The following is a 57,671-nucleotide window of genomic DNA, read 5'->3' as shown; positions in this document are numbered from 1 at the left end:
CCGATCCGCCAGAGGTGGAAAAAGCCTCCGGCAGCTCGGAAGTTATCATGTGGCTCAACCTCGAATCGGATCGGCTTAACTCCATCGAACTGACCGATTTTGCCCGTCGCTACCTGCAAGACCGATTCTCGGTACTCGATGGGGTTGCCAATGTTTATCTTGGTGGTGCCAAAGAGTACGCCATCCGCATCTGGGTTGACCGCCAAAAGCTGGCGGCCCGTGGCCTTACCGTTGATGAGATTGTCTCGGCGCTGCGAGCCGAAAACATCGAACTGCCGGGCGGCTACGTCGAATCCGAATCGCGGGTGTTCTCGGTACGGGTGAAGCGCAGCTACGTCGATCCGGAAGATTTTGCCAAGCTGGTGATCGGCAATGGCAGTGATGGCTACCGCATTCGTTTAGCGGATGTGGCTCGGGTGGAATTGGGCTCGCAGGAGGAGCGGATCACCTTCCGTGGCAACCAGCAGGATATGATCGGCATCGGCATTACCCGCCAATCCACCGCCAACACCTTAGCGGTCGCCCGCGCCGTGCATGAACTGGTGGAAGAGCTTAACGCCACCTTGCCGGAAGGGATGCACATCGCCCGCTCGTACGATTCCTCGGTGTTTATTCAGGCCTCGGTGGATGAGGTCTACAACACCCTGTTTATTGCGATGGGGCTGGTGGTGTTGGTGATCTTCCTGTTCCTTGGCAACGTTCGGGCGATGTTGATCCCGGCACTGACGGTGCCGGTATCGCTGATCGGCACCTTTATCGTCCTCTACGCCTTGGGTTACTCAATTAACCTGCTGACCTTGCTGGCGTTGATCCTCGCCATCGGCATGGTGGTGGATGACGCCATCGTGATGCTAGAGAACATTCACCGGCGCATCGAACTGGGCGAACCGCCACTGAAAGCCGCGTTCTTGGGCGCGCGCCAGGTTGGCTTTGCGATTGTGGCCACCACCGTGGTGCTGATCGCGGTGTTCCTGCCGATTGGCTTCCTTGAAGGGGATCTTGGCAAGCTGTTCCGAGAGTTCTCCATCGCCATGAGCGCGGCGGTATTGCTGTCGTCGCTGACTGCACTGACCCTCAGCCCCATGATGGGTGCTAACTTGCTAAAACCGGTTGAGAAAGAGCCGTGGCTTAGCCGCAAAATCGACGCGGGCTTAACGGTGGTGCGCGATCACTACGGTCAAGCGTTGCAGCAGTGGGTTAAGCGTCCGGCGCTGGTGATCGCAGTGATTGCCGCCGCCTTTGCTGGCTCGGCGTGGCTGGTGAATAAGTTGCCGACCGAATTCTCACCGCGCGAAGATCGCGGCTCGATGTTTGTGATGGTCAATGGCCCAGAAGGGGCGACCTTTAGCCAAATTTCCGAATACATGAATGAGGTCGAGCACCGGCTGATGCCATTGGTGGAATCCGGTGAAATTCAGCGCTTGCTGATCCGTGCGCCGCGCGGCTTTGGCAACACCGCCGATTTCTCTGGCGGAATGGCGATCATTAACCTCGCCGATTGGTCAGAACGGCGTCCAGCGGGGGCGATCATCGCCGATATTCGCGCTCGTTTAAGCGATTTGGCCGGGGTGCGCGCCTTCCCAATCATGCGTCAGGCCTTTGGCCGCGGTGTCGGTAAGCCGGTGCAGTTTGTCCTTGGTGGTGGCACCTATGAAGAACTGGCCGAGTGGCGCGATATCTTGCTGGCGGAAGCCCGCAACAATCCGGGGCTAAAAGGCTTAGATCACGACTACAAAGAGACCAAACCGCAGTTACGAGTCGAGATCGACCGTGAACGCGCCGCCGATCTGGGGGTATCCATTCGCACCATCGGCACCACCTTGGAAACCATGCTCGGCTCCCGTTACGTCACCACCTTTGTTGAGCGTGGCGAAGAGTACGACGTGATTGTGGAAGGCGAGCGTGACCGTCAAAACAACGCCAGCGATATGCAGGGGCTGTACGTGCGTTCCGAGCGCAGCGGCGAGCTGATCCCATTGGCCAATTTGGTGACGGTGGAAGAGTACGCCAGTGCGCCACGGTTAAACCGCTTTAACCGTTTGCGAGCGATCACCATTGAGGCCAGCCTTAACGACGGCTACACCTTGGGCGAAGCGCTTAGCTACCTAAATCAAGTGGTCGATGACAAGCTGCCGGAAGAGGTGGTGGTGTCCTATAAAGGCCCATCCCGCGATTTCCAAGAATCCGGCACTGGGGTGATGTTTGTGTTCGTGTTGGCGCTGGTGGTGGTGTTCTTGGTGCTGGCGGCGCAGTTTGAAAGCTACATTCACCCGCTGGTGATCATGTTAACGGTGCCGCTCGCCACGTTAGGGGCACTGCTTGGGCTGTACTTCACCGATCAAAGCCTCAACATCTATTCGCAAATCGGCATCATTATGCTGGTCGGCCTTGCCGCTAAAAACGGCATCTTGATTGTCGAATTTGCCAATCAGCTGCGCGACCAAGGCACTCGCTTTGAACAAGCGATTATTGATGCAGCTCAGTCACGGCTGCGGCCAATCCTGATGACCGGCATTACCACTGCCGCTGGGGCAATTCCGCTGGTACTGGCCAGCGGGGCAGGGGCGGAAACCCGCTTTGTGATTGGGGTGGTGGTGATGTCCGGCATTACCGTCGCCACCTTGTTTACCCTGTTCGTGATCCCAGTGGTCTATCACCTGCTGGCACGCCACACTACCAGCCCAGAATTCGTTGCTCGTAAGCTGGAACAGCAACTGCGTGAAGACAACACCGTGCTGATGAAGAAAGTCAGTTAAGCGGGGCGATGTGAAAAACAAAATCCCCAGCAAGGTTGCTTGCTGGGGATTTTTAACGCTTGGTTCAGGTACTCCGTAGGAGTCACCTAGAGCCACTTGTTATAAGCCGTTAAAGACTATCCTAGCCACTCAATCATGCTCCGAATTTCATCAGAATCAGAGCAGGCATTATCTACACCATTTTTATCTATGTTTTGCTTAAACATCGCCCACGAGTGTTCATTTTTCGCTGTAATACCAAGATGAGCTTCAATTGCACCTTTTTTCCATACCCAAATATTACTTTCTTTAAGTTTATTGTGAAGATTTTCAATAAATACTGTAGCATCATCTTTTTGAGCCAAAGGTGCACAATGTTTAGCTCCAGGAATATCACCCTTCATTACTATTTCATTTGTCTCGCACATACCAGCGAGTATTGACTTTAAGGCAATTATATTTTTATCATCTTCGGCAATTAGTTGGTTATGTATAGCCCCTTTGAAAACATAGTCCAAATCAACGATAGCTTTACACGGTAGATCCATCTTATTTAGAACTGCCATAGTCTTGCCAATATTATCAACTGATCCTGTTTCGATTAATCCCAACTGTTTTTGCCCTAATGTGGCATTATTTATTGCCTTATATATTAATGGCAATAATCTAAGTTCGGTTTTACCTTCCGTGAGAATTACACGATTTGAAAATAGAACATCTGTTGATTGACTTAGAGCAAATAGATGTTCTGATTGTGCTCTAGCATCAGGTATAACAACATTTAGCGCATCCTGAAGCCGCTGCCTGCTGTGCGTACCTTTTTCGGTAGATTTTCTTATGAGCAAGGTATGCTGTGCTTTATCTGAAGTGATCATTTGTGCGGAATGAGTTGAGAATATGACCTGATATCCATTTTTAGTTAGGCCAAAAAGAGCTTCTCGAACTTGTTCGATTGCAAATGGGTGTAAATATAGCTCTGGTTCATCGATTAGTAATAATGTTGTTGATTCACCTTGAGTATTTTTTTTGACCTCAGCAAGTTCTTGAATCAAAGCCATTTGGATTGATCGTTGAGCACCATGTCCGTACTCGCCAAACTCACGTCCAATGTGTTGATCTTCGTAGACTTTTACTGTTCCAGCTTTAAAAATGTCGTCAAAATCTGGAACATTAAAATGTAATTTAAGGCTTACTCCTGGGAAAAAGTTTTCAATTTTTTCATTAATTGACGAATCAATTTTATCAAGTGTGTCTACTCTTTTATTGCCATCAGCACCGATACGTCTAGATATCGCATTTAAATGACGATTAAATAGTTCTTCATGGTTAGATTTTATCGCATCACAAAGTTCTGATAGTAATTTGCCAATTGTTGTTGATGTTTTAGCTTTTGACGAATCTTCTGCTGCATTTTCCATAGCACCAATTTTTATTGGATCTGGGAAAAGAGCTTTGATTGCATTTGAAATCCCTCTTGGATTTGGTCTGAATCCATTTTCAGGGTGTTCAATGTAAAGCTTCATGTCAGCTTTTTTTGTGGCATTCGCAATTTGAACTCTTTTTATTTTGATCCTATTGTCAACAATATATGGACGAATTGGTTCTCTATGTTCTTCATCTAAGCGATCAATTACATCCTGTGTAACCCCTTCGATTAATCCCTCAACTTCAATACTTTGATCTTGATCGTTATAAAAATCACTTGAAAGCAGTTTGTCTTTAAAAATCCATTCGACAGCTTGGAGTATGTTAGATTTACCTGCGTTATTATACCCAACCATTGGTGTATATTCTGTTAGGTCAAATTCTGCATCTTTGCATGAACGAAAGTTTTTAATGGTTATATGAGAAAGAATATGTGACATAAGTTACTTAATATTGAAGTGGAAATCGATTTGGGCTTATAGTGGTGTTATTTAAATAAATAATTCTTGATTTAAAACAAGGAATTATTTCTCTATCAAACTCGATAGGTTTTAGTGCTTTACGAACAAACCTTAAAGTGGCTAACATGCCATTCAATGAGCCATAGGTAAACTCGATTTTGATAAAAGCGGGAACGATGCTGTCAAAAACAGCAATACGACTTAATTAGCGTATTCGATTGGTGATATTGCAGTAAATTACATCAACATTTGGTTGAATCGAATTTTATTCACGGTTGCTATTTGGTAAAAGCTCGATTGACCGAACCGATCTTAGTTGCAAATAACTCACTAGTGCTTATTAATGTGTGTAGACACCATCGCAGTATTTACTGCTGGTAACGCTATCATCAGGCTAGTTTGCTTTTTTTGACTTGATATATAGGGAAGTGCACTGGTGATTGCGGTGATTTTTGAGGTGCACGTGGCCGAGGGCAAGTTGGCGGAGTATGTCGATATTGCCAGCGGCATTCGGCCACTGCTGGAACAGATCGATGGTTTTATCTCGATTGAACGGTTTAGCAGTTTAACCACCGAAGGCAAGGTGTTGTCGCTGTCGTTCTGGCGCGATGAACAGGCAGTGCAACAGTGGCGTAACCTAGAGGCACATCGGATGGCGCAAGGGCAGGGACGTGCTGGAGTATTTTCCGATTACCGCTTGCGCGTGGCCGGAGTAATCCGTGATTACGGCATGGAAGACCGTCAGCAAACGCCAGCGGACAGCGTTGCCAGCCACGGTTAAGGCACAACCGTTAGATCGTGGGGATACCCAGTATCTCCCACGATCTAATGGCTTTCGTTAGCGGGGCAGATCTAGGCTGTAGCTTATTGTTGCGCCATCTTGCGGATTGCTTAAATCAATTAAATAGCCCGAGTAGTCCTCAAAGAATGTGCCGGTAATGATGGTCCAGCCAGACTCGGATTTTTCAATTTTGGTTTCAAACTGCTCTGCAAACGACGAACCGTTAGATTCATAGAGACTTTTCATTGCCTCGGCAAAGACCAATACATTCTCTTGCTCGGCCAGATTAAAGTCGGTTTTTAGGCAGCGGCTAATATCGGGCAACGCTTGGGTTGTAGAGGGTTGCTCCAGCATGTGGGCGCTATTATCTAATGAATAAAACAGATAGCCGCCAAAGTGCATTTCACCCTGTGGCTCTTTAATCATTGGCGTTGCCGCAAAGAATTGACATTGAAATGCGGTGCGAATGGCCAACGATGAAATGGGTTGCACATCGACACTCATCCATGATGTTACTTTTTCGGTAATTTGCTGCTGCGGTGAGGCGGTGGCAAAGGCGCTGACGGTTAACGTAACGGCGATGATGGTATGTTTCATAAGTATCCTTACTGCTGAATCACCGCCGATTGTACACATTCTCAACTTCTATTTGGTCAGGCATAGGTAAGACCACCAAGCTGATTTGGCCGGTTAACTTTCCAGCAGCCCCAGTAAAACCTCAGCCTCTTTCAGTAACTTTCAACAACCTCTAGCAAAAAACCTGCGAACAGTGTTGCTCGCCGCCACCAGCCGGAAACTGCGCGCGGCTGATCTACCCTTTGACGGAGAAATTCATCGTTATTGTGGGGCTTAAGTGGATTACCTAAACCAACTGATCAGCGTCTTTTTCGGCTTCTTTGCGATTATGAATCCAATCGCCAATACCGCGGTGTTTATCGGCCTAACCGCTGGGGTCGAACAAACCGCGAGGGTGGCGCTGGCACGCAAATCATTGCTGATCACTTTGGCGGTGGTGGTGGTGTTTGCGCTGCTGGGCAAAACCATCTTCCATTTCTTTGGCATCAGCTTGCCGGCGCTGCGGATCACCGGTGGGATTTTGGTGTTTATCATCGGTTACCAGATGCTGCATGGCGATAATTCGTCGATGCACAGCAGCGACAATCAACAAAATCTCGATGATTTGGCGGTATCGCCACTGGCGGTGCCGATCCTTGCTGGCCCCGGCACCATCGCCACCGCGATGTCATTCGCCGCCGGTGACGGCTATTTCCCAATTCTATCGACCATCATCACCTTTGCGCTGTTGTGCGTGATTACCTACGTCTGCTTTTGTGCAGGGGAGAAGATCATCAACAAACTGGGGGATAACTTAATTAAGGTGATTACCCGTTTGATGGGGCTGATTTTGGCGGTGATTGGTACCCAGATGTTTTTAGAAGGCGCCGAGCAAGCGATTGCCGCTTTTAAGCCTTAGCTATGGGTAGTTAGCAATTTGCAACTAACTGATAATTATTCGCAAAATTGATTTGTAAACAAAATGTTGAAACAATCGCAAGTCACTTAGAGGTTTTTGACAGAGGGACTTGCGATGCTGAAACGGACGGTATTCTTAGCCAGCTTAGTGGTAACCGGCTGCGGCGGGGGCAGTGATGAGACCGCCGCTGTCGATGTGCCCGATCCGGCGCCGGTGGTGGTTGATAGCGACAACGATGGCATTGAAGATGACGCCGATAATTGCGTTAACACCGCCAATCCGGATCAAGCCGACAGCGATATGGATGGCAAAGGCGATCTTTGTGAGCCGCCGGTGCCGAGCGTATCGCTGATCTTCCCAAGTGGCTACAGCGCCACCGAAGCAAGCCAAATTACTCTGCGCGGCCAAAGTGTGAATGGCGAGGAGATCGCCGACTTTAGCGTTAATGGCGAAGCGGTCAGCAGTAACGATCAGTTTGCCAATTGGCAGGTAACCGTGCCGTTAAGCGCCGGGCGTAATTCCCTCGATTTTGAACTGCGTACCGTCACCGACGCCGATGATCTTAGCGGCCGCTTGGCGCAGATCGAAAGCGCGCCGATCCTCACCAAACCACGACACCTGGCGTTTAATGACGACCAAAGCAAACTGTATCTGCTAGAGAACAGCCGTCGCCGGGTGTTGGAATACGACATGCAAACCGGTGCACGCCGAATTGTCACCGATAACGGCATGTTTGATGGCGTTAACCCCATTGGCAATAACCATCGGATCCTGTTCAATCCGCTGAATCAAACCGTGCTGGTGCATTCGCGCAATGGCAGCAGCTTGTCGGTTTACCAAGTCGATATCGCTAGCGGCGAGCGTGAAGTGATAGTGACCGGAAGCGCCAGCGAATTGCCGCGCTATCTTGCCGGTTGGGGCATCGATAGCGCTAATAAGGTGCTGTATCTGGTGAGCGATGAGGGCGGCAAAACCACCGTTTACTCGGTGGTAATCGACAGCAGCGCCGAGGATTACGGCGCGATTGCGGTGATCACCAACGATACCGTGCCAGTGCCAGATAAGTTAGAGCAAACTTTGGCGGCGGCCTATGCCGCCGACAGCCAGCAGATGTTCGTCTACAACGATGCCTACGAACTTGGCCGTATCGATCTGGATCCCTCCAGCTTGGATTTTGGTAAGCGCACTGTGTTGGATGAGCTGTCGTTCGATTACGGCTTAGAGGATATGGTGCTGCTGGACAGCGATACCTTGCTATTCCACGACACCACCGACGCCATTCAAGCGATCTACCGCTATCAAATTTCCACCAAGCAGTTGCAACCGTTGACGCTGGATGCTGACAGCGTTGCCGAGTATGGCGATTTCTTGGATGAAGAGACTTCGCTGCTGGTTGGTGCCAATCAACAACTGTTTATTACCCTGCGGGATCGCAAGACGGTATTGCAGCTTGATTTGGCCGACATGAGCTTTGCGCCGCTGATGACCAACCTTTATCCGGCGATCTACGGCAGCCATCAACCGCTGGAGATCAACGGCAACTTGGCTCGTGATCCTAACGGCAATCGCCTGTGGGTAATGGATAACAATGACATCGTTGAATTGGATCTCAGTGACAACAGCCGAGAGGTGATGGTTGAATTGGGCAGCCCAGTGAGCATCGACGATAAAAGCTTGGTGTTTGATCCCTACCTCAATGCGCTGGTGCTGTCGGGCTCGCATCAAACCGAAGAGCAGGCCACCATCTACCGCATTGATGTCGACAGCCGTGAGCTTGGCCGTATCATGGACATCAACGGCAATCTGACAGGTGACTTTGATACCAGCGCCGAACATTGGCTGCCGCTGTCAGCGACCGAGGGCTACTTCCTGTTGGATAACCGCCCAACCACCTTCCATCACTACAACCTTGCTACTCAGACCAATACCCCGATTGTGGTGGATCAAACGTTGGCACCAAACTTTGTTGAAGCGGAAGAGGCGGTGTTGTCGGCGGACAACCGCACCATCTATCTGACCGATGATGACAGTGCCGGTGAGGGGCTGTACGCCTTGGATATCGCCACCGGAGTGATGACCGTGGTCGCGGATAAGAGCACCCCGATTGAGCAGTTAGATACGCTGTTTATTGACGATCCAGAATCGATTGCGTTGGCCAGCGATGGCGAGCACGTTTATATCGGCGATAACAATGCCGACACTCTGTTTAAGGTCAATCTTGCCACTGGTATTCGCCAAGATCTGCTGCCCGATAGCATCGATAAAAGCAGCCAGCAGTGGGGTGAACGGCCGCAGGGGTTAGCGGTAGATAACGACAAGCAGCTGCTGTATATCGGCGATGAAAATACCGATCTTATCTACCTGCTGGATGAAGTAACCCAAGAGTGGGTGGTGCTGCATCAGTAAGCCGAATGCGACTACCGATGATCCAGGTAGATAAGCTAATAACAAATTGACCGCCAATCGGCGGTCAATTTATTAGGCGTGTCCTAGAACGTGTTACTGATTAAGGCAGCACCGCAGCCTCTGCTTTTGCAGTTAATGCCACGCTGGAGGAAACGGCAAAGGCGGCGAATTCATGTCCATAGTGGCGCTTTAGCAACCGGGTTTCGTGATGTCCCCGCCACATAAAAAAACCGCGTTAAACAACGCGGTTTTTGTTAGCTTTACAGTGGCACTTCGCTATGGGATCAATCTTCCCAAGTCGCCAACTCCTCAAGGGTCATGGTAAAGCCTGGAACGTTCTCAACTACGCCATTCCAACCTCGGCCCCAACACACCGGATCGGCTTCATGTAATGGGTGGCCATTCAATCCAGTCTCGAAATTGATGGTAAAGCCTTGCGCACCAAAAATTGGGAAGTACTTTTGCATCATCGATTGTGGATTTTCAAACTGGAACAACCGCACCGCGAACAATTCCTTCTTGGCGCCAAGCGAGTCGAACTTCTCTCTAAACCCATTACCCGCCAATGAAAAATCAACATTACCAGCGCCTTCACCTAGCAAACGTGCAGTCTTGAAGCGCAGGTCACTTTGCGACGTGAAGAAGGTACCGGTCTCAAAATGAAATCCATTGCTGTAAGAGTGATTTGGGTTGAGTTGACCCAATTCAGCATTCGAAATCGGTTCTTCGCCTAAGTAAGTGAACCGGCGTCCGGCGCACGTTTTTCGCTCTGTGCCGGAAACCACAATGCTCTTCGGATGCTCATAGAGCGAATAAGGGGACGTTTCCGACTCAGCGCCACCAGTAATGGTTGGCAACCAATTGAAGATTGGATCGATCTCATAGCCAAAGCTGGTTACGCCCGACAGATCAATCGCCGCATCAGTTACCGAGTACGGTGGCATGATGGCGTTGCCACGACCTTTGTCACCAGAGTTAATCAAACCGATGATGTTGTTTTTAACCGCTAACTTACCGGCCAGCTCCGCATCCAAGGTCACGCCAGCAATGGTAATCGCAGGGAAGGCGCCAATCTTAAACTCAATGCCCATCTCGGCTTTCATGCCCGGAGACAACGCTTGCAGTTCAATCCAATCGTCATTCTTTGGCGCAAACCATTTATTGTTTTTGGCCTGAGACACATCCATATCGACGTTGAAGTTAAAGTACTTGTCGATCGATTGTTCAATTGAACCAGAGACCGAAGCGTGCGACTTGATACCAGCAGTCACCTTCAACGGGAAGATGATCTCGGTCTTAGCGCCAACGTTCAAACCCACTTCAATTTTGAACTTATCTAGGTACTCACCGCCGGGAATATCAGCAGTACTGATTTTTGAGCCGGGCCAAATCGCTTCAAACGCCAGCTTTTTCTGCAAATCAGCACTGAGTTCAACGCTGTTGGTCAGACGACAAGAGGTCTCAACCCACAGCTTGGGCGACAGCGCATAATCAATGCCACAACTTAAACCACTGCTGGAGTTGCGGCAAAGGCTGCCCTCGGCTAGGCCGCTGGAGAATTTAGCGCACAACTTACCTTCTCGGGTTTTCGGATCCCAATGGGCCGGCTCAATATCGAAGCTAAACGGCATTGGCGTGCCACGTTCATCACGCTGACGTTTGGCGTATTGAATCGCCGCAACTTCTTTGTCGTTAAGTTCCTTAAGTTGCATCGTTAAGCGCAGTGGCGCATCAATCGAATAGACCTCGTAAGGCAGTGCTTTGCCCAAGTATTTAGCGCCTTCAGCGTCCAACCGCACAATATGAAGTTCGCCATTGATATCAATCAGATCAAACGCCTCAACCTGCGTCAAATCGACACTGGCACGGCTGCTGACTTTAGTTACTGGCGCAAACTGTGGTGCTTGCTCTGGTACGGTGTACTCCAAGTATTCGGAGACAGTTTGTCCCCAACCGGATTGAGCACTAATTGCCATTTTGTACCGCTGGCCCGCCTGCAATTGCAGCGAAATTTGCGTGTCAGTGGTGTCAAACTGTTGCACGTCATCGGTGTTATTGCCTTGGTCATCAAGGGCAATAACCTCCAACCGATATTCAGCATCCTCAGCGAATCGACCATCGGCAGTAACCGCCGGCAACCACGCCACTTCCACTAAACCTGCGGCATTCATTAGGACCGAGTTGATGCCGTTGATATGCAACTCAACCGCCGTTCCCTGAACCGCCACATGCGCAGACAGCGTTACGGTTTCCCCTTGGTGAGTCGCATCCACATTCAACACCATCACCTCACTGTGGGTGGTGGATGGAAATGCCGCATAGGCACTGCTGCCTTGGGACACCAATAACGGAGTCTCGGAATGCTGCGCCTCATCGAAGTACCAGGTAAATTCCGTGTCGCCAGCGTAGCTGCCGGTTACCGAAAAACTGGCTCGTTGCCCGGCATGCGCAGTCAAATCATCCGGTAAGCAAATCGTACCAGCCGATGACTGGGCACACAGTTGTTCTGGGGCGATGTCTGGCGGTGTTACCGGTGGCGGCACCACCGGCGGCGGATTTACCCCACCACCGCCTTGGTCTTCATCACTCTGTTCGTCGCCACCGCCGCAACCGGCCAGCAACGTGCCCATCAGCATTGCAATTAATAGCTTATTCATTTATTCAGATTCACCCATAAAATACTGATTTACATCATTAATATTTTATTTAGTCGGATTCGATTCGAACATTGTGGTTTGTCCAAAACACCACGTGGGTCGCACGATCAGGTTGAATCTAAGCAGGACCGCTGACAATTTAGGCAGCGGTTCAACTTGAACTAGAACCAAGCTGGGAGGAATCATTTGGAAATCAATGGAAAATGAGTGAATTCTGTTGTGCTTGGCAAGTTAATCGCAGTTAGCGAGCTGGCAGCTTATCGCAATAAGCTATTAACAAATTGACCGCCAATCGGCGGTCAATTTATTCGGGTGTGCCCTAGAAAATGTTACTGATTAAGGCTGCACCGCAGCCAGCATCATCGCTTTGATCCGGTCTTCACCGTGATTGCTGAATTCCGCATGGATCTGCATGGCACTGTACAGCGAGTAAATTCGGTTTCTTAAGGCGTTGAACGCGCTGTGGTCATCATCGGCAATGGCATACTGTTCATGGGCAATTTTTCTAAGCACTGGCAAGGTTTGTTGCACTGCTGGAACCGACAGAACGTAATCGTGATCGCCAATATGGCAGATAAAACCCTCTTGCTGAGCGATCTCATTTAATCGCAGTTGCCCCTGCTGCTTGGTCAGCAAACCGTAACGGACTGGATCGATGCCATTGATGATGGCGGCGGCATCCAACCATTTTGCGATCTGTTGTTGATGCGCCAAGGTCATCGGTGCTTGGTGGGCACAGGCGGTGGCAACAACCAATTCGGCAGGCATATTGCGTGCAATAAGTTCAGCAATTGACAGCACATGGTGTTCACCGGTATCCGCAAGGGTATTTTCTTTGCGGCAGGAGTGATCCTTAAGCCAAGGAAACACCAACGGTTTGTGCAGATCGTGCAGCAATTGCGCCGCGACGGCGATGTCGCGGTCAACCTTGTAGTTGTAAGTTTCTTGATAGGTGTTAACGATGCCGTTGGTGATATGGACGTTCGCCGCTAGGTGGGTCGCAAGGCCGCCTGGGTAGGAGTGATGGCTGCCATAGCCACTGCCCGGTGCCGAATAAAAGGCATGGTAATCCGCCTGCTTAACCGGCTGGTTTGGCAAAAAGTGGTCTAAGTCGCTGTTGCTGTAATTTTTCGCCAGCAACTCTTTCCAGACGGCAGTGCGATTGTCGTTATCTAGCTGTTCTAACACCATTGGTGTCGGTTGCCGATAAATATCAGTCACTAAATTACGGATTGACCAATCGTTAATTGAATTAATTTGGTCGGTTAGATATTGCTTAGAGGCGAGCACCATCTGCGATTCAAATGCCATATCAACCGCCGACATCTTTTTACAGGTGTCGAGGGAAATTGCTGTTACCTTTTGGGAAAATCCGCTAGCAAAAGCGGGCATTTGAGTCAGTGCTAATGATGCGGTCGCCAGCGCGGAACCTTTTAAAAAGCTTCTGCGATTATTATTGATGGTTTGCACAATTAGAATCTCTAAATAATTATAACAGGGTTGTTGGTTTAGTGGTTTAGTCGTTTAGTGAAATAGGGGTAATGAGATAACATTTGAACTATCTTAAATTGCTGCGGTTATTGGGCGATTAAACCGCCGCTCGCGTGATTTTGCTGAGTTACTCGATGTTTAATCAGCATGCGGCTGGCGATCCACGCGGTCACCGGTGCAACAATAACCAGAGACAAACTGCCAATAACGGTACGGGCGATCTCACTGGCAACCAATTTCATATTCACAATCTGAATTAAGCTGACATCACGGCTGGCAAACAGCATTAGCAAGGTTAAAAAGCCACCGGAATAGGCCAGCAATAGGGTGGTGGTCATGGTGCCGATAACCGCATTGCCAACCCGAAAACCGGACTGCAGTAGCGCTTTGCGGGTTAAGTTGGGATTGGCCAGTTGCAGCTCTTCCATGGTTGCCGCCATCTCCATTGCCACGTCCATCGCTGCACCACTGGCGCCAATCAATACCGCCGCATAAAGCACATCGAGCATGCTTAAATGCATTCCGGTTTCAAACAGCAGTGATTGTGCCATCGGCTGCGACATGCCATCGATCTTTAGCAATTCACCGGACAATACGCACAGCAGCGACGTGACCATCAGGCCGACCAGGGTACCCGCTAAAGCGGCTTTGCCTTTGTATGTCCAACCGGCGACCGAGATAATAATCAGGGCGCTGAGCGCCGCTAGGGTAATACTGGTAATGAGTAGCGGTGGGTAGCCCGCCAAAAGGCCAGGGATCAACAACTGCCAAATAATAACGACGGCTCCGGTGAATGACAGCAGCGCTCGCAGTCCTACTTTTTTTGCATAGACGATAAGCGCCACTGCAAATAAGCCGAAAAGCGCCAGCAAAAACGGCATGCGATAATGCGACAGCGCTTTAACTTGGGTTATTTGTTGCAATTGGTTGAACTGCACCGCCACCAGAATTCGATCGCCAGGCTGGTAAAACTCATCATATTCAATGGTGCCACTTAACAGATTATGGGCGACCGCTTGAGTTTGCCCGTACTGCGGCTGATCAAACTGCACTGTGAGTCGTTGTTCACCAATTCGATTGCTGCCAATTACGGTTAATTGGCTGTTATCAACCTTAATTACCTCGGCGACCACTTCGGCTTGGTTGGTTGCCAGTGTTTGCTCGCTGAAGGCGTAATAACCAAAGCAGCAGATCACGATTATCGTCAGATAGATACCGCGCATCGATAGTTCCCTAATAAGCGGCGAAAGCCGGCAGACTTTCGCCTTTATTTTATGGCGTTAGCCCTGCTTACCGATTTTGACATTCATGATGTCGGCTAAGGTTAGTGCGACCTCGGTATTGTCTTTGAAACCACCCAATTTGTCGGCTTGAACGCCGATCGCTGACAGCGGCAGCTGGGTGGCGGTATGGGCGTATGAGGTCCAGTAGACCCCAGCGCGTTTAGAGGTGACGTGGGCAACCGCGATGGCCACCGGATCATAGCCGCCATAGTCAGTTCCTACTTGCTTATCTTGGTTATCAACGGCGTCCATTGCCCGTTCAATTAGCAATTTTTCATCGCTGGCTAAATTACCCAAATTAAACTGGCCAGCGATGTGTTGATAGAAGGCGCCACGATTGCCGGAATACACCCCTTGCAGCTTGTCTTCGATCGATTCTTGGCTGGTTTGGATCTGTTCAAGCGACATGAAATAGTGCTTACCAAAGCCCATGCCCATGCCACCGGTTTCATGATCGCCAGTCACTACTATCAAGGTGTCGTTCGGATTTTTATGATAGAAGTCGAGCGCCTTTTGTACCGCGGCATCAAAGGCTAAGGTGTCATATACGGTGCTGGCAATGTCATTGGCGTGGGCGGCGTGGTCAATCCGGCCACCTTCAATCATCAAGAAGAAGCCATCTTGATCTTTAGCCAACAGTTCAATGCCTTTTTCGGTCAGTTCAGCCAGCGACGGCAGCGTGTTACTTTGCTGACGATCTAATTCATACGGCAGGTGAGACGGGGTAAAGGCAGCAAACACTTTATCGCCTGCTTGCGGTTGGTAGCTACGGAAGTTATTGACGGAATCACCACCAATAAAGGTGTGGTAGTCGGCCGCTTGCATATCGGTCACCAAGTTACGTCCATCTTGACGCTTGGATTGATCGCCGCTGATAAAGTGGCGATAGCCGCCGCCGGCCACGTAAGTGACGTTGGCACGGGCGTACGCATCGGCGATCGCATTTTCGTTGCCTCGGCCGATGTTTTTCGCCACAAATGCTGCTGGGGTTGCGTGGGTTAGGCGGGTAGAAGTTACCAAGCCGGTGGCTTTGCCTTGGGCCTTTGCGCCTTCCAGCAGGGTGGTGACTTTGCTGCCATCTGGGAGCATGCCTACCATACCGTTATTGGTTTTAACGCCAGCGGCTAATGCGGTAGCAGACGCGGCCGAATCGGTAATCAGTGAATCGGCAGAATGGGTGGTGTTGATGCCAGCAACTGGCAGCGAGTTCATTGCCAAACGCTGGGTTTGATCGCCGGTTTTTTGCTGCAAGTAGTATTCCGCCACCTGCCGATGAGAGGTCGCCATACCGTCGCCAATCAAATAGATGATGTGCTTTGGCGGCTGCGCTGCGGCGGCAGACAAACTGGCTAAGGTTAGCGAGGCGGCAATAACCGAACGATTAAAACTAAACATGATGGAGGTTCCGTAGGTTTACGTATTTTTCGGCAGGAAAAGTAATCAGCCTCCATGAACAAAAACTTGCAGAGATATGTCACTTTTAATTTTGAACGGTCAATTAGAGGTTGCTCACACAATTAACCAATAGCGCTAGTAAGTTCTTTGGGTTTATTTTATGGAAAGTGCTTTAGAAATTCCAAAAGAATCACTAAAGTTTCCTTTTCTCTTGCATTAAGCTAATGAATGACAACCAAAATAAACGCCCAGTGAGTATTGTTATGGATGCGAGTTAGCTGTTGCTTATTAACTACTTAAGCAATCCTGAACTGATTGCTAGATAGCCGCTGAATGACTTGTTGAAAGCCGTACGTGGATAGCTAAATTAATTTAATGCTGATATGTTTAAACTAATGCCATTTAAACGGAAGTAAATTGCATTGGCTCATTTTATTCGGGTTTCAATATTTGCAATAGCCACATTTGCAACGGTGGTGCTGGCCCATGCGCAGCCAATTAAGTTGCAAAGCTATCCTACCGACTCCACCTTACCAAATAAGCTGTTGATCGAAGCGCTCAACCGGGCTGAATTGGATTACGTTTATCCGCATCAAGCGCAGCCGGAACTGGCCAATACACGGATCATGAATGACGTAAAAAATGGCGGTCTGGATGTAATGTGGAGCATGACTTCAGCCGAGCTAGAGCGAGATTATCAGGCGCTTTATTACCCGCTCTATCGTGGTTTGATGGCGATGCGTGTGGCCATTGTACGGCGCGATCGTGCCGATCTGTTTGCCGATGTTACGAGCAAAGCGCAACTGCAACACTTTCGGGCGGGGCAGGGCCGAACCTGGGCAGATACCGAAATTTTGCGTCATAACGGCATCGAAGTTGCGACCGCCGTTAAATTTTTTAACCTGTTTTATATGTTGGAAGGCGGCCGCTTTGATTTCTTTCCTCGCGGTGTTCATGAACCATGGAATGAAATTGAAGACTTCGCTGATTATCAATTAACGGTCGAGCCAGATCTATTGTTGCGCTATACGGCACCGTTGTATTTCTTTGTAAATAAAAACAATCAGCAACTTGCCAGCCAATTAAATTCGGCGCTGGAATCAATGGTGCAGGATGGCACCTTTGAACGAATGTTCTTTGCCGATCAAGAGGTGCAGCGAGCACTGGCTCGCGGCAACCTGCAAAACCGCCGAGTGATTGATCTTGAAAACCCCTATTTAACTGAGAAAACCCCGTTACAACGCGCGGAATTGTGGTTCGAACCATTGACCTATCAAGGACCAGATGATGTTGAAAACCTTAACCAGTAAAACGTTGGTGGTGCTGGCTGGCAGTTTACTGGCGGCCTGTTTGGTGGTGTTACTGATAGGCAATCAGCAACTGCGTGACAATGAGCAACAGTATTGGCAAAGCAAGCAGCAGATCGTCGCCGACGAATTAAGAGTGATCTTACGTGAGCCGGTGTATTCCTACGATAAAGAGCTAATCGCGGGGATCATCAACGCTTACATCGCTGATGACGATATCAGTCAGATAGTGGTGTTCGATCACCGCCAACAACAGTTAGGTAGCGGCGGCCAACCGCGAGGCAACGATCTGGCGCCGGTGACCATTGCCCTTGAGTGGAACGCTGATGAGTTGGTTGGCTCGGTGGTATTGACGATGTCGCCGCAACGACTCACTAATCGCATCGAGGCGGCCACCAACAACATCATGTTATCGCTGCTGTTGTTTATGGTGATCACCCTATTGTTATCGGCGCTGACGATCAAACTGGTGGTGGTGCGGCCACTGCACAGCGTCAATCGCTTGTTGCAACAGATCGCCGATGGTAATGGCGATTTAACTGCCCGAATAAACTATCAATCCAGCGATGAAATTGGCCAGTTGGTAGCCGGTTTTAACCGTTTTATTGGCGAAGTGCAGGGGATCATCGTTGACGTTACGCAAACCTCTGGCAGCTTGGATGTCATTGCCGAACGGGTAAAGCAGGCAAGCGTTAACTCTCGCCAGCAGGCGCAAAGCGAGTCGGAGCGAACCAGCGCGATTTTGCAGCACTTGCAAGAACTGAACTGCGCCACCAGCAATATCGCTAAAAATGCTCAAGATGCGGCTAAAAATACCAGTGAAGCCAGTGATAACGCCCTTGCAAGCCAGCAACAGATGATGGCCAATCTGGCCCAGGTCAGTGGCTTGGTGGATGAGCTGTCGCATACCGCTGAGGTGGCGGCCAAGCTGCATGTAAGCACCGATAACATCACCACGGTACTGGATGTCATTAAAGCCATTGCCGATCAAACAAATTTGCTGGCGCTGAATGCGGCGATTGAGGCGGCCAGGGCGGGCGAACACGGCCGAGGTTTCGCGGTGGTTGCCGATGAAGTACGGACACTGGCGCAGCGTACCCAATCGTCCACCCAAGAGATTGAAGCGATCATTGCTCAGTTGCAGCAGCAATCGGCCGCGTCGGTGACCGCCGCCGATCGCAGTAAAGAGCAGGTGCAACTGGTGATCGATTCCACCCAAGCGGCGGCGGATTCGCTTAATGCCATTGCCGCCCAGATAAACTTGATAGCCGATATGAACAGCCTGATCGCCACGGCCTCGGAGGAGCAATCGCAGGTAACTCATGCGGCGCGCAATACCATGGAGGAGATCAATCAAGGGGCGCAGAACCTGGCATCGGAAGCGTCCACCTTGGATGACAGCATTGCTCAGTTATCAACTCTGCAGCAGGGGTTAACTGGTAAAATTCGCCAGTTCAAAGCGGGTTGATGGCGCACGGTAGGCGACTGCAGTCACTACCACGGAATTATCTCGCCACGATAATCCAGATAGGCGCCTGAATCGCTGGCACCGCGACTGGCGATAACGGCCAGTAACGCCTTGGCACATTGCTCGGGCGCTTGCAGTTGTGCCGCTGGCACCCGCGCCTGAAACGGTTGCGATAGTGGCGTTGCCACCGTACCCGGGTGCAGTGCAATCACACAGCAGTTGGGCAGGGTACGGCGCCATTCGATGGCGATGGTTTTTAGCGCCATATTCAGTGCCGCTTTGGCGCTGCGATAACTGAGCCAGCCGCCTTTGTGGTTATCGCTGATGCTGCCAATGCGTGCCGATAGGCAGACGAAGTGGCTTCGGCCAGAGCGCTTTAATGCGGCTTGGCAATGTTTGGCTAACAAAATGGCGATCAGGGTGTTGCTTTGCAGGTTGTTAAAGAAGAATGCTGGGGTGAACTCCGTCAATGCCTTTTCCGGTAACTTGTCGTTGCTGTGTAATACACCACAGGCGTTAATCACCAAATCCAAGTGGGTTATTGACTGGGTTAGCGCTTGTACCTGTGCTTCATCGGTCAGATCCGCCTGTTGCCACTGTAATCGCGGATGACTGAACGACGGCGGTTGGCGCCGGTAGCTGGCGGTGATATGGACGTCGGGTTGCTGTAGCAACTGGTCAATTAGGGCCAAGCCGATGCCGCCACTACCACCGGCGATAAGTACCTGCATCAATCGTCACTCCTTCACTGGATTAAAAGTGTTGTGTTGGCTACGTCTACCGCGACGAAATCGATCGCCGCTTAAGAATGCGTCTCGATTAACGAGAGCTTGATCGCGCTTTTCGCAATCTTTACGTTGGCTTACACACAAGCGTTATTTGCGCGAATAGAATGTCGCCATTGAAGTTAACCTTGTGCCAGAGATGAAAAAAATTACCCCCGTATTGGCGCTGACTCTGTTAGCGCTCAGTTGCAGTTCAGCCTTTGCTGCCAAGCCTGCAACTCCGGCCAAGGCCATTCCGGTTCGTAGTGAGTTGGTGAGTGAACAGCCGTTAACCCCGACGCTGGCGGTGGTTGGCTATCTGGCCGCAGAAAAAGCAATTATGGTCGCGCCGCAAGTGAGCGGCAAAATTGCCGAAATCATGGTGCAGGCCAATCAGCAGGTTAGCCAAGGGCAGCCACTGCTGCGCATCGAGGATGCCAGTGCCAGTGCTGACCTACTGGAAGCCAACGCCTATCTGGCCGACGAACAGCGCAAATTGGCCGAGCTAAAACGGTTGATCAGCAAAGGGGCAGTGACCCAATCGGAAATTGACGCTCAGCAAGCCAGTGTGGCGATGGCGCAGGCGCGGGTCGATCGTGCCCAAGCGCAACGCGACTACCACCATCTGAATGCGCCGTTTGCCGGTACTGTTGGTTTGATTGATCACAGCGTTGGCGCGCTGGTCAGCAGTGGCAGCGAACTGATGAGCTTGGATGACCTGTCGACGCTGCGCTTGGACCTGTCGATTCCAGAGCGCTATCTGGCGCAGCTGCGTCCGGGTTTGCAGGTGGTAGCGACTTCCCGTTCTTGGCCAAATCAGCAGTTTACCGGCACCGTGGTGGCGATTGATCCACGCATCTCGCAGCAATCACTCAATCTGCAAATTCGGGTGCAATTTGATAATCCCGAGCAGCGACTTAAACCGGGCATGATGCTGGCCGCCAACATCGAGTTTGCGCCATTGCAACAGACCTTTGTGCCGGTACAGGCGCTGGAGTACTTCGGCACTAAGCGTTTTGTGTATGTGCTGGATGACAACAACCGAGTGCACCGCACTGAAGTGACCTTGGGGGAACGGGTTGGCACCAATGTGGCGATCAACTCTGGGGTAAAAGCGGGTCAACGGATTGTGGTTGAAGGCACCGTTAATATGAAAGATGGCGTCAAAGTGGCTGACTTGTCGAAACCATCGAGCAAGCAAGGGGTAGCCAATGCTGCTTTCTGATGTCTCGGTAAAACGTCCGGTCGTTGCCATCGTACTTAGTTTGCTGCTGATGGTGTTTGGTTTGGTCTCTTACTCCAAGCTGGCGGTGCGTGAGATGCCGGACGTCGACAGTCCGGTAGTGACCGTAAGTACGTCGTACTCAGGTGCATCGGCGACGATCATGGAGAGCCAAGTCACCAAGGTGATTGAAGATCAGCTTAGCGGCATCAGTGGCATTGAAGAGCTGACTTCGGTAACCCGCAACGGCATGTCGCGGATCATCGTTACCTTCCAAGTTGGCTGGGATCTGGTTGAAGGCGTCAGTGACGTTCGTGATGCGGTGGCACGGGCACAAAACCGCTTGCCGGATGAAGCCAATGATCCGGTGGTGTATCGCGATAACGGCAGTGGTGATGCGTCGATCTACGTCAACTTAAGCTCCAGTATCATGGATCGCACCGAGTTGACCGATTACGCCCAGCGCAGCATTGAAGACCGCTTCTCGTTGATCTCCGGGGTCAGTGCCGTGGATTACTACGGCGCGCTGTATAAGGTGATGTACGTTGAGTTAGATCCATCCAAGATGGCTGGCTTTGGCGTCACCGGAAACGACATTATTGCCGCCCTGAAAGCGGAAAACGTCGAAAACCCCGGCGGTGAGATGCGTAATGACGTGCTGACGATGTCGGTACGCACCGATCGCATGTACCAAACCGCTGAAGATTTTGGTTATCTGCAAGTGCGCCGCGCTGACGATGGCACCGCCATCTATCTGCAAGATGTGGCGCGGGTGTACGTCGGCGCTAAAAACGAAGATTCAACCTACAAATCCAACGGTGAAGTGAACATCGGCCTTGGCATTATTGCGATGTCAGACGCTAACCCATTGGATGTGGCGATGGCGGTACGGGCGGAAGTGGAAGCGATTCAAAGCTTCTTACCGGAAGGCACTGAGCTGTTTATCGATTACGACAAAACGTTGTTTATCGAAAACGCCATTGACGAGGTGTACTCGACCATTATGATCACCGCGGTGTTGGTGATCCTGGTGCTGTACCTGTTTTTGGGGCAAGCGCGAGTGACCCTGATCCCGGCGTTAACCGTGCCGGTATCGCTGATCAGCGCCTTTATGGCGGCCTATTTCTTCGGTTATTCGATTAACTTGCTGACCTTGATGGCGCTGATTTTGGCCATCGGTCTGGTGGTCGATGATGCCATCGTGGTGGTGGAAAACATTCACCATCACATGCAGCAGGGCAAACCGCCGCTGCTGGCGGCCTTCGATGGTACTCGCGAAGTGGGTTTTGCGGTGATCGCCACCACCTTGGTGTTGGTGATGGTGTTCCTGCCAATCTCCTTTATGGATGGCATGGTTGGCTTAATGTTCACCGAATTTGCGGTGGTGCTGGCGATGTCGGTGCTGTTCTCATCGTTGGTGGCATTGACCTTAACCCCAGTGTTGGGCTCGAAAATCCTCACCACCAAAGATAAACCGAACCTGCTTATTCGTGGTGTACGCCGGGTGATCAGCGCCTTGGAAGCCGGTTATCGTCGCTTGTTGGTAGTGGTATTAAAAGGCCGTTGGCTGGCGCCACTGGTGATTATCGCCTGTATTGGCGGTTCGGCGCTGTTGCTGCAAAAGATCCCAGCCGAATTGGCGCCAAAAGAGGACCGCGGCATTCTGTTTGCCTTTGTTAAAGGCGCTGAGGGCACCAGTTACAACCGCATGAGCGCCAACATGGAGATCGTTGAAGAACGGATGATGGGGCTATTGGGGCAAGGGTTGGTGCGCTCGTTCAGCATTCAGACTCCAGCCTTTGGTGGCCGTGCGGGCGATAACACCGGCTTTGTGATCATTCAGTTGGAAGATTGGCGCGAGCGCACGCAAACCGCCAAAGACGCGCTGGCGGTGGTGGCCAAGCAGCTTAAAGATATCCCCGATGTGATGGTGCGGCCGATGTTGCCGGGCTTCCGTGGTGGTTCGTCGGAGCCGGTGCAGTTTGTGATCAGTGGTTCCAGCTACGATGAACTGAATCGCTACGCCTTGCAGCTGCGCGATTTCGCCAACGACAGCGAGCAGATGACCGGCGCTGACATCGATTACGCCGAGCAAACCCCAGAGTTGGTGGTGCGAGTTGATCGCGCCCGGGCGGCGGAGTTGGGCTTAAGCGTGACCGAGATCGCCAGTACCGTTGAGGTGATGCTGGGTGGTAAGACGGAAACCACTTTTGTCGATCGTGGTGAAGAGTACGACGTCTATCTGCGCGCTAACGAGCGCCACTTCAACAGCGCTGCCGATCTCTCCAAGATCTACCTGCGTTCCGGTACCGGTCTGTTAATCAGTCTGGACACGGTAACCTACGTGGAAGAGGTGGGCGCGGCGCGGATGTTGTCGCACTACTCCAAGCAGAAGTCGATCACCATCAAGGCCAACTTGACCCCAGAAGGCAACTTGGGCGATGCCCTGACGCTGCTTGAGGATGAAGCCAAACGGATTTTGCCGAAGGAGATTAACATCAACTACGCTGGCGAATCCGCTGACTTTAAAGAGAACCAGAGCAGCACCGCGGTGGTGTTTGGTTTGGCGTTGTTGGTGGCCTACTTGGTATTGGCGGCGCAGTTTGAAAGCTTTATCAACCCGCTGGTGGTGATGTTTACCGTACCGATGGGCATTCTCGGTGGCTTAGCTGGCCTGTGGCTGATGGGGCAGGGGCTTAACATCTACAGCCAGATTGGTCTGATCATGCTGATTGGCATGGTGACCAAAAACGGCATCTTGATTGTTGAATTTGCTAACCAGCTCCGCGATCGCGGCCTCGGCCTTGAGCAAGCGGTGATTGATGCGGCAACCCGTCGTCTGCAGCCAATCCTGATGACCGCGATGACCACCCTGTTTGGGGCGGTGCCGCTGATCTTCTCCAGCGGTGCCGGCTATGAAAGCCGAATTGCGGTGGGTACCGTGGTGCTGTTCGGGATGGCGTTTGCCACCGTGGTGACGCTGTTGGTGATCCCAGCGATGTATCGCTTGATCTCCGGCAACACCCATTCACCAGGCTTTGTGGCGGACAAACTGGCCGAGCAAATTAACAGCTTTAAGCCAAGCGCTAAATCGTAGCTTGGCAAAAGTAGCTAGCTATCAGCGATTAGTTTTTAGTAGTTGTTAGCGATCAGCTAGAGAAAAAGAAAAGCGGCGGTAGAGCAATCTACCGCCGCTTTTGCTGTAACTAACGACTGAAATCTACCAACTAATAACTATCTAATATCCCGCCGCTTGGCCATCTTTGCGACTTTCCGAGGCACCGATATAAACCTTGTTGTTGGCGTCCCATTCGATCGCTTGGTAGCCGCCATATCCGCCGAGGTTGTCTTGCAGTTTGTGGCCTTTAAGCATCAAGTTGCGCTTAGTTTGGTAGCTAAAGCCGGATTCCAAACTGACCACGCCGCCGCTGAGCATCACTTCGCCGGTGGGTTGGCTGGAGCCGCTGTGTAAAATCCGCGGCGCATCACCGGCTTCTTGCAGGTTCATGCCAAAGTCGACCATGTTGATGATGATCTGCGCGTGCGCCTGTGGCTGGGTGGCACCGCCCATCACCCCAAACGACAACCACGGCTTGCCGTCTTTGGTGGCAAAGGCGGGAATGATGGTATGAAACGGCCGCTTGCCGGGGGCGTAGCTGTTGGCTTCACCCTCCTTTAGCGAAAACAGTTGGCCACGGTCTTGCAGCACAAAGCCAAGACCCGGAGGGGTCATGCCGGAACCCATGCCGCGATAGTTGCTTTGGATCAGCGACACCATATTGCCGTCTTTGTCGGCGGTGGTCAGATAGATGGTGTCGCCGTGTTCTAGTGCGGGGTTGCCGGCCTCGACCGCTTTGGCGGCTTTGTTGGCGTCAATCCGTTTTCGACGCTTGTCGGCGTAGCCGTCGGAGATAAGCTCGGCTACCGGCACCATGGCAAAGTCGGGATCGGCATAGAACTTGGCACGATCGGCAAACGCCAGCTTCTTAGCTTCGACAAAGGTGTGGACGAACTCGGCGCTGTCACGGCCCATCGCCGCTAAGTCGTAGGTTTTCAGCAGATCTAAGATCTGCAGCGCGGCGATCCCTTGTCCCGGTGGTGGCAATTCCCACAGCTCTACACCGCGATAGTTGATGCTGACCGGTGTGATCCAATCGCTCTGGTGAGCGGCCAGATCGGCGTAACTTAAAAAGCCGCCTTGGGCTTTCATGTAGTCATCGATGCGGCTGGCGATCTCGCCTTTGTAAAAGGCATCGCGGCCCTGTTCGGCAATCAACTTGTAGCTGTAGGCCAGCCCCGGATTTTTAAAGATTTCGCCGGTTTTCGGCATTTTGCCATCCGGCATAAAGGTTTCCGCAAAGCCGGGATATTGGCCGATGCGCTCGACGCTACGATCAAGATAAAAGGCGATTAAGTCGGATACCGGAAAACCATTTTCGGCATAGCCAATCGCGGGTTGTAGCAGCTCACTGATCGGCAACTTGCCAAACTTGCCGTGCAGTTCAAACCAGCCATCAACGGTGCCGGGTACCGATACTGGCAGTGGGCCATAGGGCGGGATACTACTTAAACCGAGCCGTTTAAATTCCGCCATAGTCAGACTTTGCGGGCTGCGACCACTGGCGTTGAGGCCATGCAGTTGTTGGCTTTTGCTATCCCAGACAATGGCAAACAGATCGCCACCGATGCCACAGCCGGTAGGTTCCACTAACCCGAGCATGGCGTTGGCAGCAATAGCCGCATCGACGGCGCTGCCACCTTGTTTGAGGATATCCAGCGCTACTTGCGTGGCCAGCGGCTGGCTGGTGGCGGCCATGCCGTGTTGGGCGTACACCGGAGAACGGCTGGCGAATGATTCGCCGGTGACTCGGTCGAAGGCGTTGGCTGGCAGGCTTAGCGCGGCAGCGGTTGCCATCACGACGCAGGTCAACCATGGCTGCGCACGGCGAACCGATAAGGGGCGAGCATGAAACATCGACAGATCCTTGTGTAAGTTTCGCTACTGGCACTGTAGCGAAACCGTAAACAAAGACCAACTGCCTGATTGCTATGTTGATTTAATAAGCTTTCAGCTGTGACTTACCGGCGTTGTGCCAGCGCCCATCCGCTTGTTGGTAGACCAGTAGGGCGCACTGCTGATTCACTCGGACGGTTTTGACTTTGCCACTTAGCTGCACCACGGCATCCTGTGGCAGCGGCTTATGGTTGAGATCAATGACGCTGTCGATCTCGGGTTGTTTCAGTAGCTCGGCGACGCAGGCTGCGCTAAGGTTCAGCTTAACTTGGCCTTTCATGCGACCGTCGTTGCCATCGCGGCGCAGTCCCAACCCCGCCAAAGCGCCGATGATGCCATCGCCGCTGCCACCGTGCTCTGACAGATGCACTCCGGCTTGCTCGGCCAATTGATAGGCGAGGGTTTTGTTAAGCACCTGCCGTTTGGCTTGCTGGCCAAATTCTATCAGGGCTGGCCAGTCGGCTTGCTCGGTGGCGACCGCCAGACCAGGATCGGAGCCGACCGCGCTGTGTTCGATAAGGTGGGCAATGCAGTGACCGATCACCTCATCGATGCTGGCGCCGACTTCGGTCAGTTCAAAGCACATTGAGCTGTTGTGCGAGGTATAGGGAATGTCTTGGTGCACATACAGTTGATGACGGCTGACGCCAGTGGCTTGACCGAGACCAAGTTGCACCAGTTTTTCGCCCAGTTCCTCGGCAATTTCGCCGGTGCCTTTGGAGCCGATGATGTCGGTATCGTCGATGCAGATGGTCAGTTTCATGGGGTCAGTCCCTGTGGTTGCCGTTGCTGTGGGATCAATTGGTGATGCGCCAGTCGCGCCAGCAGTGGTGGTACACACAGCGCCGCTAAGAGGGTGAATAGGCCGCCGCCAAGTCCTTTCCAGCCCATCTGCAGCAGCATAAATTGGGCGTCGGCACCGGCTAGCCATAACTCAAACATCCCTTTGGCAATCCACGCCGCCAGGCCACAAAGCCCGACCAAAATGGCGGTTTTTCGCTGCCATGGCGCAAACGGCAGCAACAGGCAGGCTAGTTCAATGGCGGCGGCTGGGAACATGAACTTCAACAGGATCAGCGGGCCACCTTTGCCAATGCCAAGCAGCATCGCCAGCAAGCCGGTGAGAAAGCCGGTGGCCAGTACGCTGCCGGTTTTTGGCACTAACCCTCGCGCCAGCAGCATTACCAGCGTCATCATAAACATCGAGTGGCCAACCAAACCCAGTTTCAGTTTGACCGCCGCTTTAAAGCTCAGCAGCAACAATGCTAATGCGCTAAGCAGCAGCGCGTCAGACAGTTTGAAGCGTTCCATTAATTGTCCTCAGTGGTGAACAGCGTTGGGGCGATGCCATCGCGATAGCCTCGGGCTCGCAGTGCCATCTCTTGTTGTTTGGTTAATTGGATAAGCTGGATCAGCAGTGGGCACAGCACGGTGTTAATCAGATCCAACCACGCTGAAGGGCGCCACAGTTGTTTGGGCTTGATCCGCGCGCCGCGCAGACATTGCAATTGGTAAAGTTGATGCGCTTCGCGCACCAGTCTGGGCATTAACGCCAAGGTGGTTGCCACTACCAACACCGTGCGCGGTTTTAGCCAAGGCGATAGTGCCGCCATAATTCGGTGTTGTGGGGTGGTTAGGAAAAACCATAATCCCGGCCAAAGTGACAGATACAGCCGCGCTGACAGTTCCAACGCCGCCGGCCAAGAATCGAGGCCAAAGCGCAGCAGATAGAACAGCCAGACAATCACAAACTGCACCGCCATCAGCTTGGTCAGTCGCCACAGCTGAAGTAGACCGGTTGGTGCTCGCCACAGCAGTGGCAACATCAGCAGCGCCGCGGGCAGCAGTGCCCACGCAGGCATCGCCAAAATGGCCGCCAGGAATAGTGGGCTGAGCAGCAATTTAAGTTGGGTATAGCCAACGGCTCGAGGTTGATTGGCCATTACGCTACCTGTAACTGTTGGCCGTGAATTCGCCAGTGATTATTGAAACCATCGAGGTGGCGGTGACTGGCGATCACGCAGCTGCAATGGTGAGGAAGCTCATCCAGCAGTCGCCACAACTGCTGGCAATGGCGTGGATCTAATCCGGCAAAGGGATCATCTAGCAGCAACAACGCCGGCTGGCGCAGCAGTTGGCTGGCGATCCCAATCAGATGCTGTTGGCCATAGCTGAGGGCATAGGGCGAGCGCTGGGCGAGGTGGTCTAGCTGTATGCGTTGCAGCAGTGTCATTGCCGCCTGTTGCGCTTCGGCTAGCGATTGACCATGGCGTAGCAACGAAAAGCACAGCTCATCAAGTACTGTCGTGGCGAACAGCTGTCGTGCTGGTTGTTGCAGGCAGATGGTCATCAAGCCCGGTTGTTGCAACTGGCCAATGGCGTTGCCATCAAAACCGATGATGGCCCGCAGCAGGGTGCTTTTGCCACTGCCGTTAACGCCTTGCAGCAGTACCCGTTGCCCAGCAAACACCTCAAGATCTGGCAGTTGAAGTTGCCGATCTTCTGCCAACGCTAAGGTCGTGGCGCTGCAGCGATAGCAGAGCTGGCCACGGTGACTAGGCTGGGGCGTGGCGGCTGCGAATACCGTGGTTGGTTCGGTTGGCGCTGCGGCGGCGATTAATCCCGATTCACTGAGCGTTAGGATCCGATCGACACAATCCCGCCAAGGGGTAAGGTGATGTTCGGTGATCACCACGGTGATCCCTTGCATGGTTAATTGTCGCAGCAACCGTTTCAGTTCAATAAAGGCGCTATCGTCCATCTGCGCCCATGGCTCGTCCAGCAGCAGCAAACTTGGGCAGGCCACCAACTGAGCGGCAATTAGCAATCGATAGCGTTGGCCTTGGGATAATGCCGCCGTGGCGTGGGTTAGTGGTAAAGGCAGTCCGACTAGGTCAAGCGCCTGATTAATTTTATCCGGCATCTGTGCCGGCGGGGTTTGCAAATGTTCCAGCAATACCGCGACTTCGGCACCAACTTGATCTCGTAGCATTTGAATGCAGGGATCTTGCAGCACTAAACCGCACCGTTGCGGTCGAGTTATGTGACCTTCAGTGGGGGCGATAAGTCCGGCCAGCAACTGCAGTAGGGTACTTTTGCCACTGCCAGTAGCGCCGTTAATTAACAGTAACTCGCCCCGCTTTACGGTTAGATTGAGCGATTGCCACAGCCGTTGATGGTGGCGCTCTAACGAGACTTGTTTTAAGACTGCGCAGGCCATGGAACACAGTGAATAAGCCAAAGATGGCCGCTACTGTAATCAGGTTGCCGTGAAGTTGATAACGATACCTGTCGCCAAGTAACTCAAACTGAGACCAAGATCTGTTTGAGTAGTCAACATGTCTCTCATTGGTGTTTTTGTCGGCCAAGTGTGAGACAAAATGCCTCACGGCAGTTAACCGCGGTCGAGAGTTGGCTTCAAGCAATCAAAACCGCTTTGGTGCCAGCGTCGATAGGCGCAGTTGACGCAGGAGCGTTCGACATCATCAACCTGTTCATCTTCATCATCGGCGTGAAACTGATGACACTGATTGGCACTGGCACGGCTGCGGGCAAGATCACTCGGATCGCCGTTAAAACGCCAGTGGCCGTCGATTGTGTGAAAATAAGGCATCAGTGGTACTCCTTGTCGCCAGAATTAGGTTGTCAATCGCGGCACCAAGTATCCGCCACGGCGACGGCAATAACATAGCCAGCAATAATGGCGGCATCGAAAGGTTATTTGGTTTATTCGCAAGGAGAGTGATCATCGTAACAATATTGGTAACTTTGTGATCATAGCCAGAGTGACATTTGCCAGCGCCGGTAAAGCGTTTATTGAAGACCCTGCATGAATAACAGTCATGACAAACAGGGCACAATAAAGCTGTACAAAATAACTGCATTTGTTAATCCAAGCTGATCAAGCAAATCCTCTTGAATAAATATTTCTACAGTTGCCGCAGTTAATTTACTATTATCTGCGGACTGATCCGGTAGATCAGCGTTTAATTGTTAAGGATATTCTAATGAAAAAGTTTGTTGCTGTTTCCCTGCTGGCAGCTACTCTGCCGTTCTCTGGTGTTGCTATGGCTGACGCGGATGTTGGCTGTGGTCTGGGCACCATGATTTTCGACGGTAAGAAGGGCAAAGTATTCAAAGTGCTGGCGGCAACTACCAACGGTACTTCTGGTAACCAAACTTTCGGTATCTCTCTGGGTACCCTGGGTTGTGATGGTAACGGCACCATTCACTCTCGTGAGAAGATTGCCCTGTTCATCGACGGCAACATGGACAACCTGGCTCGCGATATCGCTAAAGGCGAAGGTGAAACTTTGGATACTCTGGCACAGGTTTGGGGCATCCAAGATGCTGATAAAGTGCTGTTTACCTCAATGACCCAAGACAACTTCGGCACCATCTACGCGGCGGCCAACGTTACTTCTAACGACGTAATGGTAAACATCAACAACATGCTGGTTGATAGCGACACTCTGTCTGCTTACGCGCTGTAATTAACGCGACGCGTAATAAATAAAGTGCCAGAGTTCTCTGGCACTTTTATTTTTGATTAAATTGACCAGCTTTTAAGCTAGCTAAGGGTTGCTCAATTTAATTAGATAATAATCCGGAAGTGAATGAACTTGGCGGCAATTAATAAAGGGTGGCTGATTGGCTGCGGCTTACTTTTCGCATTACCCGTATTGGCATCAACTCACGGCGAGGTTGAACCGCCGCAGTTTGATGTGGAACGACTGGCCAAGCAACGATACTGGTTAAAATTAGGCCACTATTTGCCGCAGACCTTTGGCGGCTATGGCGGCACAGTTGATAGCGCTGAGTTTTACCTGGCCGCTAACGGTAAATATTCACCGCAACAAGAGTTGCAAGCGACCATTGCCGCGTTGTATCAGGCCGATGATGCCAAGGCGCAGCAGATGCGCTGTGCTTTTCCCGCCCGTTACACTTGGCTGCAACAGCAGTTAGGGCAAGCCGCCGAACTTAATTGCCCAGAGCTGCTTGAATGGCAACAGGCGTTGGCGCCGCAGGGGCTGACCTTGGTGTTTCCAACGGCGTACATGAACAACCCATCGTCGATGTTTGGCCACACCTTGTTGCGGGTTGATGCCAAAGAGCAAAACCGCAACAGTGAATTGGTCGCTTATGCGGTCAACTTTGCCGCAGAGCCGGATGGCCAAGATAATCCAATGCTGTATGCGATGAAGGGCTTATTTGGCCAATATCCCGGACGTTATACGGTGATGCCTTATTATCGTAAGGTGCGCGAATATAACGATATTGAATCGCGTGATATTTGGGAATATCCACTGAAATTTTCTGAAGCCGAAGTTCATCGAATTTTGTTGCATCTGTGGGAGATGCACCACGCTGAATTTGATTATTACTTCCTTGATGAAAATTGCTCGTACCAATTATTGGCATTGTTGGAACTGGCCCGTGACGATCTGGAGTTGGTCAATCAATTTCCACTAATGGCGATCCCCAGTGATACCGTGGCGGCGTTGGCACAAGCGGATTTAATTAAGCCGCCGGCTTATCGAGAATCATTCGGAACCCGTTTGCTGGACCAAGCGCAGCAACTGGACCCGACGTTGTTTGGTGCTGCGCAGTTGGCGAAACAGGGGCAGTATCCTGATCCGGCGCAGTACAGCGATCCGCAGCGGGCGGCGATTTTAGAGTTAGCTTATGAATGGCTCAATTTCGAGCTGTATGATTTAGGACTAGAGCGGGATCCGACCGCCAGGCAGTTAACTCAATTACTGTATCAGCGCAGTCGAATTAAGACGCCATCGCCCTTTAATCCAGTGGTGCAGCCTGAGGTATCGCCGGAGCGCGGTCATGGTTCTGCTCGAATCGGTGGTGGCGGCGGTCACAGCCAGCTGCAGGGCGGGCTACTGACGCTTGAGGGACGTTTGGCCTATCACGATCTGCTGGACTCTCAGCAGGGCTTTATCCCGGGCGCCAAGATCAGCTTCTTAGATACCCAACTAAGTTACAGCCAACAGCAGCACTGGCAGCTTGAGCGGTTAACCATAGTCGAAGCGATGGCATTGGCGCCAAGCAATCAGGTGTTTGATAACGCCGCCTGGCAGGTGCAGGTTGGCTTTGACCGCATGCCAAATAAAGCCGAACTCGATGGTCGCTGGTTTGCGCATGGCGGCTACGGCAAAGCGTGGGGCGAAACCGACGGCTTGCACTATTACGGAATGGTCAGTGCCGAACTCAGCGTGGGCGCGCTCACCGACCAACAAGCTGTGTTGGGCGCCGGGATCAGTGGCGGTGTGTTGTGGCAATCGGTGCCGCAGCACCGCTTTGGGATCGCCGCCCAGTGGTTGGCATTAACCAGCGGCAGTGACAGCCACAACGCCAAAGTGACCGCCAGTTGGCACTGGCAGTTGGCAACTAACTGGGCGCTGCGCAGTGAAACCGGTTATCGCCACTGGCACGGCGATGATTGGCATGGCGGTTTGACCCTCTATCACTATTTCTAACTGGCTTGAACAACGCCTTGGTTATCACCAAGGCGTTTTTGTTGCTGGTGAAAATCCACCAAACCTCAGTGCGTTTACTAACTTTATGCAGACTTAGGTAAGCAAAAGTTAGAGGGGCACTATGGCGCGCTGGCAAACGCGAGTTCATTGGTGGATGGTGCTGGCAGTGGCGACACTGCTAAGCGCCTGCGGTGAAGCACCACCGCAGCAACAGGGGTTTCCACCACCACAAGTTGGGGTGATCACCGTTACCCCAGAGCCGCTAAAAATGACTACCACCCTAGCGGGACGCACCTTAGCGTCGTTAGAGGCGGAAGTGCGGCCGCAGGTCAGTGGCATTTTGCTGGAGCGGTTGTTTACCGAAGGTGCGTTGGTTGAACAAGGCCAGCAGTTGTATCAAATCGATCCGGCCCCTTATCAAGCGGATCTGGCTCGGGCGAAAGCGGACATCACCAAGGCCCGGGCAAATCTGAAAACCGCCAAGGCCAAGGCAGAGCGGTTTCAGATTTTGGTGAATTCGCAAGCGGTATCGAAACAGGATTTTGATGATGCCCAAGCGCAGTTTGAACAGGCGCAAGCGCAGATAGATACCGCCGAGGCGGCACTGGAAACAGCAACCATTAATCTGCAATACACCAAGGTATTTGCGCCAATCAGTGGCCGAGTTGGCCGCTCTAGCGTGACCGCCGGTGCCTTGGTTACCGCCAACCAATCGCAGCCGCTGGTAACCATCCAGCAATTTGATCCCATTTTCGTTGATGTTACCGAGTCTACCGGTGCCTTAACTGAGTTACGCCGAGCTTGGGCCTCTGGTGAGTTGGTGCGCAATCAAAGCGATGCTGCCGAGGTATCACTGCTGTTTGAAGATGGCAGCCGCTATCAGCAAAAAGGAGAGTTCCAGTTCGCCGACATCAACGTCAACCCCTCCACCGGCACCTTTACTATTCGCACCACCTTCGCCAACCCTGACGAGCTGCTGCTACCGGGGATGTTTGTCCGTGCTGAACTGGTGACCGGAACCCGCGAAAACGCCATCTTGATCCCCGCCAAAGGGGTTAGCCGGACTCCAACTGGGGCGGCGACGGTGATGGTGCTAAACAGTGACAATGTGGTGGAAGCGCGGCCAGTGACCGTTGGCGAGATGCGTGGCAACAGTTGGTTGGTGCTCTCTGGCCTTAGCAGTGGCGAGCGGGTGATTCTTGAAGGATTGCAGTTTGTCCGCCCCGGGGCCCCAGTTGGTGGCGTCGAGCAACTGGCGCAGTGAGGTAGCTCATGGCTCAATTTTTTATTGATCGACCAGTATTCGCGTGGGTGCTGTCGATCCTATTGATGTTGGCGGGCTTGCTGTCGCTGCCACAACTGCCGATTTCGCAATATCCCGATATTGCGCCACCGCAAATTCAGGTGACCGCCACCTATCCCGGGGCCTCGGCGAAAACCGCTGAAGAAACAGTGACTCAGGTGATTGAACAGCAGCTCACCGGCCTTGATAACCTGCAGTACATTGCCGCTACCTCAGATTCCTTTGGTAGCACCAGCATCACTTTGACCTTCTTGGCCGGTACCGATCCGGACATTGCCCAAGTGCAGGTGCAAAACAAAGTGGCGGCGGCAACCGCTTCGTTGCCGGAAGCGGTGCAGCGTCAGGGGGTTACAGTCGAGAAAGCCAGCGCCGGTTTTTTACAGGTGATCGCCATCTATTCTGAAGATGGCAGCATGAGCAATATTGATGTTGCCGACTTTATCGCCAGTAATTTGGAAGACCCGTTGGCGCGGGTTAACGGCATCGGTCAGGTGACTCTGTTTGGCGCGGGCTATGCGATGCGGGTCTGGCTTGATCCTAATAAGCTGGAGAGCTACGGCTTGATGCCATCGGATGTTAATGCCGCCATTGCCGCGCAAAACAGCCAGATCTCTGCCGGTCAGCTAGGGGCGGCGCCACTGCTGCCAGATTCGCAATTAAACGCCACCATCAGCGTGCAATCGCTGTTAACCAACGTAGACGAATTTGAGCAGATCTTGGTCAAGGTCAACGACGACGGTTCTCGGGTGCTGTTGCGCGATGTCGCCCGCATTGAACTTGGTGCCTCCAACTATCAAACCTCGGCGCGGTTTAATGGCAAGCCAGCAGCCGGTTTGGCGCTGGCACTGGCGACTGGCTCGAACGCCTTGGATACCGCGGAACTGGTAAATCAAAAACTGCAGGAGTTACAGCCACTGTTTCCCGAAGGGCTGAAGATGGCGCTGCCGTATGACACCACGCCATTTATCAATCTATCGATTGAAAACGTGGTCCACACCCTGATTGAAGCGGTGGTGTTGGTGTTTTTGGTGATGTTCCTGTTCTTACAGAATCTGCGTGCCACCTTGATTCCAACCATTGCGGTTCCCGTGGTGTTGCTGGGCACGGTGGCGGTGCTGTTGGCACTGGGGTACACCATCAACACCCTAACCATGTTTGCCATGGTGTTGGCGATCGGCTTGTTGGTTGATGATGCCATTGTGGTGGTGGAGGGGGTTGAACGGTTGATGACCGAAGAGCACCTTGGCCCATTGGCGGCCACCCGCAAGGCGATGCAGCAACTCTCCGGTGCCTTGGTGGGGATTGGTATGGTGCTGAGTGCGGTGTTCGTGCCGATGGCATTCTTCGGCGGCACCACTGGCATCATCTACCGCCAGTTTTCGGTCACTATCGTCACCGCCGTTGGCTTGTCGGTACTGGTGGCTTTGATCTTATCGCCAACCTTGTGCGTCTCGCTGATGCGCCATACCGAACACAGTCATAGCGGTTTCTTTGGCTGGTTTAATCGCACCTTCGAACGACTTACCAAAGGCTATGTTAACGGCGTTAAGGCGATGACTCACAAGGTCAAGCTGTCGATGCTGGCGTTCGTTGCGTTGGCGGTGGTGGCTGGTGGCTTTTTAGCAAAGTTGCCGACCGGATTTCTGCCGGATGAGGATCAGGGGATCATGATGGGGATGATCAACCTGCCAGCGGGTGCGACTCAAGATCAGACCCTTGCGGTGCTGCGCAAAATCGAAGATTACGTGCTGACCCAAGAGACCGAAACCGTTGATGCGATCTTCTCGGTGGCGGGGTTCAGCTTTGCTGGTGCAGGCGCCAACGCTGGGATGATGTTCTTAAACCTAAAACCTTGGGATCAGCGTACCTCTCCCGATGCCCATGTCAGCGCCATTATGGCGCGCACTCAGGGCTTCCTGTTTAGCATCAAAGAAGCGCTCGGTTTTGCCTTTGTGCCGCCGGCGATTATTGAACTTGGTAACGCCACCGGTTTTGATATGCATCTACAAGACCGTGCCGGTGCCGGTCATCAAGCGTTAGGGCAGGCACGCAATCAGTTTTTGCAGCAGGCCAATCAAGATCCCACCATGATGAATGTGCGCGCTAACGGTTTGGATGACACTCCGCAATTTGTGGTGGAGATCGACAAACTCAAAGCGCAGGCGCTGGGCGTTAATCTGTCCGACGTCAACAGCAACCTCTCGACCGCGTTTGGTTCGGCTTACGTCAACGACTTTGTCGACCGTGGCCGAGTCAAACAGGTTTATGTGCAAGCGGACGCGCCATACCGGATGGGACCGGAGCAGTTGGATGACTGGTATTTGCGTAATACCCAAGGCGAGATGGTGCCGTTAAAAGCGATCAGTGCCAGTCGTTGGGATTACGGCTCGCCCCGTTTGGAACGATACAACGGCGTGGCGTCGATGCAGATCCAAGGTCAGCCTCGACCTGGAGTTAGTTCCGGCGAAGCGATGTTGGCGGTGGAAAAACTGGTGGCCGAACTGCCGAACGGGGTGTCGATGGAATGGACTGGGCTTAGTCGTGAAGAGCGCACCTCTGGCAACCAAGCACCGATGTTATACGCGCTGTCGATTCTGGTGGTGTTTCTCTGTTTGGCGGCACTTTATGAAAGCTGGACGGTGCCGTTTGCGGTGATTTTGGTGGTGCCGCTCGGGGTGCTTGGTGCGGTGACTGCAACCGACATCACCGGCTTGGCAAACGATGTCTACTTCCAAGTAGGGCTATTAACTACCGTTGGATTGTCGTCGAAAAACGCCATCATGATTGTCGAATACGCTAAGCAATATCACGATGAGGGGCAGGGGATCTTAGAATCGGCCTGGCATGCTGCCGAGGTGCGACTGCGGCCGATCATCATGACCTCTCTGGCCTTCGGCTTCGGGGTATTGCCGCTGGCCATCTCCAGTGGTGCCGGTTCCGGTGCCCAAAACGCGGTCGGCACCGGGGTAGTTGGCGGGGTATTAACCGCCACCTTCCTTGGGGTGTTCTTTATCCCGCTGTTCTTTGTGTTTGTGATGCAGTTATTCGCTGGTAAGAAAACGGATAACGACTCTTCCTCTGCCAGTGATGATCAGGAGGTGCGCTCATGAAGTCAGTAAAGGGCGTCACGCTGGTGGCGAGCGCACTGCTTGCGGGCTGCGTCAACTTAGCACCGGAATATCAGCGACCTGAGGTAACCTCGTTAGATCCGCAACTGGAAAACCTGATTGGCGATCAGGTAGGCCAAAGCAGTGCCGAGCTGGATTGGCGCCAGTTTATGGTCGATCCCAAACTGCAGCAGTTGATTGAACTGGGTCTGGGCCACAACCGCGATTTGCAAGTGGCGTACTACACCTTGGTACGGGCACAAGCGCAGTATGGGGTGCAGCGAACAGGCAACCTGCCCAACATCGATTTGCGCGCTGGTGCCAGCAACCAATTGTTGCCAGAAGCATTGAACGGTACCGAAACCATCAGTCGTCAATATAACGTTGATCTTGGGATCCTCAGTTATGAGCTGGATTTTTTCAGTCGCATCGACAATTTAGAGCAGCAAGCACTGTTCAGTTACCTTGGTACCGAGCAAGGCCGGCGCAACACCCAGATCACGGTGATGGCGCAAATTGCCACCACCTATCTGTCACTCGCGGCCAATCGGTCGCTGCTGACGTTGGCGGAAGAGACCTTACTAAGCCAGCTAGAATCGTTGTCGCTGACGCAGCAAAGCTTCGATAATGGTGTGGTTTCAGGATTGGATGTGGCTCAAGCTGAAGTTACGGTCGCCAATGCTCAAGTAGACTTGGCGCGTTTTCGCAACCAGATTGCCGCTGATCGTCACCAGTTGGCGCAGTTGGTCGGCGTGCCTGTAAGTGAGGCATTGATGCCGGAGGCAATTCAAGCGCAGTCGCTGGCGCCATTGATGGCGGGACTACCATCGGCGCTGCTGTTGAATCGGCCGGATCTGTTGCAGGCGGAATACGCGCTGATGGCTGAGAACGCCAACATCGGTGCGGCGCGCGCTAACTACTTCCCAACCATTAGCCTTACCGCTACTGCCGGATTACTTAGCGGCGATCTGGATGATCTGTTTTCCAGCGATGCTCGCAGTTGGAACTTCAGCCCCAGCCTGACGCTGCCGATTTTTAACTGGAACGAAATTGGCGCCAACGTAGATATTGCCAAGGCCAATCGTGATATTGCCGTGGCCAGTTACCAAGGAGCGATTCAAAGCGCCTTTCGGGAAGTGGCCGATGCACTGGCCGCGCGGGCATTTCTGGCCGAGCAATACCAAGCCCAGCAAGCGTTAGTGGCGGCCACCGGCAAAAGCTTTGAGCTGTCGGATCTGCGCTTTCGCCAAGGGGTCGATAGCTTCTATAACGCACTGGATTCCCAGCGCAGCTTTTTTGCTGCTCAGCAGCAGTTGATCAGTTTGCAGTTGAGTCAGCAAACCAATCTAGTGACCCTATTTCGCGCCCTTGGCGGTGGCTGGGTCGGTACGCCAGCACCAGAGCTGGAGGTCGAGGAGTTATTGGTTAGGCCACAGCCTTCTGAATAACCTTGCAGCACCGAGAATAAAACAAGGGCATGCTTAACGCATGCCCTTGTTTTTTTAGGCGTGGCGGATAATTACCGCCAGTTCATCGCCGCCAGCGTATGGCGTGCCGCACAGATCGCTGAAGTGATGTTCGATCACAAGCCCATGGACGGCCAGTTCGTCACTGAGCGACTCAAGGGTGAAGTGCTGTAACCAGTTATAGACCACCTGCTGATGCTGGTGCTGACAAATGGTGTACTTATCCAGCGATACGAGCTGCTCTGGATAGAGATGGTTAGCTTGGATGCACCAGTAATCGTTGCTGCTCCAAAAACCGTTCATGCTATTTTGCCCAATGGATACTGATTCCGTTAATCCAGCGAAGCGTTCGGCGGTGTAAACATCTAGGGCAATGGCACCGTGCTTGGTCAGTAAGCTTTTAAACTTGGCGAATAATTGGCTACGCTGCTGCGGGCTTAACGCGCACAGATCGCACATCACCAAAGTGATTAGGTCAAATTGGCGGGGATCGTGGAAGTCCAAGTAATTGCCCAAGTGGTACTCGATATCAAGCTGCTGTTTATCCGCTTGCTGCTTGGCGTAATCGATCGAACTTTTAGAAAAGTCCAATCCAACTACGGTGCCGATCCCAGCGGTTTTTAAGCGCTGACAGTAGTGGCCAACAGCGCAGCCAAAGTCGATGGTGCGCGAGTGCTGGTTCAGTTCGAGTTGGGCGATAAGCCATGCCACTGAGCTGTCCATAAATTGGAAAGAACGTGACGCCAGCGGGATGTCGCCATTTAGGTGAAACGCCAACATCTGTTTGGCAAGGTGGGGCGTGGTCCACAGTTGGTCGGCGTTGTAGACCGACCAAAGTTCTGGCTTGGCTGAGGCTTGATTTAGTTGTTGATAGAGCATGTGAGTCATGGGCTAATTTTGTAACTGCGGCGCACCGTGCGAAGCGGTACGCCCAGTGATTTGGCGTTCTTTGGCTTAGTCACCAGCGCCGAGTTCGAGATGGGCGCGACTGCCGCGGGTGTCGAGATCAACGCGGCTCTCTTTGATAAACACCTTATCAGCAGGCAGAGCGAAATCATCCACCAGTACCTGCTTAGTGGCGGCGGCGCGTGCCATCGCCAGATCCGCCAGTTGTTTATCACCGATGTTTTGCTGCTCCAGCAGCAACTGCTTTAAGCGGCTGCGCCACAACTGGATATCGGCATTGGGATCCTGTTGGGCTTTTAGCTCGGCAAAATCGATTTCACCCAGGGTGGTTTGCGCCAACTGTTCCAGTTGCTGCCACTGTTGATCGCCATCAAGGCGGTCAATATCCAACCCCAGTTTGGCGGATACCGATTGTTTGGCCAGCGCCAAGCTATCGCTGCTGGTCGATACCGAACCAAGCACCGTTAGCGATAACTCTGGCCGCTGTTTTAGTGCGTCACTTAAGCGCTTCAGCTCATCTTTGGCCCCTGTGGTGACCTGTGCTTGACCTGCATCAAAAGCGACAAATTCCGCTGGCGCATCGCCCTCAATTAAGCTGCCAAGTAGTGCAAACGGTGCCGTTACCGCTTTGGTGATCAGGTTGCCAAGCGCCTTTAAGATCAGTGGGCCGATGGCAAACTCAGGGTCGTCGACATTACCGGCGACATCCAGTTCGAGATCGATCACCCCATCGCCATCTTTCATCAGCGCGACGGCCAAAGGTAGCGGCAGATTGCTGGCCTCTTTAGAATTACTGCGCTCCCCCAGTACCAGCTGATTAAGCACCACTTTATTGCTGCCCTTGAGGGCGTTGCCATCGAGTTTGTAGTTGAGCGCTAAGTCCAACTGGCCTTGGTCAACATAGTAACCGGCGTAGGTACCGGCGTAGGGGTTGACCGAGGTCAACTCGAAGTTATCAAAGGTCAGTCCCAAATCCAGTTGTCGTTCGGCACCGAAGGGTTGCAAGCTGCCTTTAAGTGCTACCGGGGCATAGCGGTCTACTTGGCCGGCGATGTCGACCTCAGCAACGCTGTTTTCGCTGCTGCTTAGGCTGCCGATGCGACCGTTAAGTTGTTCGATGCCGGTGGCAAATTTAGGGATCAGGGTATTGTCCGCAAAGAAGGCATCGCCATTGCTGATAAGCACTTCACCGATGCGAATTGCCATCGCCGGTTGTGACTCTCCGCCGTCTGGCGCTTCGGCAGGTTGGTTGCTGGGTTCGGCGGACTTCGGCGCTGCAGGCACAATTTGGCTTAAGTTGGTGCTGCCATCTTCATCGATGATCACTCGGGCGTAGGGCTTGTCGGCACCGATAGTGGCGATCTCTAGCGCCATTGGTGAGGTCGCAAATTGGATGCCATCGAAATTGAGCGCTTGCCACTTCAATAGGTCGCGCTGGCCGACGGGATCTTGGCTGCTGAAGTCATTGATAGCAGCACGGCCGCTAAAGCTGAGATCCAGCGGCTCGGTACTGGCGAGGTTGAACTCGCCCTCGACATCAGCGCTGCCAGAGAGCAGCTTCAATGCCAGTTGTTGCTGCCAATAAGGCAGCGTATCAAGCAGCGCAAAATCCTGCAGCTTTAGGGTTGATTGCAGGCTTAGCGGTTGTGGCAACAAGGTACCGTTAAAGTCAAAACGGGCGGTTTGGTTGATGCGACTGTTGAGCGCTAGGGTAATTGGCTGGGTGAGATCTTGGCTCAGTTGTCCGGTGCTGAAATTCTCGATCTGCAGCTGCCAGTTGGCGGCGCTGGCCACCGTTTGGTCGCTGAAATTCAGTTGCCAGTTGCCAAGCTTAGCGGCGCCAACTTGCAGTTGCCACGGTGCTTCATCGGTTGTGGTTGGCGCTTGCTTAGACGCTGCGGTGGCTGAGGTTTGTGGTGCTGAATTGCTGCTATCTGTGGTTATTGGGCTGAAAATGGTCGCTAAATCGAGACCATCTTGACTCAGACTGGCATACAGGTGGCCACCATCGATGGCGATCTCGGCAAGGTTAACCTGCTGTTTGAGGAGATCCAATTGGATCTGCTTGAGGCTCAAGTTATCAACCGCCAACAGTGGTTGCTGTTGATGACTCAGGATTAAGTCATCAAGGCCAATTTGGCCATCATTCAGGTTTACCGCAAGCTGCTCGCCCTGTTCGGCAATCGCCAGATTGGCACTGACGCTTAAGCGGCCATCGTCCAGATCGAAACGCAGGGGTAACTGGGCAAACTGCCAATAGGGCTTGAGCTCAGCGTTGGTTAGCTTTAGCGCCACATCCAGTTTCAACGGCGTCAACTGGCTGGCAACATCGACGCTCAGTTTGCCATCACCAGCACCGGTAAGCGTTAAGCGGGTGCGGTTATCCGCTTGGGCTAAATTGAGGTTACTGGCCTCAATATTTAGTGGGGTAAATTGCAGCGGCGTGCGCTGATCCTGCTGATAACCGACGCGACCGTTGCTTAAGGTCAGCTTATCGACCGCCAGTGGGATGGGTTGCGGTTCGGTTGGCACTTCGCTGCTGGCGGGTTCGGCATTAGCGGTAAGCGGCGCAAAAATCTCGACCAGATTGAGCGTACCCTGATGATTGCGTAGCTGCAGATCTGGGGCGATCAAAGTGAGTTCTCGCACCTGACCTTGCCAGTTTGCCAGAGACCGCCACGGATCGAGATCCAGCACCGCTTGCTCCAGCGTCAACGCCGGTTGCTGTTGCTTATCTGTCAGCTGCAGTTGGTCGATCTGCAGTCGCCATTCCAGTGGATGGAACTGAATGTCGGCGACACTCAGTTCGCCATCGGTGTTGTTGGCAATCCATTTCGGTACCTGCGATTTGGCCAGTTCCGGCAGCGCGTAGCCCAGCAGTCCACAATAGACCCCAAAAGCGATGGCACTGTAACTGCCCACTCGAACCCAACGTTTATCCCACCACTGCTTAACCACTGTTGCACCCCTCTGAAAAACTTGCAGCGTAAGTGTAACTCTAGTGGCGAGACTATGTAGCAAAATATTTGCTTAATAGATGACCTAGGTGATTGATTTTATAGCATATAAAAGCCCAGCCGGAAAAATCCCAGCTGGGCCGATAGATTTCTGAATGACGGTTCAGCGTTTGCCGCTGCCGTTTGCCGGCGGCTGTTGACGATGATTAATATCAAGTTGCTGATTTAACTTATCGACGGTCTCTTTTAGCTCTTCGGTGGGCATCTTCTTAGGTAATTTGATGTCGCCTAGATGGCGGATCAGCATCAAGTTACCAACCACCACCGCGATCACCAAAATGAGAATAAGAATGCCGTGCCACGGTTCCATCGGGTTGTCTCACTGATTAAGCAAATTACTGCTGTGGGTTTCGACTGCGCCCATATTACGCATATCGATGATGTTATTACTGGCTATCTGCTGATTTTGCGCCGAACAGGCGTCTTCGACAATGGTGATTTGCAGATCGCGATAGAGCCCGTCCATCACCGTGCCTCGAATGCAGTTGGGTAACTGGGTGCCGCAGATCGCTAATGAGTCGATGCCATGGGTTGCCAACAGTTGTTCCAGTTCGGTGCGATAAAAGGCGCTAAAGCGGGTTTTGTACAGCACCCAATCGCCGCTTTGCGGCTCTAAGCTGGGGTAGGGGATAGCCCCCCAACTGTCGGCGACGCAAACCGGAGCGTGGCGCCGAAATACCTCTGAATCGCTGCCGTCGCTGTGGTGGCGGCGCAGCACATGGATAACCGGCCACCTCTGCTGGCGCCAATGGCTAAGCAGCTTGGCGATGGTGGCGACTGTCGCTTGCGCCTGCGCCACTACCGCGCGGCCAGCGGGATCGACAAAGTCGTTTTGCATATCAATGATCATCAACGCTTGCATAAACCTTCCTTGTTGCTTAGGGCGTGTTGGCCTTTGTCGTATATCTTTGCGCCCATCATTGGCCATTTTCAACGCCAAATTAGACTTGCTTAGTCAATTTGAATGGTCATTAATCACCGAAGGGCGCCTTGCAGGGCCGGACTAGCGGCCGTCACTCTTCGTCATACGATTTCGACGTAGAGCCCTGATTTTTATTTCTGAAGAGAGGGCCTTCAATCGCAATCCTCGATTGACAGCCGCTATCCTCGACCAAATTACGAACATCAAACGTCAACACGCCCTAGTGTCGCTTCGGTTTAATCGGATAAATAGTATTCAACGGTAGAGACTACCCGTACTTTTTTAATGTGCGGATTGTTGTTGTCCCTAGAACTGATGGAGAACTGGCCTTGAGTAGCACAGCGGATCTTGCCAAGGCGGCTAGCGGAATCTTTGGCAAAGCGTTCGGCGACGTCACGAGCGTTGCGAGTGGCTTCCTCGACCATGGTTGGTTTTAAGCTGTTGAGGCCGGTAAACAGGTATTCGGTTTGCGCTTGATAATCGCCACCGGTGAAGACGATGCCCTGTTTGCCAAGTTCGGCCAGCTTGTTCATCACCGCCCGCACCGATTCAATTTGATTGGAATAGACGGTCACGGTTTGCAGTGCGGCAAAGCGCAGTTGATTCGGTTCGCGGCTGCCGTATTGCTGCGCCGAACGATCGGTAATTGCCGGTGGCGCTTTGCTGATCTCGGTTTCACTGATGCCGTTGAGCAATAAGAACGCGCTGATCTGTTCCGCTTGTTGCTCTAGGGTTTGGTAAAGCTGGCCTAAATCATCATCGGCGGCGCTAAATTGGATTGGCCAGATCACCACGTCCGCCATTACCTCTTGTTCTGCCAAGCCTTTAACGGTAACGCGCCGCTCCAATTGGCGATAATCGAGCGCTGCATCCGCCAACTGCATCCCCAGTAGCGCTAATCCAAAAAACAGCGAAAGTCCCAAATACACGGCACTGCGTTCGTTAACCATACTGTGACTCCATTACGGTGAGCTGCCAAAGCAAAAATCAGTGTCATTAATGTACTGCGACTATGCGGTGCTGGCCACAAAATATGCGGTTGTGCTGGCGCCGCTGGCCGATGCCTATTGGGCGGCCAATTTGGTCAACAAATTCAGCCTGCTTTGGGTATTATCCAGTTCTTGCTTGTGGCCAAACAACAAAGGCGAAATCTTGGCGAATCAACTCCTTCCACCAGCGGCAGCGCCGCTGACCAATGGTCTGATGATGCTTCACTCGAATCAGATAGAACAGCTGCGCGAGTTGGTGGTGCAGTGGTTGGCACAATATCCGTTAGCGCCCTTAGAGCCAGAAATTTTTCTGGTCCAGAGTAACGGCATGGCGCAGTGGCTGAAACTGGCGCTGGCGGCGGATGATGGCCACGGCATCGCCTGTAATTTGCAGATGCAGATGCCATCGCGGTTTATCTGGCAACTCTATCGATGCGTGCTGGGCGAGGCGGTGGTGCCAAAGCAGTCGCCATTCGATAAACCACAACTGCGTTGGCGGTTGCTGCGGATGCTGCCAAGTTTGGTCGACCGTCCCGATTTTGAGTCACTGAAACGATTTTTGTCTGGTGATCAGCCAACCCGTAAGCGCGACCAGTTGGCGGAACAATTGGCGGATCTGTACGACCAGTATCAGGTCTATCGTGGCGACTGGTTGCAGCACTGGGCGGCCGGCGACGATGTGATCGTTTCTGGTCACGGGGTGCGCAGCCCACTGCCGCTGAAACAGCTGTGGCAAGCGCAGTTGTGGCGCGCCATCTTGGCGGATATGACCGCCGCCGAGCGGGAGACTTCCCGCGCTGAGTTACACCAACGTTTTATCGATACCTTGGCCAGGGGCGCAGTTCCGGCCAGGCTGCCGCGTCGGTTGGTGGTGTTTGGCATCAGTGCTTTGCCAAAACAAAGCATCGAAGTGCTGGCGGCGCTGGCCGAGCACTGCCAAGTGCTGCTGTGCATCAACAACCCCTGTCAGCACTTTTGGGGCGACATTGTTGAAGACAAAGACTTACTTAAACGCCAGCTGCAAAACGCCCGTCACCAGCGCAAAGCCGGTCTGCCGGAGGTGCTTGATGAAGATCAGCAGCACAACCACGTAAACCCGTTGTTGGCGGCTTGGGGCAAGCAGGGGCGCGATTATATCGGCATGCTGTATGAATACGACCAGCCGGAGTTGTACCAAGGCAACTTCCAGCAGATTGACCTATTCGCCGAGCCTGAGGGCGATAGCCTGTTAACCCAACTGCAGCGCGGGATCTTCGATTTGGCGCCGCTGCCATCAGAGCCGAGCGTCGTCGCTGATGATGATGATTCGCTGCAACTGGTGCTGGCACATTCGCGTCAGCGCGAGGTTGAGATCCTCCACGATCAGTTGCTCAAGCGCTTTGCCGACAATCCGCAACTGCAACCGGCGGATGTGATTGTGATGATGCCCGATGTTAGCCAATACGCGCCCTACATCGAAGCGGTGTTTGGCCGTTTCGATCCGAGCGACAGCCGCTATCTGCCGTTTACCATCGCCGACCGGCCGCAGCGCGGCCATCAAGTGATGTTGCTGGCGCTGGAAACCTTGTTTGGTCTTAGCTCGGCACGTTTTGCGGTGTCGGAGCTGCTGGATCTGTTGGCGGTACCGGCGCTGCGGGCGCGCTTCGAGATTGCCGAGGCGGATCTGCCGCTGCTGCAACGCTGGATTGAACAGGCTGGGATCCGTTGGGGCTTGCATGGCGAGCAGCGTCACAGCCTCAATCTGCCCGAGGCGCTAGAGCAAAACACCTGGTCGTTTGGTCTTAAGCGGATGCTGTTGGGCTACGCTGTTGGCGATGGCCAAGTTTGGCATGGGATTGAACCATGCGAAGAGATTGGCGGTCTGGATGCGGCGCTGGTGGGCAAACTGGCGGCGCTGGTTGATACCCTTGAGGGGATCTGGCGTTTCTACAGCCAGCATTGGCATCCGGCGCAATGGGCAGAGGGGCTCGGCCATGCCTTAGATGCCTTGTTCTGTGCCCAAGATGATATCGAAGCCAGTATCCTCACCACCCTAAAAGAGACTTTGGCACAGTGGCAGATCGCCTGTAGCGACGCCGGCGTGGTCGAGGCGTTGCCGATCACTGTACTTAAAGAGGTCTGTTTAGCGCCGTTTGAGGGCGAAGGGGTGTCGCAGCGATTCTTGGCTGGTCGAGTCAACTTTTGCACCTTGATGCCGATGCGGGCGATCCCATTTGCCCAAGTCTGTTTGCTGGGGATGAACGACGAAGATTATCCCCGTTCACGGCCGCCGCTGGATTTTGATCTGATGGCGATGGCGGGACAACTGGATGGCGCAGGTAATCGCATTCCATCGCAGTATCGCACCGGTGATCGTAGCCGCCGCGAGGACGATCGCTACTTGTTTTTAGAGGCGCTGTTGGCGGCGCGGCAATGGCTGTACCTCAGTTACGTCGGCCACAACGCTCGCGACAACGCCGAGCGCACGCCATCGGTGCTGCTGGGGCAACTGCTGGATCACATTCGCGCCGGTTACTGCGCCGCCGATGGCTCCGACATCATCAGCGCCATTACTCAAAGCCATCCGTTGCAGCCATTTAGCCGCCGCTATTTTGATGGCAGCGGGCTGCAATCGTTTGCGCTGGAGTGGCAACAGATCCATCAACCGTTGGCGCCGGTCGAACCGCAGCCACTGCCGCCATGGCAGCCGCAAAGTTCGCTGAATTTGCAGGACTTAGCCGCATTAATGCGCGATCCCGCCAAGCTGTTTTTAGGGCGCCGCCTGGGGATCTGGCTCGATGATGAGGCGGCACTGGCTAACGATCTTGAGCCCTTTGCCTTTGATGCGCTGGAGCATCATCTGTTACGTCAACAACTGTTCAGCGCATTGGCTGAGCAGAGCCATGATGCCAACCTAGAGCAGACCGTGGCTGCCCAGTTCGACCGTTGGCAAGGCCGTGGTCAACTGCCAATCGGTGGCTTTGCCAAGATAGCCACCCAAGGGCTGAGCGCGCCGGTGCTCAGCGCCTTTGAACAGGCGTTGCGACTGGCTGGCAGTTGGCAACCGGTGCCAGCGCGGGAGGTTAAATTTAGCCACAACGATTTGGCAATTGAGGATTGGTTGACCGGGCTGTTAACTGACGGTCAGCACTGCTATCAACTGCTGGTGTTGCCGAAGAAACTGGCCGATAGCCAGCGCTTGAAAAAACCGTTGGATGCACGCTTGCTGTGGTTGCAGCACGTTGCGGCTAACAGCCAATATCAGGCCGAGCAGCAACAGGTGACCAGTTTCCTTGTGGCCGCCGATGGCATTTGGCGCTTTGAACCGCTAGCGGCGGCCGATGCCCGTGGTTATTTAATTCAGCTGCTGCAAAGCTATCGGGATGGTATGGCGCAGCCGCTGGCACTGGCACCGGCGGCCGGGATCGCGTGGTTGGCCGAGATGGCCAAATCAAACGATGCCGACAAAGCGCTGCGCGCGGCCACCAATGCCTTTGAAGGCGATAATCGGCTAGCCGGTGATCTTGGCTATAGCCCCTACCAAAGCCGCTGCTGGCAGCGCTTTAGCCAATTGCTAGAACACGGCTTTGAATCCAACTGTAAATTACTTTACCAACCGCTACTGGAGGCTGCCCAGTGGCAGGACTGATTGATGGCAATCGCGCTTAATTCGTTAACCTTTCCGCTGGGCGGTACGCGCCTGATTGAGGCCTCGGCCGGTACCGGTAAAACTTACACCATTGCCGCGCTGTATCTGCGCTTGGTGCTGGGACATGGCGGCGCCGACGCTGGTCATCCTCAGGGGGCGCTGACGCCAGAGCAGATCTTGGTGGTGACTTTTACCAAAGCCGCCACCGAGGAGCTAAAAGACCGGATCCGCGCCCGCTTGGTTGAGGCAGCGATGGTGTTTCGCAGCGGTAACCCCAACGACGAGGTGTTAACCCAGTTGCTGGCGGATTACCCCATTGAGCAACACCCACGCTGCGCCCGTTTATTAGAGGTGGCCGCCCAGTCGATGGATCAAGCGGCGGTGCACACCATCCATTCTTGGTGTCAGCGGATGCTGCGGGAACACGCCTTTGATTCTGGCAGTTTGTTCAATCTGGAGCTGGAAACCGACTTAAGTTTCTTGGAAGAAGAGGCGGTGCGCGACTATTGGCGCAGCCATTTCTATCAAGCGGATGCCGATTCGGTGGCGGCGCTGGCGAAGTTTTACCAGCAGCCACGGGATCTGCAACTGGCCCTGCGGCCGCTGCTGGGCAAAGTTGAAGGCAGTGATGACCCGTTGTTAGTGGCTGCGGCTAAAGCGGAAAAAATCGAACGCTGTAAAGCCATTTGGCGCAGCCTGTGGCCAGAATTGAAAGCGCAGTTGACCGAAGCGATCGCCAAAAAGCAGTTGAATGGCAACAAGGTGCGTGCCAACCACCCAGATAAGTTGGAAGCGTGGCTTAGCAGTGATGATGAACTGCCAGAGGGCACGCTGGCGACTCGCTACACTACTGGCGGTATGCTTGATGCGGCCAAAAAAGGGTCGGCGCCGTTGGAATCGCCGGCGTTTGCGGCGCTGGAAAATCTCAATATCGAACTGGAAAAGCTGGATCTAAAACAGACACTGCTGCGCCATGCGGCCGATTGGGTTAATCAGCGGATCATTGCCGAGAAACAGCGTTTGGCGCTGCTTGGGCATGACGATCTGATCAACGATTTGGGCAGCGCCTTAGCGACTGACGATGGCCAACTGGCGGCGAAAATTCGCCATCAATTTCCGGTGGCGTTGATCGATGAATTTCAGGATACCGATCCGATTCAGTACGGCATCTTTTCCAGTTTGTATCTCAATCAGTCGCAGCTTGGACTGATGATGATTGGCGATCCTAAGCAGGCGATCTACGCCTTTCGTGGCGCCGACATCTACACCTATCTGCAAGCGCGGGACGATACCGCTGGTCATCACTACACCTTGGGCAAAAACTTCCGTTCGACCGCGGCGATGGTAACCGCCGCCAACGCTTTGTTTGAACAAGCGCAAGGTTACCCCGATGGTGCCTTTATGTACCAACAGCGGATCCCGTTTGAATCGGTGGCTGCCAACGGCAAACGGCGTCAGTGGCAACAGTGTGGCCAAGCGCAAGCGGCGATGCATTTTATCTGGCAGCCCAGTGACGATCCCATCAGTAAAGCCGAATACCTTGCGCTTATGAGTGAACAGGCGGCTGAGCGGATCACCCTGATGCTAAATCAGGGGCAGCAGCGCCAAAGCGGCTTTGTCGATATCAATAATGGCGATGATATCGAACCGGTTGGCGCCGCTGATATTGCGGTGTTGGTACGTGACTTTACCGAAGCCAACGCCATTCGCAGCGCCTTGGCCGCTCGTGGTGTGCGTTCGGTGTATCTGTCCGATAAAGAGTCGGTTTACTTAAGTGACGAAGCGGCGGATCTGCGCTTGCTGTTAACGGCGGCGGTCTATCCGCAAGATGACCGAGCGGTGCGCGCTGCGCTGGCCTGTCGCACCTTGGGGCTGAATTTCTCGCAGCTGGAATTGCTTAGCCGCGATGAACGGGCGTGGGAACAGCAGCTCGATACCTTTAAAACGCTGCAACTGATCTGGCAGCAGCAGGGCATTTTGCCGATGCTGCGGCAACTGCTGGTGCGCTTTGACGTGGCGCAGCGACTGCTGCATGAGCCAGACTTGGGCGAGCGCCGCTTAACCAACTTGCTGCACTTAGCCGAACTGCTGCAAGCAGCCGCTGCCGGTTTGGATGGCGAGTTAGCGCTGCTGCGCTACCTAACCGAACAGTGCAGCGATCAGGGCGAGCGCTCTGATGAACAAGTGATGCGCTTAGAATCCGACGCGGCGCTGGTTAAAGTGATCACCATCCATAAATCCAAAGGGCTGCAGTACAAGCTGGTGTTCCTGCCGTTTATCTTAAGTTTTCGGCAAGCGAAGGCGGGCGCAGCACTGTTTTACCGCGACGCCGATGGCGCTAACCAACTCAGCTTTAATCCCGATGATGAGGCTAAGGCGCTGGCGGATCGGGAACGGTTGGCCGAGGACATTCGCTTGCTGTACGTGGCGATCACCCGCGCTGAATACGCCTGTTATTTGGGGCTGGCGCCGCTGAAAATTGGCCAAGGCAAAAAGGTTAACGTTCATCTGAACGCCTTTGGCAAACTGCTGGCGGATGGCGCGCCGCTCGACAGCGCCGATATCGTCAATAAGCTTGAGCAGTTAGCCCAGCAGCCACACACCCAACTGCATTTTGCCAGCGAACCAAGCAATGTGCGCTATGTCGGCGATGGCCAACTGCCGCCGCTGCCAGCGCCGCAGCCCTATCAGCGCCAGCCCTTTGGCCGTTGGTGGGTCAGTTCCTATTCGGGCTTGCTGGCGGGCATGAGTCACAGCCAGCCCGCCGCAGAGGTGGAGTCCAGCAGTGATCGCTATGCCACTGAAGCCAGCGCCGATCAATTGGCGGAGATGATGCTGACGGCGGTTAGCAGTGAACAACCTGTGCAGCCACAACCCGGCACCATCCACGCGTTTCCCAAAGGCGCGGCGGCGGGTACCTTTTTGCATGACTTGTTTGAATGGGCCTGCCAAGAGCAACGTTTTCAGATCGATGCCGAGGCGTTGCAGGAGTATTTAGCGCAGCATTGCCCAAGTCACGGCTTTGCCGGGTTTGAATCGCTGCTGGCACCGTGGTTTGTCGAAGCGCTACAGGTGCCGCTGCCATTAAATGGGTTGAATGCCAGTTTGTTGCAACTGCCGTTGGCGCTGCCGGAGTTAGAGTTTTGGTTTGCGGTTAATCACGCCGATATCGGTAAGTTGGATGCGCTGGTGCGCCAGCACATCTGGCCCCATTTGCCGCGTCCAAGCCTCAACCCAATCCAGCTTAATGGCATGTTAAAGGGCTTTATTGATTTGACCTTCTATGTTGATGGTCGCTACTACGTGGCCGATTACAAATCCAACTATCTTGGCGCGGATGCCAGTGCCTATCAGCCACAGGCGATGCAACAGGCGATGCTTGAACACCGCTACGATCTGCAGGCGGCGCTGTACACTTTGGCGCTGCATCGGTTGCTAAAATCGCGGCTGGCGGACTACGACTTTGATCGCGATATTGGCGGCGGGCTGTATCTCTTTTTGCGTGGTTTGCAAGCGGGACAATTGGGGCAGGGGGCGCTGACGGTGTCGCCGTCCAAGGCGCTTATCGAACAGATGGATCAACTTTTTCGCGGCGCGGAGGCAGCAGTATGAATCAGTCAGCGTTACCGGCCGTGCCAAGCTTTGGTTTTGCTGCCAAAGGCTTACCTTCCGAGTTACAACCGTTGGAACACTATCAGCGCCAAGGTTGGATCCGGCAACTCGATCTGGCTTTTGTGCAACTGCTGCAGCAGCAAGGCGAGCATAATCCGCTGGTGTTGCTGTTGTGCGCGCTCACCAGTCATCAGACCGGGCGTGGCCACATCTGTATGGATGTCGCGGCTATCCTAACTCAGCCGAACTGGCTGTTAGGATTACCACCGCCTGGGCGGGAATTTTTTGCCGAATCGTTACCCAGTGAGTGGTTAGCCGGGGTAAGCGTTGCCGCCGCGAGCCAAGCGCTGTCGGCCTCGTCGGTGATTGATGTGGCCGAAGGTGACAGTGACCGAGGTAGCGCACCGTTGGTGTTCAGTGGTGGCCGCCTCTATCTGCGGCGCTATTTTGAGTATGAGCAGCAAGTGGCCGAGTCGCTGGCGCTGCGGCTTGAGCAGACTTTCCCGTTGCCAGAGGATCTGCCAGCGCGACTGGCGGCACTGTTCGACCCACTCAAAGATGAAGCGGAACTCAACGGCCAGCAGGTGCATTGGCAAAGTGTTGCCGCCGCCTTGGCGGCCCGCTCTGGGATAAGTGTGATCTCCGGCGGCCCTGGTACCGGCAAAACCACCACCGTAGTGCGACTGCTGGCGTTGTTGCAGTCACTAACGGTCGAGCAGCAGGGCGTCGATAGCGCCGGTTTACGAATCCAATTGGCGGCACCGACCGGTAAAGCGGCGGCGCGGTTATCGGAATCGCTGGCGGCCACCTTGGCGGCGATTGCGGCCGGTCAGGTGGCCGAGATCCCGGCGGAGATCGCCGCGCGGATCCCCGCTGAAGTGGCGACCTTGCATCGCTTGTTAGGCGCTCGTCCAGACAGCCGTTTTTTCCGTCACAACGCCGCCAATCCACTGCACTTAGATGTGTTGATTGTGGATGAAGCGTCGATGGTCGATTTGGAGATGATGGCGAGCCTACTGGCGGCGGTCCCCGCCCAAGCACGGCTGATTTTGCTGGGGGATAAAGACCAGTTGTCGTCGGTAGAAGCCGGTGCTGTACTTGGGGATCTGTGCCGTCACGCCCAAGCCGGTCGTTACCAAGCTGACACTCAAGGCTTCGTTTATCGCGCCAGTGGTTATGACTTGTCCGCCTATGTCGGTGCCGGTACCGCGCTGGAGCAGCAACTGGTGATGCTGCGTAAGTCACACCGCTTTGGCGCCGATTCTGGCATTGGTCAATTGGCGGCGGCGGTTAACGCCGGTGATGTGGCCGGCGCGCGTCAGCAGTTGCAGCAATCCTCTGGTGATCTGGCGTTTATTGTCGCTAAATCGAGTGCCAACGGCGAGGTCAACGAGCAGGCGCTAACCCAGCTGCTGTTGGATGGTCGGGCGAACGGATTATCCGAGCGCAATGGTCAGCAGCCGCAGGGTTATCGTCACTACCTTGAGTTGTTGCAGCAAGGTTGTCAGCAGCAGGATGAAAGTCAGTGGCAGCGGCAGTTGCTCAGCGCGTTTAATCAGTTCCAACTGCTTGCCGCGGTACGGGAAGGCGAGTGGGGGGTTAGCGGCCTTAATCAGCGGATCGCCTCGTTACTGTATAAGCAGGGATTAATCAGCAGTGATCACGGCTGGTATGCCGGTCGGCCGGTGATGGTGATGCGTAACGATTACGGCTTAAAGTTGATGAATGGCGATATTGGCATCTGTCTGCCGATTGCCGCCGAGGGCGGCCAGCTGCGAGTGGTGTTCCCCATGGCCGATGGCAGCTTAAAGGCGGTTTTACCAAGCCGTTTGTCACAGGTGGAGACGGTATTTGCGATGACCGTGCACAAATCCCAAGGCAGTGAATTTAGCCATACCGCGCTGGTGCTGCCGGATCGCCCCAATCCGGTGTTAACCCGCGAGCTGATCTACACCGGCATTACCCGCGCTAAGCTGTGGTTTACCCTGGTTATCGCCAACCCCAATTTGGTCGCCGATGCCATCGGCAAAAGAACCGAGCGTGCCTCTGGGCTGGCACAACGCTTGGGACTTACTTAGGCCTGAAAGCCTGCGGAGAAACAGAGCGTTTTGCCGCCGCTTACGCTCTGTTTTTTTAGGGCGTGTTGACCTTTGCCGAAAATTTTTGCGCCTTTCATAAGCAAATTTAATAGTAAATTGAACTTGCTTGGTCAGTTGGCATCGATGGGCGCCTTGCAGGGTCGGACTAACGGCCGTCACTCTTCGTCATACGATTTCGACGTAGAGCCACTATGCCTTCAATCGCAATCCTCAATTGACAGCCGTTATCCTCGACCAAATTCTGAACTTCAAACGTCAACACGCCCTAGCTAGCTGACTAATAAGCAGTGATTCGTGCTGTACTGAACCAAGCAACAGATTGGTTGTTGCGGTGGCGACAATTTTTGATGCCGACGGTGCTGGTCTAAAGCTTTGCGGTGCAATAACTTAAGCAGCATTCAAAGTCACAAGGGATTGCGTGGTGTCAGGTAAAATTCATCGAGTGGCTTGTTGCCAATTAGTGGAACTTAAGCCGGATCTGTTTGAAGTGTTGGTCGATAACGGGGCGGAGATAACTTTGGAAGATTGCCAAGCCTTTGATCAGTTTTGGCAGCAGCATTGTCCGTTTCCGTTTGACATCCTAGTTGATGCCAACCGCGAATACAGTTACAGCTTTGGTGCGGCGTTATCGATAGGCAGTTTGCCGCAGCAGCGATTTGTGGCGGTGTATTCCAAGTCGCACAGCGCCATCAGCGCCCAGCAAAGTGCGGTGTCGGTTAACCAGCTGAATTATCCCGATAAGCAAGTGCAGATGTTTGCTGAACGTAGCCCAGCGCTCAACTGGTTGGAAGCGGTGCGGCAACGACTGACTATTGCCGGTATGGGATAACCCCCAAAAAAGAAAAAGGCCATCACTCATTACGAGTAATGGCCAAGCTAGGCATTCGCTGTTGTTGAACTAACCCATCATCGCGCCATCAACTTAGCGTAAACCGGCAAGCGGTTTTCCCCTACGCCTTATCGATGCTAGCGCTGAGCTTGGTTAGTCTTGCTTGTTCTGCTGCAGTCGTTCCCCTAACGATTGCAGCCTGCGGCGAATGGCAACAGATTACGGTGCCGCTACAGGCTTGTCTGCTCTTTTTATGACCACTTCGGAGAGTTGTGCAACAATTCACGTCAAGCGCAAACTGAATGTGATCTGACTCACGCTTGAGTTTGCTCGGTGATTGCAAATTATCACGCCAATTTTCACATCGACTCGGTATAATCGCCGCAGTTTTATCTACCTACTTTGTCATATGGCTATAGATTTTCGTACATTTTTCAAAGGGATGGCTATGGGCGCAGCGGACGTAGTCCCCGGCGTTTCCGGCGGCACCATCGCTTTTATCTCTGGCATTTACGATCTGTTGTTGGAATCGATTCGGCGAATCAATCCGACGCTGATTGGGATGCTGCGTCGTGACGGACTGTTGTCGGTGTGGCAGCACATTAACGGGACTTTCTTAGTTACCTTGCTGGCGGGGATCGCCACCAGCTTCTTGTCACTAGCGCGGCTAATTACCTACCTGTTGGAATTTCACCCGATCCCGCTGTGGAGTTTCTTCTTTGGCCTGATCCTGATCTCGATCGTGCATATCGGCAAAGAGGTTGGTGGTGCCAAGCCAAGCAATATCGCCGCGGCGGTGCTAGGGATCGGCTTGGCCTATCTGATCACGGCGGCCAACCCGTTAGCGCTGGATCCGACCCCAGTCAATGTGGTGCTGGGTGGGATGATCGCTATCTGTGCGATGATTCTTCCGGGGATCAGCGGCAGTTTTATCTTGTTGTTGCTCGGCTTATATGTGCCGATTATCGGTGCGGTAAAAGAGTTAGACCTAACCATCATCGGTCTGTTTTTATCCGGTGCAGTGTTGGGGCTGTTGAGCTTTAGCCATGTGCTGTCCTACCTGTTGAAGCACTTTCGTGGCGTCACCTTATCGTTCCTGTGTGGCTTGATGATCGGTACCCTTAACAAGGTGTGGCCGTGGAAGCAGGTACTGACTACTCGGATTAACTCCAGCGGCCAACAAGTGCCGTTGACCGAGCAAGCGCTCTCGCCGTGGCAGTTTGCTGAAATTACTGGGCAACAGCCGCAGATCCTGTTGGCGCTGGCTTGCATGGTATTTGGTTTTGGCTTGGTGTGGGCGTTGGAGCGCTACGCCGCCAACAACCAGTGATCCTGGTTGCTGCAACCGCAGATGTGGACTGAACTGCAACAAGGCGCCGTTATCGGCGCCTTTTTAATGGTGGCTTATCGTGTTAACGAGACTCCTTTTCGGCTAGGATTTGCTCAACACTGACAATAACTTAGCCTCTTCTTATGTCTATCAACTTAAGCGATCCCGCCGGCGAACCGAGCCCGACTGCGCTGCCGCAGCCTTATTCTCAGGCCTGTGAAAACAACAAGGTGCCGATCTTAGCCGAGCTCAAGTGGTTGTTTGCCGAGACCAAACTGGTGTTGGAGTTAGGCTCTGGTACTGGCCAACACAGTGTTTATTTCGCCCCCAACCTTCCTCATTTGCAGTGGCATTGCAGCGACATCAGCGCCAATCATCAAGGAATTTTGAATTGGCATCGATTTGCCCCAAGCGCTAATTTGCGTGGCCCTTACCAGCTTGATGTTAACCAGTCACAGTGGCCACTAGCCCAGTTTGATGGCGCCTTTAGTGCCAATACCGCCCATATTATGGCCTGGGAAGAAGTGGCGCTGATGTTTGCGGGCGTCGGCCGTGGTTTAACCGTTGGCGGTCGTTTCTGCTTGTATGGCCCATTTAACTATCATGGCCGTTTTAGCAGTGAATCGAATGCCGCTTTTGATGCCCACCTGCGGCAACAGTCGTCGCACATGGGCATTCGCGATATCGCCGCGATAGCAGAGTTGGCGCAGCAGGCGCAGTTGCACCTGCAGCAAGATATACCGATGCCAGCCAACAACCGGCTACTGGTGTTTGAACGGTAAACGTTCGGCCAATTGCTGTTTGTGCTGCGCCATCTGTTGCCACTCTTGCTGGCAAAAATCGCTGATGGCATCGGCAAAGGGGGAATCAAACAGCAATGCATTGCCGTAGACGTATTGCGGTTCAAATCCACGCGGGATCTTGTGTTGCCCTTGGGCACCGGATTCAAACCGGCTTAAGCCGTGGCGGATGCAGTAGTCGATACCACGGTAATAGCACAGCTCAAAGTGCAGGCCATCAAGCTCTACCATGGTGCCCCAGTAGCGGCCATAAAGGGTGCTGTCGGATTTGAAAAACAGCGCGGCGGCCAGCACTTGCGGATCCGCGTGTTGCGAATAGGCAACCTGCAGCAGCAGTTGCTCTGGCATAACTCGCCCGAGTTCTTGGAAAAACCCCAAACTTAGATAACCGCCATGGCCAGAGCGCTTGGCGTAGGTCTGTTGATAACACCGATAAAACTGCTGCCATAAGGCGGGGCTTATCTGCGCTCCGGCAACGCAGCGGATGGTAATCGGTAGTTCGCTTAGGCGGCGCCGCTCTTTGCTGATGCTTTTGCGTTTGCGCGCGGTCATGCTGGCCAAAAAGTCATTGAAGTCGGCGTAGCCACGATTTAGCCAATGAAACTGCAGATCGCGCCTTGTCAGCCAGCCTTGATCGGCAAGTTGCTGACATTGCGCTGTCGTTGGAAACAGCACTTGTGCATTGCTGGCTCCGATTTGCTGCGCCAGTGTTGTGACCGCCGCGGTAAATTGGGCGGTGACAGTGGCAAGTTCAATGGCGTCTAAATGGCCGAGACGGCAACCGCTGGCTGGGGTAAATGGGATGGCGGCCAACAACTTTGGATAATAGCGCAAGCCATGACGCTGGTAGGCTTCGGCCCATCCCCAATCAAACAGATACTCGCCATAAGAGTGCCGCTTAATGTACAGCGGGGCAGCGGCAATTAACTTTTGGCCATCAAACAGCAACCAATACTGCGGTAGCCAACCGCTGTGCTCGCCGACGCAGTGGTGTTGTTCCAGCGCTCGCAAAAAGCGATAGTCGCAGAAGGGATCATGCTGGCCAAATAGCGAATTCCACTGTTGTGGCGTGACCTCCGCCAGACTAGTAACGAAATGATTATGCAGCATCAAAGATCCTTGCAGCCAGCAGAGCATCAACATAGCATCTCAGTCGGATCGATGAATACTGTTTAAGTGGCTGTTTTGTATGCATATCGATCGGCAATTTTGTTGCTGGGTAAAAATTAACCAGTGGCGCAAATGGCGCTATGGCTGAGGTTACAAAGTTATCCACAAACTTAGCCACG

The 57,671-nt window shown here is 53.2% G+C and carries 38 protein-coding genes and 1 pseudogene (1 of these 39 running past the window's edge); 19 read left to right on the top strand and 20 right to left on the bottom strand.

The features are described from left to right. On the top strand, window positions 1-2,756 hold the 3' portion of the coding sequence (locus G506_RS0103395; RefSeq protein ID WP_028115648.1) for an efflux RND transporter permease subunit. Its footprint begins 367 nt before the window's first position; 2,756 of the gene's 3,123 nt are visible here — the last part of the coding sequence; the start codon falls outside the window, past its left edge; the stop codon is at window positions 2,754-2,756. Between the two features lie 116 nt (window positions 2,757-2,872). Here the strand turns inward: G506_RS0103395 and G506_RS0103390 are convergent, their stop codons facing one another. Continuing rightward, window positions 2,873-4,600, bottom strand: coding sequence for an AAA family ATPase (locus tag G506_RS0103390; protein WP_028115647.1), 1,728 nt, complete (start codon window positions 4,598-4,600; stop codon window positions 2,873-2,875). Between the two features lie 457 nt (window positions 4,601-5,057). Here G506_RS0103390 and G506_RS0103385 point away from each other — a divergent pair, with 457 nt between their 5' ends. Beyond that, window positions 5,058-5,402, top strand: coding sequence for an antibiotic biosynthesis monooxygenase family protein (locus G506_RS0103385; protein ID WP_028115646.1), 345 nt, complete (start codon window positions 5,058-5,060; stop codon window positions 5,400-5,402). Between the two features lie 57 nt (window positions 5,403-5,459). On the opposite strand, the gene G506_RS18640 is transcribed toward G506_RS0103385, so the two are convergent. Next, on the bottom strand, window positions 5,460-6,038 hold the full coding sequence (locus G506_RS18640) for a hypothetical protein (protein ID WP_156904767.1): 579 nt from the start codon (window positions 6,036-6,038) through the stop codon (window positions 5,460-5,462). A 217-nt stretch (window positions 6,039-6,255) separates the two neighbouring features. Here G506_RS18640 and G506_RS0103375 point away from each other — a divergent pair, with 217 nt between their 5' ends. Continuing rightward, window positions 6,256-6,876, top strand: a complete 621-nt coding sequence (locus tag G506_RS0103375; protein WP_028115645.1) for a MarC family protein — start codon at window positions 6,256-6,258, stop codon at window positions 6,874-6,876. A gap of 114 nt (window positions 6,877-6,990) precedes the next feature. Continuing rightward, a complete protein-coding gene (locus G506_RS0103370; protein ID WP_028115644.1) occupies window positions 6,991-9,282 on the top strand; it encodes a beta-propeller fold lactonase family protein in 2,292 nt (763 codons plus the stop codon). A gap of 284 nt (window positions 9,283-9,566) precedes the next feature. Here G506_RS0103370 and G506_RS0103365 read toward each other — a convergent pair whose 3' ends face one another. From G506_RS0103365 to G506_RS0103350, 5 genes and pseudogenes are all read right to left on the bottom strand, one after another. Continuing rightward, window positions 9,567-11,939 (bottom strand): hypothetical protein, encoded by a 2,373-nt coding sequence (locus G506_RS0103365; protein ID WP_028115643.1) that lies wholly within the window; start codon window positions 11,937-11,939, stop codon window positions 9,567-9,569. Between the two features lie 336 nt (window positions 11,940-12,275). Then, on the bottom strand, window positions 12,276-13,250 hold the full coding sequence (locus tag G506_RS0103360; RefSeq protein WP_051201874.1) for a hypothetical protein: 975 nt from the start codon (window positions 13,248-13,250) through the stop codon (window positions 12,276-12,278). 75 nt (window positions 13,251-13,325) lie between these two features. Then, window positions 13,326-13,409 (bottom strand): annotated as a pseudogene (locus tag G506_RS21295) (twin-arginine translocation signal domain-containing protein); the annotation flags it as partial. 107 nt (window positions 13,410-13,516) lie between these two features. Further along, entirely contained in the window at window positions 13,517-14,653 is a 1,137-nt protein-coding gene (locus tag G506_RS18635; RefSeq protein WP_084631123.1) for a YibE/F family protein, read from the bottom strand. Window positions 14,654-14,710: 57 nt separating this feature from the next. After that, entirely contained in the window at window positions 14,711-16,108 is a 1,398-nt protein-coding gene (locus G506_RS0103350) for an alkaline phosphatase (RefSeq protein WP_028115641.1), read from the bottom strand. Between the two features lie 503 nt (window positions 16,109-16,611). Here G506_RS0103350 and G506_RS18630 point away from each other — a divergent pair. Continuing rightward, complete coding sequence (locus G506_RS18630) at window positions 16,612-17,418, top strand: substrate-binding periplasmic protein (RefSeq protein WP_240473370.1); 807 nt, start codon at window positions 16,612-16,614, stop codon at window positions 17,416-17,418. Further along, window positions 17,396-18,883: a methyl-accepting chemotaxis protein gene (locus G506_RS0103340; RefSeq protein ID WP_169628064.1), complete on the top strand. Its 1,488-nt coding sequence runs from the start codon at window positions 17,396-17,398 to the stop codon at window positions 18,881-18,883. Before G506_RS18630 ends, G506_RS0103340 begins: the two co-directional genes overlap by 23 nt. Before the next feature lie 26 nt (window positions 18,884-18,909). Here G506_RS0103340 and G506_RS0103335 read toward each other — a convergent pair whose 3' ends face one another. Then, window positions 18,910-19,614 carry an SDR family NAD(P)-dependent oxidoreductase gene (locus G506_RS0103335; protein WP_028115639.1) on the bottom strand — a complete coding sequence of 235 codons (705 nt, stop codon included), beginning with the start codon at window positions 19,612-19,614 and terminating at the stop codon, window positions 18,910-18,912. A 193-nt stretch (window positions 19,615-19,807) separates the two neighbouring features. Here G506_RS0103335 and G506_RS0103330 point away from each other — a divergent pair, with 193 nt between their 5' ends. Beyond that, window positions 19,808-20,872: an efflux RND transporter periplasmic adaptor subunit gene (locus G506_RS0103330; RefSeq protein WP_028115638.1), complete on the top strand. Its 1,065-nt coding sequence runs from the start codon at window positions 19,808-19,810 to the stop codon at window positions 20,870-20,872. Continuing rightward, window positions 20,859-23,966 (top strand): multidrug efflux RND transporter permease subunit, encoded by a 3,108-nt coding sequence (locus tag G506_RS18625; RefSeq protein WP_035386912.1) that lies wholly within the window; start codon window positions 20,859-20,861, stop codon window positions 23,964-23,966. Before G506_RS0103330 ends, G506_RS18625 begins: the two co-directional genes overlap by 14 nt. 141 nt (window positions 23,967-24,107) lie before the next feature. Here the strand turns inward: G506_RS18625 and ggt are convergent, their stop codons facing one another. The 6 genes from ggt to G506_RS0103295 form a co-directional block, all read right to left on the bottom strand. Continuing rightward, window positions 24,108-25,784 (bottom strand): gamma-glutamyltransferase, encoded by a 1,677-nt coding sequence (ggt, locus tag G506_RS0103320; RefSeq protein WP_051201855.1) that lies wholly within the window; start codon window positions 25,782-25,784, stop codon window positions 24,108-24,110. Window positions 25,785-25,926: 142 nt separating this feature from the next. Next, window positions 25,927-26,646 (bottom strand): hypothetical protein, encoded by a 720-nt coding sequence (locus G506_RS0103315; protein WP_028115636.1) that lies wholly within the window; start codon window positions 26,644-26,646, stop codon window positions 25,927-25,929. Beyond that, entirely contained in the window at window positions 26,643-27,194 is a 552-nt protein-coding gene (locus G506_RS0103310; RefSeq protein WP_028115635.1) for a hypothetical protein, read from the bottom strand. The genes G506_RS0103315 and G506_RS0103310 overlap by 4 nt, the downstream gene beginning before the upstream one ends. After that, entirely contained in the window at window positions 27,194-27,826 is a 633-nt protein-coding gene (locus G506_RS20295) for an energy-coupling factor transporter transmembrane component T (protein ID WP_051201854.1), read from the bottom strand. The genes G506_RS0103310 and G506_RS20295 overlap by 1 nt, the downstream gene beginning before the upstream one ends. Further along, complete coding sequence (locus G506_RS0103300) at window positions 27,826-29,103, bottom strand: ATP-binding cassette domain-containing protein (protein ID WP_028115634.1); 1,278 nt, start codon at window positions 29,101-29,103, stop codon at window positions 27,826-27,828. The genes G506_RS20295 and G506_RS0103300 overlap by 1 nt, the downstream gene beginning before the upstream one ends. Window positions 29,104-29,277: 174 nt before the next feature. After that, window positions 29,278-29,496 carry a hypothetical protein gene (locus G506_RS0103295; protein WP_035386911.1) on the bottom strand — a complete coding sequence of 73 codons (219 nt, stop codon included), beginning with the start codon at window positions 29,494-29,496 and terminating at the stop codon, window positions 29,278-29,280. A 394-nt stretch (window positions 29,497-29,890) separates the two neighbouring features. On the opposite strand from G506_RS0103295, the gene G506_RS0103290 reads away from it, so the two are divergent. From G506_RS0103290 to G506_RS0103270, 5 genes are all read left to right on the top strand, one after another. After that, the gene (locus tag G506_RS0103290) at window positions 29,891-30,376 is read left to right on the top strand and encodes a DUF3015 family protein (RefSeq protein WP_028115632.1); all 486 of its coding nucleotides are present in this window, start codon (window positions 29,891-29,893) and stop codon (window positions 30,374-30,376) included. A gap of 189 nt (window positions 30,377-30,565) precedes the next feature. Then, the gene (locus tag G506_RS0103285; RefSeq protein WP_205619459.1) at window positions 30,566-32,374 is read left to right on the top strand and encodes an Lnb N-terminal periplasmic domain-containing protein; all 1,809 of its coding nucleotides are present in this window, start codon (window positions 30,566-30,568) and stop codon (window positions 32,372-32,374) included. Window positions 32,375-32,495: 121 nt separating this feature from the next. After that, a complete protein-coding gene (locus tag G506_RS18615; RefSeq protein WP_035386910.1) occupies window positions 32,496-33,638 on the top strand; it encodes an efflux RND transporter periplasmic adaptor subunit in 1,143 nt (380 codons plus the stop codon). 8 nt (window positions 33,639-33,646) lie between these two features. Next, window positions 33,647-36,787 (top strand): efflux RND transporter permease subunit, encoded by a 3,141-nt coding sequence (locus G506_RS0103275; protein WP_028115630.1) that lies wholly within the window; start codon window positions 33,647-33,649, stop codon window positions 36,785-36,787. Further along, window positions 36,784-38,232 carry an efflux transporter outer membrane subunit gene (locus G506_RS0103270; protein ID WP_028115629.1) on the top strand — a complete coding sequence of 483 codons (1,449 nt, stop codon included), beginning with the start codon at window positions 36,784-36,786 and terminating at the stop codon, window positions 38,230-38,232. Before G506_RS0103275 ends, G506_RS0103270 begins: the two co-directional genes overlap by 4 nt. Window positions 38,233-38,286: 54 nt before the next feature. On the opposite strand, the gene G506_RS0103265 is transcribed toward G506_RS0103270, so the two are convergent. The 5 genes from G506_RS0103265 to G506_RS0103245 form a co-directional block, all read right to left on the bottom strand. Continuing rightward, the gene (locus tag G506_RS0103265) at window positions 38,287-39,138 is read right to left on the bottom strand and encodes a class I SAM-dependent methyltransferase (protein WP_028115628.1); all 852 of its coding nucleotides are present in this window, start codon (window positions 39,136-39,138) and stop codon (window positions 38,287-38,289) included. A 66-nt stretch (window positions 39,139-39,204) separates the two neighbouring features. Continuing rightward, window positions 39,205-42,114 (bottom strand): DUF748 domain-containing protein, encoded by a 2,910-nt coding sequence (locus G506_RS0103260; protein ID WP_028115627.1) that lies wholly within the window; start codon window positions 42,112-42,114, stop codon window positions 39,205-39,207. Between the two features lie 162 nt (window positions 42,115-42,276). Continuing rightward, on the bottom strand, window positions 42,277-42,483 hold the full coding sequence (locus G506_RS0103255; protein WP_028115626.1) for a DUF2897 family protein: 207 nt from the start codon (window positions 42,481-42,483) through the stop codon (window positions 42,277-42,279). 9 nt (window positions 42,484-42,492) lie between these two features. Continuing rightward, window positions 42,493-43,035: a cysteine hydrolase family protein gene (locus tag G506_RS18610; RefSeq protein ID WP_035386908.1), complete on the bottom strand. Its 543-nt coding sequence runs from the start codon at window positions 43,033-43,035 to the stop codon at window positions 42,493-42,495. Between the two features lie 296 nt (window positions 43,036-43,331). After that, window positions 43,332-44,045, bottom strand: coding sequence for an SIMPL domain-containing protein (locus G506_RS0103245; protein WP_028115625.1), 714 nt, complete (start codon window positions 44,043-44,045; stop codon window positions 43,332-43,334). Between the two features lie 49 nt (window positions 44,046-44,094). Here G506_RS0103245 and recC point away from each other — a divergent pair, with 49 nt between their 5' ends. The 6 genes from recC (at window position 44,095) to G506_RS0103200 (ending at window position 56,364) form a co-directional block, all read left to right on the top strand. Then, window positions 44,095-47,712, top strand: coding sequence for an exodeoxyribonuclease V subunit gamma (gene recC, locus G506_RS0103240; protein WP_240473379.1), 3,618 nt, complete (start codon window positions 44,095-44,097; stop codon window positions 47,710-47,712). A 3-nt stretch (window positions 47,713-47,715) separates the two neighbouring features. Further along, window positions 47,716-51,324 carry an exodeoxyribonuclease V subunit beta gene (gene recB, locus G506_RS0103235; protein WP_028115623.1) on the top strand — a complete coding sequence of 1,203 codons (3,609 nt, stop codon included), beginning with the start codon at window positions 47,716-47,718 and terminating at the stop codon, window positions 51,322-51,324. After that, window positions 51,321-53,402 carry an exodeoxyribonuclease V subunit alpha gene (recD, locus tag G506_RS18605; protein ID WP_084631117.1) on the top strand — a complete coding sequence of 694 codons (2,082 nt, stop codon included), beginning with the start codon at window positions 51,321-51,323 and terminating at the stop codon, window positions 53,400-53,402. The genes recB and recD overlap by 4 nt, the downstream gene beginning before the upstream one ends. Before the next feature lie 442 nt (window positions 53,403-53,844). Next, window positions 53,845-54,252: a hypothetical protein gene (locus G506_RS0103215; RefSeq protein ID WP_156904766.1), complete on the top strand. Its 408-nt coding sequence runs from the start codon at window positions 53,845-53,847 to the stop codon at window positions 54,250-54,252. A 409-nt stretch (window positions 54,253-54,661) separates the two neighbouring features. Continuing rightward, window positions 54,662-55,582, top strand: a complete 921-nt coding sequence (locus G506_RS0103210) for a polyprenyl-phosphate transporter (protein ID WP_205619457.1) — start codon at window positions 54,662-54,664, stop codon at window positions 55,580-55,582. Window positions 55,583-55,773: 191 nt separating this feature from the next. Next, window positions 55,774-56,364: a DUF938 domain-containing protein gene (locus G506_RS0103200; RefSeq protein ID WP_028115620.1), complete on the top strand. Its 591-nt coding sequence runs from the start codon at window positions 55,774-55,776 to the stop codon at window positions 56,362-56,364. On the opposite strand, the gene G506_RS0103195 is transcribed toward G506_RS0103200, so the two are convergent. After that, entirely contained in the window at window positions 56,344-57,492 is a 1,149-nt protein-coding gene (locus tag G506_RS0103195; protein ID WP_028115619.1) for a GNAT family N-acetyltransferase, read from the bottom strand. The genes G506_RS0103200 and G506_RS0103195 overlap by 21 nt on opposite strands. Window positions 57,493-57,671: the final 179 nt, after the last annotated feature.

It is taken from the genome of Ferrimonas senticii DSM 18821, assembly GCF_000422665.1.
Classification (GTDB): domain Bacteria; phylum Pseudomonadota; class Gammaproteobacteria; order Enterobacterales; family Shewanellaceae; genus Ferrimonas; species Ferrimonas senticii.
Note: the sequence above shows the minus strand (reverse complement) of the source record. Positions and strands in the feature narration are given on the sequence as shown.

What these genes read in the sequence shown, in the direction of transcription:
- G506_RS0103245 (WP_028115625.1), bottom strand. Translation starts at nt 44,045, where the DNA reads ATGGTTAACGAACGCAGTGCCGTGTATTTGGGACTTTCGCTGTTTTTT.
- G506_RS18635 (WP_084631123.1), bottom strand. Translation starts at nt 14,653, where the DNA reads ATGCGCGGTATCTATCTGACGATAATCGTGATCTGCTGCTTTGGTTAT.
- G506_RS0103210 (WP_205619457.1), top strand. Translation starts at nt 54,662, where the DNA reads ATGGCTATAGATTTTCGTACATTTTTCAAAGGGATGGCTATGGGCGCA.
- G506_RS0103275 (WP_028115630.1), top strand. Translation starts at nt 33,647, where the DNA reads ATGGCTCAATTTTTTATTGATCGACCAGTATTCGCGTGGGTGCTGTCG.
- G506_RS0103195 (WP_028115619.1), bottom strand. Translation starts at nt 57,492, where the DNA reads ATGCTGCATAATCATTTCGTTACTAGTCTGGCGGAGGTCACGCCACAA.
- recD (WP_084631117.1), top strand. Translation starts at nt 51,321, where the DNA reads ATGAATCAGTCAGCGTTACCGGCCGTGCCAAGCTTTGGTTTTGCTGCC.
- G506_RS0103390 (WP_028115647.1), bottom strand. Translation starts at nt 4,600, where the DNA reads ATGTCACATATTCTTTCTCATATAACCATTAAAAACTTTCGTTCATGC.
- recB (WP_028115623.1), top strand. Translation starts at nt 47,716, where the DNA reads ATGGCAATCGCGCTTAATTCGTTAACCTTTCCGCTGGGCGGTACGCGC.
- G506_RS0103255 (WP_028115626.1), bottom strand. Translation starts at nt 42,483, where the DNA reads ATGGAACCGTGGCACGGCATTCTTATTCTCATTTTGGTGATCGCGGTG.
- G506_RS0103365 (WP_028115643.1), bottom strand. Translation starts at nt 11,939, where the DNA reads ATGAATAAGCTATTAATTGCAATGCTGATGGGCACGTTGCTGGCCGGT.
- G506_RS0103270 (WP_028115629.1), top strand. Translation starts at nt 36,784, where the DNA reads ATGAAGTCAGTAAAGGGCGTCACGCTGGTGGCGAGCGCACTGCTTGCG.
- G506_RS18610 (WP_035386908.1), bottom strand. Translation starts at nt 43,035, where the DNA reads ATGCAAGCGTTGATGATCATTGATATGCAAAACGACTTTGTCGATCCC.
- G506_RS0103335 (WP_028115639.1), bottom strand. Translation starts at nt 19,614, where the DNA reads ATGCAGGTACTTATCGCCGGTGGTAGTGGCGGCATCGGCTTGGCCCTA.
- G506_RS0103265 (WP_028115628.1), bottom strand. Translation starts at nt 39,138, where the DNA reads ATGACTCACATGCTCTATCAACAACTAAATCAAGCCTCAGCCAAGCCA.
- G506_RS0103350 (WP_028115641.1), bottom strand. Translation starts at nt 16,108, where the DNA reads ATGTTTAGTTTTAATCGTTCGGTTATTGCCGCCTCGCTAACCTTAGCC.
- G506_RS0103340 (WP_169628064.1), top strand. Translation starts at nt 17,396, where the DNA reads ATGTTGAAAACCTTAACCAGTAAAACGTTGGTGGTGCTGGCTGGCAGT.
- G506_RS0103370 (WP_028115644.1), top strand. Translation starts at nt 6,991, where the DNA reads ATGCTGAAACGGACGGTATTCTTAGCCAGCTTAGTGGTAACCGGCTGC.
- recC (WP_240473379.1), top strand. Translation starts at nt 44,095, where the DNA reads ATGTACTGCGACTATGCGGTGCTGGCCACAAAATATGCGGTTGTGCTG.
- G506_RS0103310 (WP_028115635.1), bottom strand. Translation starts at nt 27,194, where the DNA reads ATGGAACGCTTCAAACTGTCTGACGCGCTGCTGCTTAGCGCATTAGCA.
- G506_RS20295 (WP_051201854.1), bottom strand. Translation starts at nt 27,826, where the DNA reads ATGGCCAATCAACCTCGAGCCGTTGGCTATACCCAACTTAAATTGCTG.
- G506_RS0103330 (WP_028115638.1), top strand. Translation starts at nt 19,808, where the DNA reads ATGAAAAAAATTACCCCCGTATTGGCGCTGACTCTGTTAGCGCTCAGT.
- G506_RS0103315 (WP_028115636.1), bottom strand. Translation starts at nt 26,646, where the DNA reads ATGAAACTGACCATCTGCATCGACGATACCGACATCATCGGCTCCAAA.
- G506_RS0103360 (WP_051201874.1), bottom strand. Translation starts at nt 13,250, where the DNA reads ATGGCATTTGAATCGCAGATGGTGCTCGCCTCTAAGCAATATCTAACC.
- G506_RS18615 (WP_035386910.1), top strand. Translation starts at nt 32,496, where the DNA reads ATGGCGCGCTGGCAAACGCGAGTTCATTGGTGGATGGTGCTGGCAGTG.
- G506_RS0103290 (WP_028115632.1), top strand. Translation starts at nt 29,891, where the DNA reads ATGAAAAAGTTTGTTGCTGTTTCCCTGCTGGCAGCTACTCTGCCGTTC.
- G506_RS0103300 (WP_028115634.1), bottom strand. Translation starts at nt 29,103, where the DNA reads ATGGCCTGCGCAGTCTTAAAACAAGTCTCGTTAGAGCGCCACCATCAA.
- G506_RS18625 (WP_035386912.1), top strand. Translation starts at nt 20,859, where the DNA reads ATGCTGCTTTCTGATGTCTCGGTAAAACGTCCGGTCGTTGCCATCGTA.
- ggt (WP_051201855.1), bottom strand. Translation starts at nt 25,784, where the DNA reads ATGGCAACCGCTGCCGCGCTAAGCCTGCCAGCCAACGCCTTCGACCGA.
- G506_RS0103295 (WP_035386911.1), bottom strand. Translation starts at nt 29,496, where the DNA reads ATGCCTTATTTTCACACAATCGACGGCCACTGGCGTTTTAACGGCGAT.
- G506_RS18640 (WP_156904767.1), bottom strand. Translation starts at nt 6,038, where the DNA reads ATGTGTACAATCGGCGGTGATTCAGCAGTAAGGATACTTATGAAACAT.